Here is a 56,980-nt window from a genome sequence, read left to right on the forward strand (position 1 = left end):
CTTCCTGCAACAGCAGCCCGACTGGAAGAACACCGCGGTGGTCGTGACGTGGGACGACTCGGACGGCTGGTATGACCATGCCTACACGTCGCCGACGCTCGCTTCGTTCCACCCGCTCGCCGACCAGTTGAACGGCGCAGGCGTGTGCGGCAGCGGCACGGCGCCGAACGGCGTCAACGGCAAGCCCGTGAACGGCCGCTGCGGCCCTGGCACGCGCATTCCGTTCCTCGTCATCTCGCCGTGGGCGAAGACGAACTTCGTCGACCACACGCTGATCAACCAGTCGTCGGTAGTCCGCTTCATCGAAGACAACTGGTTGAACGGTCAGCGCCTGGGTGGTGGCTCCGCGGACGCAAGCGCGGGCAGCATGATGAACCTGTTCGACTTCACGGGCACGCCGAAGACGTCGCCGGTCTTTGTCGACCCGACGCAAGGCACGGTGGTCGCCACGCCGCCGGCAAGCTGATACGCCCGTTGTCTCGTTTGCTGACGTCTGAAACACAAACCGGCCGCGAGGCCGGTTTGTTGCTTGAAGCGAGGTTGGCAGCAACGCTTGCATCAACGTTTGTGTCGACGCCCGCGCCACTGCAGCCGCCGCGCTGCACGCGCGGCGTTCAACTCCTCCGAGTCATTTGCCGCATCGAATCGTGAACGCTCCTTCCCTGCCGCAACCCAACGCCGGTTCCACGAATGGCCCGTCAGCGCGCCCGAAGGGCAGGCTGTGCCGTCGTGCCATGCACGCCCTGCTCTACGCGCTTGCTGTGCTCGCGCTCGCGTCCGTCTGGGCGCTCGTGTTCCCGCAGCAGATGCCCGCCGCGATCGGCGAGTACGTCGAAACGCTGACGGGCGCGAATCCGCATCCGGTCACGCTGATGCGACCCGCAACCGCGCCGCTCAGCGCCGTCGCGCTGCTCGGCAAGCAGATGTTCTTCGATCCACGGCTCTCGGCCTCGGGCCAGCAGTCGTGCGCAACGTGCCATAGTCCCCAACACGCGTACGGCCCGCCCAATGCGCTGCCCGTGCAGCCTGGCGGCGCGCACATGTCGCTGCAGGGCGACCGCGCCGTGCCCTTGCTGACCTACCTCTATCGGCAGCCGAACTTCAGCATCGGTCCCGACGATGGCGAAGCCGAAACCACCGCGAGCCTCGCCGACACCGCCGCCCAGGCTGCCAGCACGCCGCGCGCGCAAAAGGTGGCGGGCGCTGCGCCCGCGGCACCGGCCATGGTGCCGCAAGGCGGCCTGTTCTGGGATGGCCGCGCCGACACGCTGCAGGCACAGGCCTACGGCCCGCTCTTCAATCCTGTGGAAATGGCGAACACGGACGTGAAGACCGTCGCGGCAAAAATCGCCGAGGCGCCCTACGCCGCCACGTTGCGCCAGTTGTTCGGGCCGGCCATCTTCAACGATCCGGCGCGGGTCGTGTCCGAAGCGATGTTCGCCATTGCGCGCTACCAGGTGGAAGACCCGTCGTTCCACCCCTACACGAGCAAGTACGACTACTGGCTCGAAGGCAAGGTGAGGCTCACGCGCGCGGAGATACGCGGCCTGCACCTCTTCACCGACAAGAACCGCGCGAACTGCGCGGGCTGCCATCTCGCCACGCCGGGCAAAGACGGGCTGCCGCCCATGTTCACCGACTTCCAGTACGAAGCGCTGGGCGTGCCGCGCAATCGCACGCTCGCCGTGAACCGTGACCCCGCGTTTCACGACATGGGCGTGTGCGGCCCGCATCGCACGGATCTGTCGACCCAGACGCAATACTGCGGCATGTTCCTCACGCCCTCGCTGCGCAATGCGGCCACGCGTCAGGCGTTTTTCCACAACGGCGTCTATCACTCGCTCGAAGACGTGATGAAGTTCTACAACCTGCGCGACACGGACCCCGGCAAGATCTACCCGCGCGGCCCCGACGGCAAGGTCGTGAAGTACGACGATCTGCCCGAGCGCTTCCACGCGAACATCGACGTGACAGACGCGCCGTTCGACCGCCATTTCGGCGAGCCGCCCGCCATGAGCGACGCGGACATCAAAGACATCATCGCGTTTCTGAAGACGCTGGACGACGGGTATCCGCTGCAGACGGCGCAGAAGTAAAACGGCGGGTGTTGCCTCGAATCGCGGACGGGCCGCGCGGTCAGACGTGCGGCAGATCGTCGATGGATTTTTCTACCGTGCCGTTGGGCTCGTCGGTGTCGATGCCGTCGTGCCCGTCCGTATGCGAGACCGTCTTGATTTTCGGTCCCAGGTAGCGCGTGCCGCCCAGCGTGAAGAGCGACCACACGATGTTGCCGGCATGAATGGCGTTGACGACGTCGCCCACTTCCACGATCTGCGCTGAAGAAAGCGACGCATGCGATTTCGGATCGATCGCGGCCCAGCGCACGTGGGTCACGCGGTCCGTATGGGGATTGATGCGTATGCCGTCGATAGCAAACGTAGCCATATCCACCTCCGCTTACTGGTGAGGAAATCGCTCGAACAAAGCGCCAGCGCAAAAGCCGGACGCAGCATCTCTCATGATATGCGTACTTTCACGGGCGTGCGGCAGTGTTTTCGGGTTCCGTCCCTTAGTTAGGTGCACTACGCGGAATGCGGTTCGACCAGATGCGAGCGCACGAAGCTCACGTGCTCGCGCAGCACGTAGAACGCGTCCGCATAGGCAAGCGGCACGCGCACGTTGTTGAGCGACGCCTCGATGCCGTCCAGTTCATCGAGCAGCGACTTGCGCTGCGCTTCTGTTGCGTGCCGCATGGCGCGCCGCTCAATGGCAATGAGGACGCCGTAATAGCGGTAGAGCCGCGACCTCACGCGCCAGCGAAATAGCGCCGGCACGACGCGAAGCGCGGGGAAGAGCAGCACCGCAACGGGCAGCAGCAGCACGAGCATGCGGTCTGCCACCGTCGCCAGCCAGAACGGCAAACTACGGTAGAGAAAGCTCTTGCCCGATTTGTAATAGCGCGCCGCATCTTCGCTGATGGGGTATTCGTGCGCGATCAGCTTCGGAAACTGGCCCGCGCCTTGCAGCAGCCCCGCGGTGCCGTTCACTTCCTGAGCCGCTTCGATGATGAGGTCCGAAATCGCCGGATGAAGGTTGCGGCGAGCCACAATCTCCACCATGGGGCTGATCATGTGCACGGTGTTCGGCGGCACCTTGCGGCGAAGGTCGAGCACGCCGGGCGGCAGGTCGAGTTCGTCGAGATAGGGAAAGAGGCGCGTATAGGCGCTCGCCTCCGCGAAATCCATCACGGAAACGCCGGGAATGGCGAGCAGCCGCAGCATGAGTCCGCGGTCTGCGGAATCGCCGCTCAGCAAGGCGGCGTCGATATTGCCGGCCACCAGCTGCTTCGCGGCGTCGAGGCCGTCGAGCGGCAGCAGCGTGGTTTCGCCGCCGGCATGAATGCCGTTCGCATCGAGCAGCTTCAGCGAGAGCATGCGCGTGCCGCTCCCCTCGCGCCCGATCGCGATGCGCTTGCCTTCGAGCTCGGAGAGCTGCGTCATGCCGCTGCCGCGGTAGAAGACCACGATCGGCACGTAAAACACGCTGCCGAGCGACATGAGCGACTGTATCGGCAAGCCGTCCGACACGCCGCCCTGCACGAGCGCGAGATCCACATGCTGATGCGCATCGAGCAGACGTTTCAGGTTCTGCACCGAGCCGTCGGATTCGAGCACGCGCACCGTGATGCCGTTACGCGCGAGAATCCGTTTGTATTCGAGCGCGTTCTGCATGAACACGCTGTCGCGCGGACCGGCGCTGATGGTGATGCTGCCGGGCGGCGCCGGGTCCACGATCCAGACCAGCGCGGCGACGAGCAGGCCGAAGAACAGAACGAATGGTGCCGCGGTGAGCACCACGTCGCGCCACACGGGATACGCGTGGTCGCGCAGAAAGGTCTGACGGCGCAATCGATATGGCTTCATGGCCCCCGCCGGAAAAGCCCCCGGCACGCACCGCTTTTCCCGGAGACGGCTTGCTCGGCGAATGCGGAATGGTGCCTGGGCGCTGACGCGCCGACTGTCGGCGTGTGTGTAATGTAGGGACGAACCACGTGCCCTGTCAAAGCGCGCAGGCCGCGATGCCGGCGCGCAGCGCGCCGGGCGCACAGAAGGAGGACACGATGAACGACCACTCAGAACACGACGACGCCTACGATCTGCAGCGTTTCGTCGATGCCCAGGACCCCGTCTATGCCCGCGTATGCGAGGAATTGCGGGCGGGCCGCAAACGCAGCCACTGGATGTGGTTCGTATTTCCGCAGATCCAAGGCCTGGGCGACAGCGCCATGGCGCAGCGCTTCGCCATCTCGTCGCTCGCCGAGGCCGAGGCGTATCTGCGCCATCCCGTGCTCGGCCCGCGGCTGCGGCAGACCACCGGGATCGTGAACGCCGTGGAGGGTCGCGCCATCGAAGACATCTTCGGCTACCCGGATGACCTGAAATTCCGCTCGTCGATGAGCCTCTTTGCAAAGGCCGCCACGGACAACACGGTGTTTCTCGACGCGCTGCGCAAGTACTTCGAAGGCGAGCCCGACGCGCGCACGCTCGCCTTGATCGCGCAGCAAGGCGCATAACGGCAAACGGCCCGTTCCCGGCAAAGGGAACGGGCCGTTGGGGGCCTGCCTGCAGCGGTTACCGTGGCAACCGCCGCCGCGTTACCAGGTTACCCAGGTTACCAGGTCATGCGCTGGAGCACGCGGTCCTTGAGCACGAAGCGGTGGAACAGCGCGGCGCCCACGTGCATGCCGATCAACACGAGCAGCACCCATGCGAGCGCGCTGTGGACGTCGCCCATGGCGTGGCCTACGCTCGAACCCGTTGCGGAAAGCGCGGGCAGCGGGATTGCGCCGAGCAGCTCAACAGCCCAGCCGCGCGACGACGCGTTGGCCCAACCCAGCAGCGGCACGGCCACGAGCGCAGCGTAGAGCAGAAAGTGCGTGGCGCCCGACACCGTATTGAGCAGCGGCGAAAGATTGGCAGGCGGCGGACGGTGCGTGAGACGCCAGACGATACGAAGCACCATGGCGGCCACGAGCGCGGCGCCCACGGCAAGGTGCAAGGCGATGAGGCCGACGGGTTGCGTGTCGCGATGCACTTCGGGCATCGTCCAGCCCAGTACGAACTGGGCGCAAACCAATGCCACGATGAGCCAGTGAAGCAGACGGGCCACCGGGTCGTACCGGCCCACGTCGTGTTGGGTGTTGGTCATGAGTCACTCCCTGACAAATTGACAGGGACGCATCTTGCCCGATTTTTCTTACCAGTTGCTTAAGAAAATAATGGCCGCGACATGCAAGGCTCAGACGTCTTTCTGGCTCTCGTCGAAATCGGAGGAGAGATGCTCGCAAACGTGTTCGGTCATGTCGTCGATCACGCGCTTCACGTGCTCGTCGGCGGCCTCGTAGAAGATCTGTTTGCCGCGCCGTTCCGCCCGCAGCACGCGCGCCGCGCGCAGCAGCCGCAGATGATGGCTCACGAGCGGCTGCGAGAGGCCGTGCTTCGCGGCGATATCCGAGACGCACATCGGCGCGCTCAGGCACGACGCGATGATCTTCAACCGGCTCGGGTCGCCCATCAGCCGAAACATTTCCGCCAGTTCCACCACCTGGTCATCGCTCAACTCGAAGGGTTGCATCCACGCTCCTCTGCGATCACATCAATAGATGTTTATATGTGTATATAATGCCCAGACCTCCAGTTTAGCCACGCAACCCTCCCATGGCACATCCACACTCGCACGGCCACGATCATCCGCACGACCACGACCATCGCGAAGCGCACGATCACGACCATCCGAATCATCACGACGATCACGATCACGGCCATGGCCATGGCCATGGCGGCCACGACCACAGCCACGCAGGTCACAACCATCTGCACGGCGTCACGGACCAGCATCGCATCGGCTGGGCGTTCGTCGTCATCGCGTTGTTCATGGTGGTGGAGGTGGTGGGCGGCCTGATTTCCGGCTCGCTCGCGCTGCTCGCCGACGCCGGCCACATGGTCAGCGACGCCGCCGCGCTCGGCTTCAGCTGGGTCGCCATTCACTACGGCAAGCGCCCCGCTACCGCGCAACTTTCCTACGGCTACAAACGGCTCGAAATTCTCGCTGCGTTCGTGAATGGCTGCGCGCTCTTCGTCATTGCCGCGTGGATCGTAATCGAGGCCGTGCAGCGGTTCGCCTCGCCCGTGCCCGTTGCAGGCAAGACGATGATGATCGTGGCGATTGCGGGTCTTGCGTCGAACGTGGTCGCGTTTCTCGTTCTTCACGGCGGCAACCGCGAAAACCTCAATCTGCGTGGGGCATGGCTGCATGTGCTGGGCGACATGCTGGGCTCGGTGGCCGCCATCGTGGCCGCGGGCGTGATTCTGCTGACGGGCTGGACGCCGATCGACCCTATTCTCTCGATCTTCGTCGCCGTCGTGATTCTCAAGAGCGCGTGGGGCATCGTGCGGTCGTCGGCGCATATCCTGCTGGAGGGCTCGCCCGAAGGCACGGATCTCGCCGAGATCAAGTCAGACCTCGAACAAAACGTGCCCCAGGTGCGCAACGCGCATCACATCCACGCGTGGTCCATTACCGGCGAACAGCACATGGTCACGCTGCACGTGCATCCCGCGGAGGGTGCGCCGCATCGCGAAGTCGTGAGCGCCGTGCAGCGCCGGCTGGCTACGCGCTTCAACATCGATCACGTCACCGTGCAGATTGAAGAAGACGTGTGCATGGACGAACAGGCGCACGAGCACGGCGGCGCAGGCAGCAAGAACTGCCATTAACTGCCATTAGCTGCCATCAGGCTTAGGCCTTCGGCGCGAGCGGCGCATTCTCCGTCCGCTCGCGCGCGGCTTCACTGCCAACCTACGACGCCGCTTCCCAGCGCGCCTGCGCAACGTCGAGCTTCTTCGGAATCAGCCTGAGATTCGTGAACGTATCGGCAATCTGCTGCTGATACGCGATCGTGGCCGCATCCACACGCTGCACGCCATACGTCGTGCGCTTCAGCGCGAGTTCCAGCGTGCCCGTGTCGAGCCCCACCTGCGGCGAAAGCTGCGCGGCCACGGCCGGAATGTTGTCGCGTGCCCACGTGTCGATACGGCTCACCTCTTCCAGCAACGCATGCACGAGTTGCGGCTGCGCACTCGCGAACTTGCGGCCCGCGAGGTAGTACTGCGTGTTGCGCACGAGCCCTTCGCCATCCACGAGCACGCGCGCATTCGCCTGACGCTGTACGGCTGCAAGATAAGGATCCCAGATCACCCACGCGTCCACGCTGCCCTGCGTGAATGCCGCGCGAGCGTCCGCAGGCGGCAGATACGCGGGCACGATCTCCTGATAACCGACCTTCGCGCTTTCCAGCGCCTTCACGAGCAGGTAATGCACGTTGGAGCCGCGATTGAGCGCCACCTTCTTGCCGCGCAGATCGGCCACCGAGCGAATCGGTGAATCGTGCGGTACCACGATGGCTTCGGCCTTCGGCGCGGGCGGCTCGCTGCCGATGTAGACGAAATCCACGCCGCCCGCCTGCGCGAAGATGGGCGGCGTCTCGCCCACCGTCCCCACATCCACGGCGCCCGCGTTGAGCCCTTCGAGCAATTGCGGACCACCGGGAAACTCGGTCCACTGCACCGTGATGCCCAGCGGCGCCAGGCGCTTTTCGAGCGCACCGCTCGCCTTGAGCACGATGAAGTTGCCGTACTTCTGGTAGCCCACGCGCAACACCTTGCCGCTGCCTTGAGCACGTGCGTCGATGCTGGCCGCGAGCGCGCCCAGCCCGCCCAAGCCGCCGGTAATGCCTGCAACGCGCACGGCGGCGAGTGCCGCCGTGCCTGCCACTGCATGCTTGAGTAGCGAGCGCCGTTGCCCGTTATGCGCGCGTGATTCGATGTCGTCGTGTGATGAATGGTTCGATGTCATGGTTTGTTCGCCTGGCCTTGTGTTTCGCAGGTGTTTTGTGCTTAGTGATGTCCGGATGTCCGAGTGTCCAGACAGGAAGTGCCATCATGCGTGGCTCATAAGCGCACGGTCAACGCGCTGCTTCCAGTTTTTTCTGCTATCCATTTCGCGGTCGCGCATATTCCCGTATATCGCGGACGTTCATCGCAAATGCGCAGATCGATATCGGAAATCCTTCGTTTGAGGTACATGCTGCGCTGGCTAGACTGCGAACTCGTCTTGTCATGACAAGTTCACCCAATGCCTCCGTTCACTGCCACACCGCCCCTCGCCGCTCTGCCGCCTCAACCGCGCTATGCCCAAATCAAGGACATATTGCGTTCGCGCATTCTGGACGGCACCTACGCGCCGCACGGCCGCATGCCTTCGGAATACGAACTGTGCACGTCGTTCGGCGTGAGCCGTATCACCGTGCGGCAAGCGCTCGGCGATCTGCAGAAGGAAGGGTTGCTCTTCAGACAGCACGGCAAGGGCACGTTCGTTTCGCGGCCCAAGGCGTTTCAGAACGTGACGTCGCTACAAGGCTTCGCCGAAGCGATGTCTTCGGTGGGTCACGAGGTGGTCAACCAGGTGCAGGGTGTACGTGCATTGACGGCAAACGGCACTGTCGCCGCGCGGCTCGCACTTGCCGAAGGCACGACCGTGATCGAGGTCAGGCGCGTGCGGCTGCTCGACCGCGAGCCGGTGTCCTACGAAATCACCTGGGTACCCGAATCAATCGGCAAGCGGCTCGCAAGGGCCGATCTCGCGACGCGCGACATCTTCCTCGTCATCGAGAACGATTGCGGCGTGACGCTGGGCCACGCCGACGTCGCAGTCGACGCCACGCTCGCCAGCGCCGAAGTGGCGAGCGCGTTGAATGTCGGGGAAGGAAGCGCCGTGTTGCGCATCGAGCGCCTCACGCACGACGCCAACGGCGTGCCCATCGACTACGAATATCTCTACTTCCGCGGCGACGCCTTCCAGTACCGGCTGCGGATAGACCGCGAACGCGCCGATAGCGAAAGCGCCCGCTCATTCACAAGGCAAGCGTCATGAACACCCACGTGCTCGAATACGACATCGTCGTGATTGGCGGCGGCACCGCCGGCCCAATGGCCGCCGTGAAGGCGAAGGAACGCGACCCGACGCTCAACGTGCTGCTGCTCGAAAAGGCCAACGTGAAGCGCAGCGGCGCGATCTCCATGGGCATGGACGGCCTCAACAACGCCGTGATTCCAGGCCATGCCACGCCGGAGCAGTACACGCGCGAGATCACCATTGCGAACGAGGGCATCGTCGACCAGTCCACGGTGTATGCCTACGCGAAGCACAGCTTCGCGACGATCGAACAACTCGACCGCTGGGGCGTGCGATTCGAAAAGGACGCCACGGGCGACTACGCCGTGAAGAAAGTGCATCACATGGGCTCATACGTGTTGCCCATGCCCGAAGGCCACGACATCAAGAAGGTGCTGTACCGGCAATTGAAGCGCGCCCGCGTCGCGATCACCAACCGCATCGTCGCCACTCGGCTGCTCACCGATTCGCATGGCAACGTATGTGGCGTACTCGGTTTCGACTGCCGCACCGCGGACTTCTACGTGGTCCGCGCAAAGGCCGTGATTCTCTGTTGCGGCGCCGCTGGGCGCCTCGGCCTGCCCGCGTCGGGTTATCTGATGGGCACCTACGAGAACCCCACCAACGCCGGCGACGGCTACGCGATGGCATGGCACGCGGGCGCCGCACTCTCGAATCTGGAGTGCTTCCAGATCAATCCGCTCATCAAGGATTACAACGGACCGGCCTGCGCTTACGTCACCGGTCCGCTGGGCGGTTTCACCGCGAACAGCAAGGGCGAACGCTTCATCGAATGCGACTACTGGAGCGGCCAGATGATGTGGGAGTTCTACCAGGAGCTGCAAAGCGGCAACGGCCCCGTGTTCCTGAAGCTCGATCACCTTGCGGAAGAAACGATCCAGACCATCGAGCAGATTCTGCACACCAACGAACGCCCTAGCCGCGGTCGCTTCCACGCCGGACGCGGCACCGACTACCGGCAACAGATGGTGGAAATGCACATCTCCGAAATCGGCTTCTGCAGCGGCCACAGTGCGTCGGGCGTGCGTGTGAACGAACACGCGCAGACCTCGGTACCAGGGCTTTATGCGGCCGGCGACATGGCCGCGGTCCCGCACAACTACATGCTCGGCGCGTTCACCTACGGATGGTTCGCCGGCCAGCATGCGGCGGACTACGTGGCGGGCCGCTCGCACGCCCCGCTCGACGAGGCGCAAATCGCAGCGGAACGCGCGCGCATCTATGCGCCGCTCGAACGCGAAAGCGGACTCGCGCCCGCGCAGGTCGAATACAAACTGCGCCGCATGGTGAACGACTACCTTCAGCCGCCGAAGGTGACGCGCAAGATGGAGATCGGCCTCGCGCGCTTTGCGGCCATCGTCGACGACATAGACGTCATCAAGGCGCAGAACACGCACGAACTCATGCGCGCGGCGGAAGTGCGCGCCATTCGCGATTGTGCGGAAATGGCCGCACGGGCCTCGCTTTTTCGCACGGAAAGCCGCTGGGGCCTGTATCACCATCGCGTCGATTTTCCGCAGCGCGACGACCACGACTGGTTCTGCCACACGGAGTTGTACAAGAACGAGCGCGGCGAGATGGCTTGCAGAAAGCGCCCCGTGGAGCCGTATGTCGTGCCGTTGGCCGACAGCGAACGCGACGCTTATACGAAGCTGCGCATCGAAACGAAGCCTGCGGAAACGCAGTTCGCCTGAATACTCCCTTCACGTATTACGTTATGGAGCGCGTCATGCCGCTTCCACCGCACACCCCACGCGACATTCTTCATCGCAGTTCGGCGCCGGTCACGATCGACGAAGACAAGTGCATTGCCGACAAGGGCTGCACCGTGTGCGTCGATGTCTGCCCGCTCGATCTGCTCGCCATCGACCTCAGCAAAGGCAAGGCCTACATGCAGTTCGACGAATGCTGGTACTGCATGCCCTGCGAGCAGGACTGTCCGACCGGCGCGGTGAAGGTGGACATTCCTTATCTGTTGCGTTGATGCGCCTGAATGGAGCCCTGCTTCTCATGACCGTTCAACCGTTCGCCACGCGCGAAGACATGGTCGCCAGCGCAGCTTCGACGGAAACGTCGACGCTGCTCGCGAAGCTTTCCGCCACGGATGCCGCCGTGCGTCGTGTCGCGCTCATCGAACTCGCGGACCTTGAAGACCCCCACCTCGTCGCGCCGGTTCGCAACGCTTTGCGCCATGACGCCGACGCGGCCGTGCGCGCTGAGGCCGCCCGCATCCTCGCTGCCTGGGAAGACGAAACAACGGTGGATGCACTGTGCAGCGCACTGCTCGATACGTCGGACGAAGTGCGAGAAACGGCGGCGCAAAGCCTTGCCGCGTTAAAGCAGGCAGCGTCGGCAACGACACTGTGTCGCTGGGCTGCGCGTCCTGAGCCTCACGTGCTGGCTGCGGTGCTACGCGCGTTGCGGGAATTGCGGGCGGCGGAATCGTTCACGCCCGCCCTCGACGCACTCGGCCATGCCGACGCGAACGTTCGTCTGGAAGCAGTCGGTGTGCTCGGCTGGCTGCGCGACGCACGCGCCCTCGCGCCGCTCGCAAGGCTCGTCACGCACGACGATCACGCCGACGTACGCCGGGCCGCTGCCGGCGCCCTGGGCTTCACCGCAGCAGACGACTTCGTCGCCACCCACGCCCTGCTCGCCGCACTACGCGACGAGGCGTGGCAGGTGCGCGAAGAAGCGGCCACGACGCTCGGCAAGCTGCGTCCCGCGATCGCGCGCGAACCTCTGATTGCCGCGCTCGACGACCCGTTCTGGCAGGTCCGTGTTCGCGCCGTACGCGCGCTAGGACGCCTTGATGATATCGACGCGGCGCCCAACGTCGCGAGTCTGCTCGCCCATGCCATCAGCAATCTGCGCAAGGAGGCCGCGCTCGCACTCGGCGAACTCTGCGACCCACGCACCGTACCTGCGTTGCAGGCCGCACGCGACGATCGCGACCCCGACGTGCGCAAGGCCGTGAGGATCGCGTTAATCCAGTTGGAAAGCGCGGCGCGATGAATCCGCCCGAAGAGGTCACGCTGAACAGCGCAGCAGGCATCCTGACCCTGCGCTGGAGCGCTACGCGAACACTCTCCCTTCGCTGTGCGGTGTTACGCGCCGCTTGCCCGTGCGCGGCGTGCCGCCAGGTGCGACTCAGCGGCCGGACAGTGGACGTGCCGCAGGACGTGACACTGCTCGACGTGCAACCTGTGGGCCGCTACGGTCTTCAACTCGCCTTCGCCGACGACCACCGCCGGGGCATCTATCCGTGGTCCTATCTCGAAGGCCTCGGCGCCTGAACACAACGCCAGCGCCTCATTCGGTGTGTTCGTCGCACCACTGGATGGCCCACTTTTGTGCCGCCGCCACTGCGTCCGTGTCGAAATGATAGTCGCCCAGGTCGCCCGAATACTTCACTTCGACGGGCGCGTTGCCCTGCCCGGTGCGTCGGAAAATCTTCGCGCGCGCGTAGAAGTGGCCACCTTCGTCGAGCGGCGATGCGTCGATATGAAACTGCTTGTAGTCGAATTTCATCACAGCCTCCTGGCATCTTCGCGATGCGCGAAACGCTGCACGCGCGTCGGTAGTTAACGCGTTTGTACCCGAAGCGGCATTCTCACCAGCGCCTCCAGTCCGCCGCCATCGCGCGGCCGGAACTGCAACGAACCGCCATGCAGGCGCGCAATCCGTTCCACGATTGCAAGGCCCAGGCCCGTGCCGCCCGACAGCGTGCGTGCATTGCTGCCACGGCTGAACGGTGCCTTCAACTGTTCGAGTTCGTCCGCAGCGAGGCCCTTGCCCCGATCGCCCACGGCCACACAGGCCATACCGGCCTCCGTCCATGTTCGTACAGCAAGACCGGTACGTCCATACGCCACTGCGTTCTGCATGAGGTTCATCAGCATTCGCATCGTGCCGACAGGGCGAAACGCGAACACAGGCACCTCGCCCAGCGAAAGTTCGAAGTCGTGGCCGAGGCCCGCGAAATCCGCGGCCAGTTGACTGACGAGCGCGTTGAGGTCGCCCGGCTGTGCGATCTCTCGCTCGCCGCTGCCGGCATAGTCCATGAACTGCTGGAGGATGGTGTCGATCTGGTCGAGGTAGCGCTGCGCGGCGGCGGAGAGCGAATCGTCGGCCACTTCGCGGCTTCCGTCGGCAGATGGGCTCATTGCCAGCGCAAGACGCAGCTTCGTGAGCGGCGTACGAATGTCGTGCGACACGCCGGCCAGCATCAGCGCGCGCGTTGCTTCTGCCTGGCGTAGCGCCTCCATCATCTGGTTGAACGCCCCGCTCACCTGGGCGATTTCGGTGGGGCCGTCCGTCGGCAACGGCGCGGGCGACTCGCCCGCGCTCAACTGCTGTGCCGCCTGCGCGAGTTCGCGCAAGGGCCGGTTGATATGCCGCTGGATCGCATAGCCCGTCAGCGCCGCAGCCAGCGCCAGCACGATGGAGAGCGCGAGCGCCGTGGTCACGCCGCTCACTTCCGCCTCTTCGTTCAGGGGCAACGTGATCCAGTACGGCGCGCCGGCCACGTGTACGCGAATCCACAGCTTCTGTGTGCTGCCGATCTGCCAGATGACGGGCATATCGGCGGGCAGGTGACGCCTCAGTGCATCGAGGAACACCTTGCGCTGCATCATGCGGTAGAAGTGGACGGGATCGCGACGCGGCTCGTCGTCGATCGTGGACGGCAGCGCTTCCACAGCGCCCAGCCGCGCGGCCGCCGCACGGCCTTCGTCGGCCCGCAACGGCGCGAGCGTGCGGTCGATACGCTGCACGTAGTCGGCAAACGCGATCGCCGCGCGTTCCACACGCGGACGCTGCACGTAATGCAGCAGCACCGTGAGCGAGCAAATCTGGGTGAATGCCACGAGTGCGACCAGCAACACGATGTTGCGCGCAAGGAGCGAACGCGGCGACAGCGAATGCGGCACGTTGCGCGCCGGTGTCTGATGCATCGCGGACGGCACGTGGCTCGTCATGATTCGATGTCGGCCACCAGCATGTAGCCGACGCCCCACACCGTTCGAATGAAACGCGGCTTCGACGGATCACTCTCCACGATCTGGCGCAGCCGCAGAATCTGGACGTCGATGCTGCGGTCCAGCGCCTCGTGATCGCGGCCGCGCGCGCGGGCCAGCAGATTCTCGCGGCTCACGGGCCGGTTCGGCGAAGCGCCCAGCGCCTGCAACAACAGCATCTGCGCCGAATGCACCTCCACCGGTTCCCCTCCTCGCGTGAGCGTCTGCCGGCCGACGTCGAAGCGAAACTCGCCGAAGCGCAGCGCCTGCGCGGCCACGACGGCGTCGCCGGCCGCCATCTTCCGCCCGCGCAGCAATGCGCGAATGCGAGCCACGAGTTCGCCGGGCAGGAAAGGTTTTGCAAGGTAATCGTCGGCGCCTGTCTCGAGGCCGACCACTCTGTCCACCGGGTCGCCCTTCGCCGTGAGCATGAGGATGGGCAGCGTGTACCCTTCGGCGCGCAAGCGGCGGCATACCGAGAGGCCGTCTTCCGGCTCCATCATGAGATCGAGCACGAGCAGGTCGAACGGCTCGCGCTGCAGATAGCGGTCCAGGCGCCGGCTGTCCGCCACCACCCGCACGTGAAAGCCGTGCTGTGCGAGGAAGCGTTGCAGCATGTTGCGCAACTCCGCCTCGTCGTCGAGCACGATGATCTTCTCCGCCCGCTCCATGCCGCGTCTCCGGGTCTGTGCCTCGTCGCGATTGTGCATCAACTTCGACACGATGCGGGTCTGTTCCGCGTGTTCCCGGGTTTGCGCTCCAGTAGCGCAGCGAGCCGAATACGCTTGAGGGGTGGCGCCGCTCAACGTGACGCCATACGTTGCTTCATGAAGTCTTCGATCTGCGCCAGCGTCACGAAGCCCATTTTTTGCGTATCGATCTCGTCGAAATGCTGCGCGACCCTGGGCATGCCGGCGGCTGCCTGCTCGCGCGTGAGCTTGCCGTCGTGGGTGGTGTTCGCACTGGCAAAGCGGGTCTGGAGTTGCTGGAGCATGCGCTCCATACGCATGCCACCTGCGGGCGGCGTGGCTGTCTGTGCCATCGCGGCCGTGGAAAGGATGCAAATGACGAGCGTGACGAGTACGCGTTTCATGAATTCCTCCGTGTCGTTCTGCCCTCCGGCACGGCGCCGGCAACGTGCGGCATCTCGTGCAGTGGGCAGTGGCAGGCGAATCTTAGAGGCGTACGCAGACGAAGGCGACTACAGAATCATGTCGCGGTATGTCACTGCTGCCGGGTGCGTCGGCATCGCTCAGACCGGATGGGCCCTCGCGAAATTCTTGTACGCGGCGTAGCCCTGCTTCTTCGTCACACCGTCCGCATTGACCAGACCGAAGGTGCCCTCGGCCGCCACGTCGAACAGCTCATAGAAACAGATGCCGGCGATGTTGTAGGCGGAGCGGTCCGTGAAGTACTGGTTGAAAACCTGCGTAATGTAGGCCGCGCCCTGATCGGTGTCGCCGGTGTTGAAGCCCACTTCGGTGATCCACACCGGCACGCCGTACTGCTGCAGGTTCTGCAGGATGTTGAGCGGCGTCGCAGTACCGTCGTAGGCGGTAATGATATTGCCGCTCGTCTCGTACCAGTGCCAGCCCGTGTAGTCCCACGTGAGCCGCGGGTGGCCGCTCGTGCCGTCGGGCTGGGTGCCGTTCCACAGCATGTTGTTGAAGCCGATGAGCGTCGTGACGCCGCCGCCGCGGATGATCTTCGCGCCCGGCTGTACGGACTTGATACCGTCCGCTGCGCCGCGCAGCAGGCCGCGCACGAGCTGAAAACGTGTGTTGTCGAACGAGGACGGCGTTTCGCCCACGCCGATACAGCAGTAGTCGTCAATCTCGTTGCCGATCTCATAGATCGAGCAATACGCCTGCAATGCGGTAGCGGTATTCACGCCGCACTGGAACGCCCAATCGTAGTTGTCCTGTTCGGTCGTGGTGAACATGGCTTGATGGAACGCGAGGCACGGCAGAATCGTCACGCTCGTGCCGGCAGCGGCCTGCGCGTAGCGCGCAAGCGTTTGCGCGTCACTCGTAGCGCCGTAGCAATCGAGCCGGTAAACCGTGGCGCCCAGGTCGGCGAGCATCGCGATCTGTTGCGCGGGTGTCTGCGTGGCATACGCGCCCGTGGTCTGCAGCGGATGACCGTTGAGCCCGTAGAAAATGGGCGCGCTGCGCGGGTCCGACGCAATGCTCCAGACGCCGTTCAGGTTCTTGTACCAGACGCCGGCAACGTTGCGCGCGTACACCGTGTGGTTCCAGTACAGCAGCATGTTCGGCGTAATGGGGCACAGCGTGTTGGTGTGCCCGCAGATCACGCGGCCGTTCGAGATCGTCCAGTTCATGCCGGCCGCGTCGATAAGCTGCGTGGCAGGGGGCAACGTGGTGCCCGACGTGGATTCCGCGAGTTTCGTGGCGACATTGTTCGAGGCCGTGGACGTGCCCGTCGTGGCGGTCGTCGCGCCGGTCGCCGTGGTGCCCGCGTTCGTCGTCGTGTTCGATCCGCTCGTATTCAAGGCGGTGGTCGTCGTGGTGCTGCCTCCACCGCCGCCCCCGCCTCCGCACGCGGCGAGCGTCAGGCTCCCCGCCCCGGCCAGCAGCCCCGCGAGAAATTTCCGGCGCGACACGGGCGCGTCAATAGCAAGCCCGCGTGCGTCGCGCGGCGCCAAAACATTTCTGGACGACATGATACGGATACCTGAATACGTGTAATGAACCGGCTAGAAAGCCGCAAGCTTCAGAAAGGAAGAGTTCGGGAAGTGAGGACGCGAGAGCCGCGTGCCGCCCCAATGGGGACCGTTGGGGCCGACGGTTGCTGGAGGGAGAAATCCGGAGCGAACATTCCGACGCCGGCCTGTATAACGGCGGCGATGGGTGTGACTTTAGGAGGATTTGCCGTTTTTCTTCAGGCGCGTGCGGGCGCCGGTAAGACGTACCTGGCGCCTGCGGCGGCGGGGCGTTCAGCGCAGGTCGAGCGGCACGAAACGACGCGTATTTTCGTGATGGATCAGTAAAGCGGCCCGCTTTTTCGCATCGGACGGCAGCCTGGCGATGCCGGTATTAGCACGAGCGCTTCAGAGTGACAGAACAACCTCGTCGGCGCGCTATCGCGCCGACGTGATGGTTTCCTCACGCGCCTGTCCATCCACCGCAGGCAATACGCCGGAGACCTGCACGCGATGCGGCTGCAACAGCAGCGCGACGAGCCCCGTCCATCCCGTCTGATGCGATGCGCCTACGCCGCGCCCGTTGTCGCCGTGAAAGTACTCGTGAAAAAGCACGAGGTCATGCGAGCGCGGATCGTCCTGCAATTGCGGATAAGCGGCCATGACGGGACGCCGCCCTTCCTTGTCGCGCAAAAAAAGCGTCGTCACGCGGCGCGTCAGTTCGTCGGCAATCTCGCGCAGCGAGAGCATCGTGTCCGATCCCGTGGGGCACGCCACGCGGAAGTCGTCGCCGTAGTAGCGGTAGAACTCGTACAGCGACTCGATCAGCAGATAGTTGACGGGCATCCAGATGGGCCCGCGCCAGTTCGAGTTGCCGCCGAACACGCGCGTATCGGATTCGGCGGGCAGGTAGCGCACGCCAAAGCGCGCGCCATCGTGTTCGAACACGTAGGGCGCTTCGCAATGCGCGCGCGACAGTGCACGCACGCCGTGGCGCGAGAGAAATTCCGTCTCATCGAGCGTGCGCCGCAACAGCGCTTTCATGCGATGCCCGCGCAACAGCGAAAGCAGCGTGGTGTTGCCCTTGCCGGGTTCGGTCCAGCGGGACACGAGGCGCGCCAGATTCGGCCGATGATCGAGAAACCAGTCGAGCCGTTCGCGCAGCCCCGGCAGCTTGCCGTGCACGCGTTCCTCGAGCACGTGCACGGCAAAAAACGGAATCAGCCCGACGATGGAGCGCACGCGCATCGGCATACGCCCGCCGTCGGGAAAGTGCAGCACGTCGTAGAAGAATTCGTCTTCGTCGTCCCACAGGCCGGTGCTGCACCCTTCGCTGCAGCAGATGGCTTCGGCGATGTACAGGAAGTGCTCGAAGAACTTCACCGAAATGTCCACGTAGGCCTTGTTCGTGACGGCGAGTTCGAGACCGATGCGCATGAGGTCCAGCGCATACGAGGCCATCCACGCCGTGCCGTCCGCCTGATCGATACGGTCACCCGCAGGCAGCCGCGAGGAGCGGTCGAATATGCCGACGTTGTCGAGGCCCAGAAAACCGCCCTGAAAAATGTTGCGGCCTTCGGCGTCCTTGCGGTTCACCCACCACGAGAAATTGAGCAGCAGCTTGTGGAAGATGAGTTCGAGAAACTCGCGGTCGCCCTCGCCTGTGACTTCGCGGTCCAGCTCGTACACGCGCCACGCGGCCCACGCGTGTACCGGCGGATTGGCGTCGCCGAACGCCCATTCGTATGCGGGCAGTTGCCCGTTGGGATGCTGGTAGCGCTCTTTCACGAGCAGCAGCAATTGCTTCTTTGCGAGGTCCGGATCGACGAGCGCGAGCGCCGCCGCATGAAACGCGAGGTCCCACGACGCGTACCACGGGTACTCCCACTTGTCCGGCATCGATACGATGTCGCCATTGCACATGTGACGCCAGTCCGCGTTGCGGCCGTGGCGGCGGGCGCGCGGCGGCTTCGGCTGGCCTGGGTCGCCATCGTGCCAGCGCGTCACGTCGAACTGGTAGTACTGCTTGGACCACAGCATGCCCGCCAGCGCCTGACGCTGTACGAGCCGCGCGTCGGGGTCTTCGACGTCGTGCTGAAGCGCCGCGTAGAACTCGTCGGCCTCGGCAAGCCGCTGCGCGAAAAGCGCGTCCAGATCGAGTGGATCCGTGCTGGCCGCCGCCTCCGGATGCCAGCGCAAATACAGCACCACACGCCCATGCGGTTCGAGATGCAGGCACACGTGGGCCGCCGCGCGCGTGCCGCGATCGCGGCGAATGGCGTGCTCGTCGCCATGCACGATGTAGTCGTTAATGCCGTCCTTGAAAGGGCCTTCGCCTTCCATGCCGAAATGACGGCGCACGTTCGTCTCGTTCTCGCAGAAGATCCATTCGATGGGCTGCGGCGCCGTCGCCGTCACAACGAGCGGTTCGAGCGAGGGGTATTGCGCAAGCACACCTGCGCCGCCGTCTTCGTAGCGGCTCAGCGTAAGCGTGGCCTTGCTGTGCTTCGTCGACCATGCCCAGCGGTTGCGCGCCCAGAAATGCGGCAGCACGTGCAGCGAGGCCGAGATGTCCGCGCGATTCTCCACTGTTACGCGCATCGCCATGTCGTCGGGCGTGTGCTTCGCGTATTCGACGTAGACGTCGAAGTAACGGTCGTCGTCGAACACGCCTGTATCCAGAATCTCGTACTCGGGCTGGTCTGCGCCGCGCCTGCGGTTTTCATCCACGAGGTCCTGGTACGGATACGCCGCATGCGGGTACTTGTAGAGCATGCGCATGTACGAATGCGTGGGCGTGCCGTCCAGGTAGAAGTACAGCTCCTTCACGTCCTCGCCGTGATTGCCCTCTTCGTTGTTGAGACCGAACAGGCGTTCCTTGATGATGGGATCGCGCCCGTTCCAGAGCGCGAGCGAGACGCACCAGTTCAGCGGGTCGTTGCCGAATCCCGCAAGGCCGTCTTCGCCCCAGCGGTACATGCGGCTGCGCGCATGATCGTGCGGAAAGTAGTCCCACGCGGTGCCGTTCTCGCTGTAGTCCTCGCGCACCGTGCCCCATTGCCGCTCGCTCAGGTACGGCCCCCAACGGCGCCAGCCATCGAGCTCGGGGCCGTGCAGACGCAACCCTTCGGCTGTTTTCAACAGATTGGCACGTAACGCTGACATAGCCCCTCCGATATGAGCCCATGCGCCGCTGCGCATGCGCCCATCGTTCGTCATCTACCCAGCAGCTTTTCGATACGCAGCAATTCGCCGAGCGACCACGCCTGGAATGGCGCGCCGCGCGGCGTATGCGGCGCGTCGCCGTCGGCAATTTCGCTCACATGGTCCAGGCCGGCCGCGTCGAGATGAGCATAGAGCGGCGTGAGAAATCGTGCGCGGGCCGCGGCAACGCTCGCCGAATCCGGCACGCCTGCTGCGCGCTGCACGCGCAGCCACGCTTGCACGAAAGGCCCGAGCAGCCACGGCCACACCGTTCCCTGATGATAGGCGCCATCGCGCTGCAACAGCGTGCCTTCGTAACGGCCCACGTAGGCGGGATCGCACGGCGCGAGCGACCGCAGGCCGAGCGGCGTCAGCAATTGCGCTTCCACCTGGCGCACCACGGCTCGTGCCCGCTGCCCGTCGATCACGGCATGGGGCAAGCCGCCTGTCGCGAATATCTGGTTCGGCCGCACACTGGCATCAACCCGGCCGGGTTCGTGGTCCACGTCGATCACGTCGTAAAGCGCGCCCGTCGCGGGATTCACGAAGCGCTCGGCGAACGAGGTGCTCGCCAGCGTTTCGAGTTCGCCCCAGTGCGTGTCCCAGGCGAGCGCGATACGCAATGCGTTGATCCAGAGGGCCTGCACTTCGACGGGCTTGCCGATGCGTGGCGCCACCACCCAGTCCCCTACCTTCGCGTCCATCCACGTCAGTTGCACGCCGGGCACACCTGCGCGCAAGAGACCGTCGTCGTCGGCTGCGATATTGAAGCGCGTGCCGTCGGCATAGCCCTGCACGATCGTGTTGACCGCCTGTTGCAGGCGCTCGCGTGTCGCACTGCTGGCGTGGGCCGTCTGTAGATAGTCGTGCACGGCCACCACGAACCAGAGCGACGCGTCCACTGCGTTGTAGACGGGCGCGCCGCCATCGTCGGGAAAGCGGTTGGGCAACATGCCTTCGGAAATCGTCTCGGTCCAGCCAAGGAGGATGGATTCCGCTTCCGCGTAGCGCCCCGACGCCAGCAACAGGCCGCGCATTGCGATGAAGGTGTCGCGGCCCCAGTCCGTGAACCATGGATAACCGGCGATGATCGTGCGGCCCGCGCCGCGCGCGACCACGTATTCGTCGGCGCTGCGTTGCAGACGGCCGGCAAACGATGCGCGCCGCACGCGCTCCTGCGCATCGAGACGCAGCGCGAGCGCGGCGGCCGAGGCGGCTTCCTCCTGTGCGGCTGCCTCCGCGTTTGCCGCGGTTTGCGCGCTCAGGATCAACACCGCGTCGCCTTGCGCAAGGTCGAACGAGAAGAGGCCCGGCGTGGCGAGGTCCTCGTTGTAATCGAGCCCGCGCTCGCGTTCCTGCGTGTAGCAGAAGTTGCGATACCAGTCGGGTTCGTGCGTATAGGTGCCGTTGCTCTGCGCCACGACAACCGGTTGATCCGGGTAAGGCTGCCAGCAAACACAGTCGGTCACGATGTGCGCCGTAAAGTCGAATGCCGGATTTTCGTGATGCAGTGCGTGATAGTCGCGGCCCGAAAGCAGCGGGCGCACCTTCAACGTGAGCGCTTCATGTCCGGCTTGGGTCTCATGTTGTACGTCGCTCGCACACACGCTTTCGAGTCGCCACCTCAGCACGGTTTGCGCGGCACCGTGCGCGACGAACACCTCGGCCGTGACCTGCCAACCGTCGCCGATACAGAAGCGCCACGTGGGCCACGGCTCGGTGTTGAAGGACATCAGGTCGGCCGTAATGGGCGGATGCAGATGAACCGGCATGTAACGATGCCGCGTAAGGGGATAACGGCCGCCACGCGCCGACTCGATCCACGCTTCGATGCCATTGACGAGCACGACACGGCCCGCCGGCGGATGCGTGGCCGCAAGCAGCAGCGCGTGATAGCGGCGCGTCCGTTCGCCACCTGCCGTGCCCGAGGCGAAGCCGCCTCGCCCGTCGGCTTCGAGCCACTCGGCCTCGCTCGCTTCCGTGCTGCGGTGCGGGGAGTCGATGCGCGTCATGTCCGCCTGCCCACTATCGCTCGCACTTGACCACGCCTGCGCATCTTCGCCTCCGATGAGCCGCCAAGCCGGTATTGTGTCACTGCGATGGCGCGGTGGGTGTGTTGCGCCGCGAAGGGATCGACGCACGTACGAGCGGTGATCCTCTATCGTCGCCCCAGTTTCGCGAGTTCGAGTAGTTCGCGCCTGAGGCCCTGTGCGCGCTCACGGCCAAATTCGCGTTCCAGTTCCTGCTGCGCGGCGTCCCAGAGCGGACGCGCTGCACGATGCGCCGCCCTGCCCTCGTCGGTCAACGCGAAGTGGAGCGTGCGCGCGTCGTTGCTGGTGGCTTCGGCTCGAACGAGTCGGGCCCGGCGCAATGCACTCGCGGCACGCACCAGTGTCGTGCGGTCGAGCAACAGCGTGTCCGCGAGTTCGCAGAACGTGAGCTTTTCGCCTCCACTCAGGCGGCCCAGAATGGCGAACTGCGTCGGCGTGAGTGCCGCCGCTTTCAGGTGTCGCTCGTAGAGCTTGCTGATATAGCGCGCGGCCCGACGCATCGCAAAGCCGTGGGATGCGTCGAAGCAATCTGCGTCGTTCATGATGAGTTGCGCGCTTATTGAGCGGCTCCGTGCGCGGCAGCAAGGGCCGCCGAATCCGTTCGCAGCGCGTTTGCCGCGACCGCGTCGCCGCCCGCTTCGACACGCCAGCCCCCACCCAGCGCGCGATACATCGCAACCGCCGCGAGCGCGTGATCCCGCTTCGCTTCGTTCAGCGACTCGTCGTCGCGCAGATAGCTCTCCTGCGCCGTCAACACGTCGAGAAAGCTGGACGCTCCGCCCTTGTAGAGTTCGTTCGAAAGACGCAGCGCATCGCCCGACGCACCGAGCGCGGCGCCCAGCCGCTCGACGGCACCGGATGCGCTGACGAGATCGCTACGCGTGTCTTCGATGTCTTTCAACGCGTTGAGCACCGCACCATTGAGACCCAACTGCGACTCGCGCATCTGACTCTCGCGCTTCGCGATATCCGCGTTGATGCGGCCCGCGTTGAAGATCGGACTCGTCACGCCGAGCGCGGCACTGAACAGGTTGTCCGTGAGCGTGGGCAAGCCGAGATACGACGCCGCGAGCAAACCATCGCTCAGATTGAGCGAGAACTTCGGATACCGCTCGGCCTTCGCGGCGCCCACCTGCGCCGCACGCTGCTCGACCGTCGCATAGGCGAGGCGCACGTCCGGACGGCGCAGCAGTGCTTCGGAAGGCAGCGTGGAAGGCGCCGACGTGCGCGGCGCCGGTATCTCGCCGTTGCCGAACGCGTTGGCGCTCAAGCTCTCGGGCGAGCGTCCCGTGTACACGGCGATCAGGCTCAACTGATGCTGGATTCTCGATTGCACAGGCGGAATGCGCGCCTGCAGATCGCTCAACTGGTTCTGCGCGCGCGCCACGTCGAGCCGGGTCGAAAGACCGTAGTGCAGACGCTCCTGCGTAAGCCGCAACGTGCGCTCGCGAATTCGTTCGTTATCTTCAAGAATGCGCAGTTCGCTTTGTGCCCAGCGCAGTTCGATGTACGCGTCCGCGGTATTGGCTGCAAGCGCGAGACGTAGTTCGTTCAGCGCCTCGCGCGTGCCCGTTGTCTGCGCCCTCGCTGCGAGCAGTGCGAGACGCTCGCCGCCGAACACGTCCGGATTCCAGCTCGCGGACAAACCGAAACCCGCCTGCCGCACATAGCCGAGCGGCGGCGGCACGATGATGCGCGTATCGCTCGCGTTGGCGTTGGCGTTCAGCTCGGGCAGCAGCGCCGCGTGCTGCAGGGTGGTCTGCGCCTCCGCCTGACGCACGCGCTCGGCGGCCGCCTTCAGGTCGAGGTTCTGATCGAGCACGGTGCTCACGAGGTCGTGCATGACCGGATCGCCGAACTGCTGCCACCAGGTTTCGGCGTCAGCGGTATCGGGCGGCACGTCCACGTTGAACTCGCGCGGCGCGATCTGCTGCACCTGCTGCGAAAGGTCGGCGTGCGTGGCGGGCTGCACGGCACAGGCCGCCAGTGCGAGGCTCGCCGCAAAAGCAAACAGCTTGGTTCGGATGCGGGGTTTCATGAACGGAGACCTCAATGAGCATCGGGTGGCGGCATCGCCGTGTCCAGCCGCCGCACGAACAATGCGCAGAAGATGGCGACGACAAAGCAGCACGCCACGGCGAAGTAGGCATCGGAGAAAGTGAGTGTGAGTGCCTCGCGCATCACGACGTTGTGCAGCAGTGCGAGGCCGGCCTGGGGACCGCTGAGCACATTGCCTGCAACCGTCCCGATCTGGTCCGACGTATGCGCAAGCAGTGCTTCGACGACAGGCCTGCCGTCGGTGACGTGCTCGTTGAGGCGCAGGTAATGAAAATTGAGCCGGTCGTTCAGCATGGTGTTGCTCACGGCCACGCCGATCGCGCCACCCAGATTGCGCATCAGATTGAAGAGCCCGCTTGCCGAACGTAGACGCGCAGGCGGCAGCGCACCCAGCGCCATCGTCACGATGGGCGGAATGCAGAACTGCTGGCCAATGCCGCGCAGCACCTGCGGAAGCAGCAGTTCCCTCCAGCCCCACTCGCTCGTCACGGGCACGTAGAGATAGCAGCCGAGCCCGAACAGCACGAGGCCGAACAGGTTCAGCCAGCGCAGATCGATACGCGTGGAGAGCCGCGAATAGACCACGAGCGCCACGACCTGGGCACAGCCCACCGAAAGCAGCGCGAAGCCGGTTTGCATCGAGCTGAAGCCGCGCACACGGGCAAGAAAGACGGGTGTGAGAAACACCGTGCAGAAGATGCCGATGCCGGTGATGAACGAGAGTGTCGAGCCGAGTGCGAAGTTGCGGATGCGCAGCGCGCGCAGGTCCACGATCGTTTCGCGTGCGGTGAGCGCATGAACGATGAAGAGGAAGCCGCAGATCGCCGATATCCAGACGCAGACAAGAATGGTCGTATCGCCCAGCCAGTTTTTGCGCGGCCCTTCTTCCAGCACGTATTCGAGGCAGCCCAGAAAGCCCGACATCAGCAGAATGCCGAGGTAGTCGCCCTTCTTCAGCAGGCTCAGGTCGGCTTCATCGATACGCACGAACTTCGGCACGAGCACCGTCACGGCAATGCCCGGCACCACGTTGAGATAGAACAGCCAGTGCCACGACCACTGGTCGGTGATCCAGCCGCCTATCACGGGCCCAATGGCCGGTGCGAGCGTGGCCAGTGCCCCAATGGTGGTGGCCGCCAGCGCGCGCTGCTTGCCGGGAAATAGCACGAACGCGGTCGTGAAGACAGTGGGAATCATCGCGGCACCCAGCGCGCCTTGCAGCGCACGGAACAGGATCTCCGAGTTGATGTCCCACGCCATCCCGCACAGCATGCTGGCAATCGTGAAGCCCAATGCGGAAGCGGCAAACAGCCAGCGCGTGGAGAACACTCGCGTGAGCCAACCAGACATGGGGATCACGATGATCTCGGCAATCAGATACGCCGTCTGAATCCAGGAGAGTTCGTCCTGACTCGCGGACAGGCCACCGCCTATGTCTCTCAGCGACGACGCGACGATCTGGATGTCGAGCGTCGCCATGAAGAAGCCGAGGCACATCAATGCGAACGCCGTGACTTTGGTGCGCAGCGGCAGGTCCATCGGATTGACGGGAACACGTGAGGTCATGATGCTGTCTCCGCGCTCGTGGGCTTAGCCGTTGCGCTGACGCGCGCCTGCGAGATGCACGCGCACCGTCGCCGAGAGCCCCGGACGCAGGTAGTGGGCCTCTTTCGGCACGTCGAGCACGACGCGTACGGGCACGCGCTGCACGATCTTCGTAAAGTTGCCGGTGGCGTTCTCGGGCGGCAATATGCTGAAGGTGGCTCCTGTAGCCGGCGCAATGCTTTGCACGGTGCCGCGTATCGTGCCCGCATGAGCGTCCAGCGTGACTTCGACCGGGTCGCCGTCGTGCATCCTCCTCAACTGGTCTTCCTTGAAATTGGCATCGACCCACAGGTCATGCGCGGGCACCACCGTGAGCATCGACGTGCCTGCCGAAGCAAGCAGGCCGACTCGCGCGGTGCGGTTGCCCACGTAGCCGTCTACAGGCGAACGTAGCGTCGTGTAGTCGACGTTGAGCTGCGCATAGCGCTGCTCGGCCTGCGCTTTCGCAACACGCGCCCCGGCGTCGGCAATCTGCGCGTCGAGCACGGTGAGCTGCTGTTTCGCCGCGAGCAGCGATGCATCGCTACCTTCCACCGCGGCTTTGGCCTTGGCAAACGACGCATCGGCCTGCTCCACAAGCTGATTCGAAACCGCGTCGTCTTTCACGAGTTGCCGGTAACGCGCCTGATCTGCGTTCGTACGTACCAGTTCCGCATGGGCTGCCGTCACGCCGGCCGCCTGCTGGTTGATCACGGCAAGCTGAAGCGCGCGCTTCGCTTTCAGTTCGTTCACAGCCGCCTCGGCGCTGTTCGCTTCCGCAACCGCCTGCGCAAGCTTCGCATCGTAGTCGCGCGAATCGAGGCGAATCAGCACCTGGTTGGCCTTCACGTACTGGTTGTCCTGCACCAGCACCTGATCCACGAAACCCGTCACCTTCGGTGCGATGACAGTGACGTTGCCGCCTACGTAGGCGTCGTCCGTGGACTCCACCCAGCGGCCCACGGCGAACCAGTAGGCAAGCGCGGCACATACCGCGAGCACCACGCCGGCTACGGCGAGCAGCATCCACGGAATGGTACGAACACGAGCCTCCGGCAGGGCGCCGGCGACTGCGGGAGTTTGAGCAGATGTCGTACTCATGGTATCTGTGCTTATGCACTCTAAAGGGTGAAGGAGAGCGGCAACCGGCCGATGGTGCGTAACGGCACGATGCAAGACGTAGCGCAAACCATCGCAACATAGCCGCGGCCCGTACCGGAAACAGCAGCCACACGTTCCAGATCGGTCGCGACATATTGCCTGTGCATATACACCCACACAAGCGAAGCAAGACGAAATTGATTGTTGCAATTCAGATAAGAAAGGAAGGCCGCCACGCGGCAAACCCTTCCTGACGAATGCCTTTCGTCGCTCTTCGCGGAATACTTAATGGATTCGTCACTGGACGACACCACGTTGCCGCGCGAAGATCATGTTCGCGACAATCGCCCTCTTCTCCAGCCGCTTACCCGCCGATCTCATTACGCCCAACATGGCTCACACGCTCACCACCTCGCCTTGCGCCGCAGCCTCGCGCCGCCAACGTCTCGACTCGGACGCCATCATGCAGGCCCGCATCGAACTCGCCGCGTGCTTCCGGCTCGCGGCACTCAACGGCTTCGAGGAAGGCGTCTGCAATCACTTCTCCGCTGTCGTGCCCGGCCACGAGGACCTCTTCTTCGTCAACCCGTACGGCTACGCGTTCAGCGAGATCACGGCGTCGCGTCTGCTCGTCTGCGACTTCGACGGCAACGTCATAGCAGGCGAAGGCAAGCCCGAAGCCACGGCCTTCTACATCCACGCACGGCTGCACCGGCTGATGCCGCGCGTGCAAGCCGCGTTTCACACGCACATGCCGAACGCCACTGCGCTTTGCCTGCTGGAAGGCCCGCCTCTGCTGTGGCTGGGGCAAACGGCGCTCAAGTTCTACGGCCGCACCGCGGTGGACGAGCATTACAACGGCCTTGCTCTCGACGAATCGGAAGGCGACCGCATTGCCGCGGCGATGGGCGACGCGGACATCCTGTTCCTCAAGAACCACGGCGTGATGGTGGCCGCACCCGATATCGCACAAGCGTGGGACGATCTCTACTACCTGGAGCGCGCTGCGGAGGTGCAACTCAAGGCCATGAGCACCAACCGGCCGCTCAAGACCATTCCCGAAGCAGTGGCACAACGTGCCTACGAACAAATGCGCGCCGGCGACGCCGCGAGCGCGCGTGCGCATCTGGAAAGCGGCATGCGGCAGTTGCGCGAGCGCGGTATCGCATTCGACCGATAACACCTGCCGGCCGGGCGAGCGCCAGGAAAGGAGAGTCGCTCGCCATCACGTGGCGAGGCGAAGACGTTGACTACTCGGCTGCCGCGAGATACGCCGCCGGGGTGGTGCCCAACGTGCGCTTGAAATGACGCCCCAGGTGGCTCTGATCGAAGAAGCCGACCTCGGTTGCCACCACCGAAGGCGGCACGCCGCCGCGCAGCAGCTTCTGCGCATGACGCACGCGTACGAGGCACACGTACCGATGCGGCGAGATGCCCACCTGCGCGCGAAATAGCGCCGCAAAACGCGACACGCTGAGTTCCGCGGTAGCCGCGAGTGCGGCCAGCGTGACGGGTTGCGCGAACGAGCGCTCGATGAACTCGATCGCACGCTCGATAGGCTGCGTGGCGCCGTTCGCCCGCCCCGAGACGTCGGCATCGTCGAGAGCACCCATTCGCGCTCCTATGCAGCGTGCCGCGCAGCGCTGGAAGCAGCGGCCCCAGCGGGTACAGCAGCCTCGTGCTCGGGCGAAAGCGAGGCCGAAGCAAAGCGGCGAATGTCGAACGGCTCCAGCGGCGTCGTGGTCGCACCGGTATCGATCAGCTCGGCCATGGTGTCACCCACCTCCGGTCCGAGCTGAAAGCCGTGGCCCGAAAAACCGAATGCATAGTAAAGGCCGCTTACCTTGCCGCTCGCACCCATCACCGGCAGATCGTCCGAGACATAGCCTTCGATGCCGCTCCATACGCGAATGATGTTGAGCCGAGCGAGCGCGGGCGCGAGGCGTTGCAACTGGCGGAACTGCAAAAGCGTGCTCTCGGGCAGCACATATGCTCGGCGCAGGTCGGGGTATGCGGGCCCGCGCGCGCAACCGCCGAACACGATGTTGCCGCGCTCGATCTGGCGGAAATACACCACCTCTTCGAGCAGCGGCGACGACACGCCCACCACGGGCCGAATGCCGTACGGCAAGGGCTCGGTCACGGCCATTTGCGGACCATGCACGGCAAGCGGTACCGGCTCGCCGAATTGCTCGCTGAGCGTGCTGCCCCATGCACCCGCCGTGACCAGCAACACCGGCGCATGAAACGTGCGGCCGTCCACAGCCGTTGCCCGGAACTCGGCGCCCTCTTTTTCGACGGTTGCGATCTCGGTGTTCTCTTCGATCTGCGCGCCGAGCCGTGCAGCCGCACGTCCGAATGCGGGCGCGGCGAGGCGGGGATTCGCATGGCCGTCCGTCGCCGAATACGACGCCGCCAACACTTCGGGCCCAAGGAACGGAAAGCGCGAACGCATCTGCGCGCCCCGCATGACGTCGAGCATGAGGCCGTACTGGCTCGCGTCCCTGGCGTAGGTTTCGAGCGTATGCGCCTGTTCTTCGCGATAACAGACGCGAATATGTCCCGACGGCAAAAACTCCGCGTCGTGATTGATGAGCGCGGGCAGCTTGCCCCAGATTTCGCGGGAACGGTTCGCGAGCGGCAGTTGCGGCAGAAAGCGCCCTTGCCGACGCACGTTGCCGAAGTTCGTTCCGCTTGCCTGCTGTCCGATCAGACCGCGTTCGATCAGGATGACGGAATGCCCGCGGCGACGCAGAAAAAACGCGGTGGCCGCGCCCATGATGCCGCCGCCCACAATCACCACATCGGCTTCAGCGCGCTTCATTCGTGAACCTCCGTGACGCCCGTGGCGCGTGTCGCCGCAGACGCAGCGGGACTGTCGTGGTGAACGTCCGTCGTGATTTCCATCGTCGATATGGCAAGCGGCTTCACGGGTGCCTGGCCGCGCAGCCGTCCCACCTGTTCGAGCGGCACGCCTGCGGCAGCGGCAATGATCTCGGCTGCGGCGTGCCCGCAGTAGCGCCCCTGGCAGCGGCCCATGCCCACGCGGCTGAATGCCTTCGCACGGTTCGCTTCGCACGCGCCTTCGTTCTTGATGACGCGCCGCAGTTCGCCCACCGTGATGCCTTCGCAACGGCATGCAATGGTCTCGTCGGAAAGGCGAGCCGCCTGCGCGGCGGGCCACGGAAAGGCTTGAGCCAGGCCCTGGCGGAAGCGATCCATCTTGCGCTGTTGCGCCTTGAGCGGCGCCAGCGTTGCTTCGGATACCGTATGACCCAGATCGCTCAACACCGCGTATGCCGCGAGCCGCCCCGCCAGTTCCGCGCCGTCGGCACCCAGAACGCGAACGCCGTCGCCCGCCAGATAGACGCCCGCCTGCGAGCTACGCCCCAGTTCGTCGATCTGCGGTAGCCACTGGCGCGTGCTTTCATCGAAGCGGAACGCGCAACGTGCCAGGTCGGCCAACTGTGTTTCGGGACGCAGGTGGTAGCCGAGCGCCACGGCGTCGCACGCAATCTGGCGCACCTCACCCTTTGCATCGCGATACTGAATGCCCTCCACGCCCCCGCTGTCGGTACCCAGAATTTCGAGCGGCTCGATGCCGTGCTCGACCTGCACGCCGGCCTTCTTAAGTCCGGACACGAGCGCTGCGCCCTTCTTCAGCACGTCGGGTCGCGCGAGCAGTTTGGGCAGCGCCCGCAGCCGCGCGGCGGCGGGCGACGTGTCCAGCACCGCAGCCACGCGCGCGCCGGCCCGCACATACTGATTCGCGACCAGATACAGCAACGGTCCCGATCCCATGAACACGACGTCGTGTCCAATCGAACATGCCTGTGCCTTCAGCGCGATCTGCGATGCGCCAAGACTATACGTGCCCGCGCGTTGCCAGCCTTTCACCGGCATCAGCCGGTCCGTCGCGCCGGGGCACAGCACGAGCGCGTCATAAGGCAGCGCGTGCGACTGGCCGCGATGCAGCACGTACAGGCGCCCCTCGCTCACGTTCCACGCGAGTGTGTCGGACCGGTAATCGACCTGTGCGCGCACACGCTCGAATGCCGTGTGCAGATTCGAAGCGCGGCTCGCCTCGGTGCCGTAGAGCTTTTCATAAGGACGCCCGAAGTTCTCGGGCTGCCGCCGATAGATCTGACCACCGTCGCGGCGGCCTTCGTCGATCACGATGGGGGCAATGCCCGCTGCGAGCAGTGTCTCGACGCAGCGCACCCCGGCCGGTCCAGCGCCCACGACGATTACACGAGGTTGGCCCATTGCACCTCCGGTTGTGTGGTCACGATCTGCATGCCTTCGCGCACTTCCGTCGTGCAGGCACGCAGGCGTTCGCCGGTTTCCGTCCAAACCCAGCAATCCTGGCATGCGCCCATCAGGCAAAAACCCGCACGTGTCTCGTCGCCGAATTCGGACTGGCGCACGTGGTCCACGGTGCAGAGCATCGCCACGAGCAACGTGTCGCCAGCAAGCGCCTCCACGTCGGCACCATTGATGCGTAGCTTCACTTTTTCCCGGCCCGTTTCGCCAAGCCGGACAAATCGTCCGCCCATGCTGCTGCTCCTTTGCACAATGCCGCGCGGCTAGTGAATGATGTCCTGAAAGCGGTACCAGGCGCCCACGAGCGGCAGAAACCACGCGTGGCCGAAGTGGCCTGGAATGGCGGGCCATGCGAGTTCGCCCCACGGATTGCGCGACGCTGCGCCGAACATCACGTCGGCCATCACGCGGCCCATGTGCACCGACATCTGCACGCCGTGGCCGCTATAGCCCATCGAGTAGAAAAGGCCTTCGTGCTGGCCCGCGCGCGGCAGGCGGTCCGCCGTCATATCGACGAGGCCGCCCCAGCAATAGTCGAGGCGCACGTCGGCGAGTTGCGGGAAATAATGCGCGAGGCTTGCGCGCAGAATGCGGCCGCTCTTTTCGTCCGAGCGCGGGTTCGACATCGCGAAGCGCGCGCGGCCGCCGAACAGCAGACGGGTGTCCGCCGTCGCACGAAAGTAGTTGCCGATGTTGAGCGTGGTGACGTACGCGCGCCGCGTGGGCAGCAACGCATCGAGCCGGTCCTTGCCGAGCGGCTCCGTCACGACGATGAAGCTGCCCACCGGCGCGATGCGGCGGCGAAACCACTGAAGCGGCCCGACGCGCGAAGCGCCCGTTGCCACCAGCACGCGTGCGGCACGAATCGTGCCGCGCGGCGTCACGACGTCGTAACGCTCGCCGCCCAGTGGCTTGAGCGCCGTCACCGGCGCCTGTTCGAAGATGCGCGCGCCGCGCTTCACCGCCGCTTCGGCCAGCCCCACGCCGAACTTGCCCATATGCATCTGCGCGCCGTTGCGCTGCACGAGTCCGCCGAAAAAGCCGTTCGAACCTATTTCGTCGCGAATGCGTTCCGGCGCAATCAGTTCGACATCCCGATCAACGTCGCGCACCAGCGTTTCGTAGGTCTTCTCGAGCTTCGCGAAGTGCTGCGGCTTCGCGGCCAGCTTGATCTTGCCGCCGCCCACGAAGTCGCAATCGATCTGCTCTTCGGCAACGATCGTGCGCACCGACTGCACGGCGCTCTCATAGGCGCGATAGAAACCGAGCGCCCGCTCGCGGCCGATGCGTTCCGCGAGCGTCGCATAGTCGTGCGCGAGGCCCGTATTGCACTGCCCGCCGTTGCGCCCCGACGCCTCGCTCGCCACACTGCCCGCTTCCAGCACCGTCACGGGCACGCCCTTCTTCGCGAGTGCGAGCGCCGCCGACAAACCCGTGAACCCGCCGCCGATCACAACCGCCTCGGCCGATCCTTCCACGGGCCCCGGGTCGCCGTGCCGGAATGGCGGACGGGTATCGAGCCAGTACGATTCGAACTTCATCGCGGTCCTTCGCTCGCGCGGAGCGGGCAGTCGTTCACGAACTTCATGCTTGACGCTTGCGGCCGCACAACACGCGGCCGGCCGACACTTACAGACCGACGACGCCAGGCAGCCCGCCGATGTCCTTGATCTCGTGATAGTTGTAATACGGCGTGGAAGGCTCGTGACCGCGCGAGACGAACACCTTGTTCTTCACGCCGAGATCGTTCGCGGACATGAGGTCGTAGCGCAGGCTCGACGACACGTGCAGGATGTCTTCCGGCCCGCAGCCCAGGTTGTCCAGCATGTATTCGAACGCCTGCAGACGCGGTTTGTAGGCCTGCGCCTGCTGCGCCGTGAACACGCGATGGAACGGCGCGCCGAGTTTTTCGACGTTGCTGTGAATCTGGTCGTTCGAGGCGTTCGAAAGAATCACGAGCGGGAATTCCTTCGCCACCTTCGAGAGCCCTTCAGGCACATCGGCATGCGGGCCCCACGTCGGCACTGCGTCGTAGAAGCGCTGGGCCTCAGCGTCGTCATAAGCAAGGTTCCAGCGCTTGAGCGTGCGGCGCACCGCGTTCTTCACCACTTCCTGATACGGCTTCCACGCACCCAGCACTTCATCCAGACGATACGCGGCGAAGTCGCGCACGAACTGCTCCATCTGTTCCGGCGCCACGCGGCCGGCGAAGATCTCGCGCGCCATGTCGCCCATGCGGAAGCGGGTCAGCGTACCGTAGCAGTCGAACGTGATGTATTTCGGTCGGAAGCGGGTCATGGCGGGTCCTGTGGTGGTCAAGGTGTGTCGATGGCGCGCCGGTGAAGGGCGACGGTCGTTCTTGCTGGAATGAATTACATCACCGCAAAAAATGCGGGTTGTCGTGTATTGGCCTTCCGCGAACACACAATCCGTCGTTTTTCTGCGGCTGTACAGCAGAGTATGCGGTGCGCTCCGGCGACTCTCGGAAGCTGGCCTTGCGAAGGCCGCACACGCCGTCGCGGCGCAGGGAAGACGGCCGCGTTGCGCCCGCTGGTGGCCCGCTGCGGTTGGCTCCGTCAGGGTTTTCACGGGTCGCTACAGACAAGGGAATGCCCCCGCGAGAAGGGGCGTCGACGCAAAACGGCCGCGCCGGAAAACCGGCGCGGCCGTTCGGAAGCATCGAAAAGGCGCAGACCGACAGCACAACATGCTGCGCCCTTTCTTCCTACTGTTTTGCAGCGCTGCGCAAGAAGGTTCAGGCGCCCTGATTCAGGTCGATCAGCACGCTCTTGAAGCGCAGATTGGCCTCGAATGCCTGGCGTCCCAGGTCCTTGCCGAGGCCGGACTGCTTATAGCCGCCCGTGGGAATCACGAAGTCGGCCGTGCGTCCGTAGCGGTTGATCCAGACGGTGCCGGCCTCGATGGCGCGCATCGCCCGCAGCGCGCGGCCGATGTCCGCGGTATGCACGCCCGCGGCCAACCCGTACTTCTCGTGGCTCGCGAGCGCCAGCGCTTCGGCCTCGTTCTCGAAGGTCTGAACCGTGAGCACGGGGCCGAAGACCTCTTCGCGCACGGCTTCGTTGCTCGCGCTCACGCCGGTCAGGATGGTGGGGGCGTAGAAGGCGCCGCCGCCCGCCATGGGAATGCGACCGCCGCCCACGGCAATCTGCGCGCCCTGCTCAACGGAACGCTTCACGATGCCTTCGATGCGCTGCGCCTGAACCGCGGAGATGATGGGCGGCAGCGTGGTGCCCGGCGCCCACGTATGCCCCGGCTTGAGCGCGGCGAATGCCGAGGCGATGCCGTCCACGAGACGCGACACCACGCGCTTTTCAACGATCAGCCGCGAACCGGCCACGCACACCTGCCCCGCGTTGCCCGCAATGGCACCGGCCACGCGGCGCGCCACGAGATCGAGATCCGGCGCGTCGGCGAACACCACCTGCGGGCTCTTGCCGCCCAACTCCAGCGTGACGGGTTTCGTGCCGCTCTGCGCACAGGCGGCCATGATGGCGGCCCCGGTCTGGCTGGAGCCCGTGAACGTGACCTTCGCGATTCGCGGATGGCGCACGAGCGCATCGCCCGTCGTGCGTCCGTCGCCCTGGATCACGTTGAAGATGCCTGCCGGCATGCCGGCTTCGACGGCGAGTTCGGCAAGCCGCAGCGCGGAAAACGGCGTGAGTTCGGAAGGCTTCAGCACCACGGCGTTGCCCGCAGCCAGCGCGGGCGCGATCTTCCACGACGCCATCACGAGCGGAAAATTCCACGGCGCAATGGCGCCGATCACGCCATACGGCTCCGCCACGATCATGCCGAGATGGTCCGGCCGCGTGGCCGCCACCTCGCCGCCAATCTTGTCAGCGAACTCCGAGTAGAAGCGGATACCCTCGGCGGTAAATGGCACGTCCCACGCCGCGGCATCGCGAATGGGCCGCGTGGAGCCTACCGATTCGATGCGCGCGAGCGTGTCGACGTCCGCTTCGATCAGCTCGGCCCAGCGTCGCAAGACGCGCGCTCGTTCGCGCGGGGCACGGCGCGCCCAGTCGCTCGTGCGAAACGCCTGCCAGGCGTTCTCCACGGCGCGGTCCACTTCGTCGGCGCTGGCAATGGGCAGGTCTGCATAGACAGCGCCGTCCGAGGGGCGCGCCACGTCGAGCGCGGCGGGACCGCTTACATAGCGGCCGCCGATGAAGTGCGCGCTGCGCACGGAAACGAGAGCGGGATCGAAGCTTTCCATGAGGTCGTTCCAGTGGGCCGTTCCGCGCGGCGCATTGCGGTTATGTTGTTGTGCCCTCGCGGATCGGCAAAAAAAGAAGAAGGGACAACGAAGCATGCAATGCGGCTCATGGTACGGGCGATGCCGCAGCATTTGCTGCCGTGATATGCGGGTGCGACCGGAGAAACCGCGCGTTGTGCAACGCCCGCGCAGTGCTCCGTGCGGCAGCGCCAGAGACGTGGGCTTGAGCCCCGCAGCAATAAGATCGTCCTAGCCACACGCGCCGGTTCGGTGCAACAGTAGGCAGGCATCGTAAAAAGGAGTGGAAAGTGACTGAACCGATCGCTCGTGCCAAAGTGCGGTTTCGCCCCATGACGGCGGCCGACCTGCCCGCTGCCCACGACCTGTCGCTTGCAGTGAAATGGCCGCACCGCCGCGAAGACTGGGAATTCGCGCTGAACCTTGGCACCGGCATTGCCGCCGAAGACGACACCGGCCTGCTCGGCACCGCGTTGCACTGGAAATATGGCGACGCGCACGCTTCGCTCGGCATGGTGATCGTGTCGCCCGACCAGCAGGGCCGCGGCATTGGCCGCGAGCTGATGGCGCGCACCATGGACGCGCTCGGCAACCGCACCACGTTCCTCAATGCAACGCAAGCGGCGCTGCCGCTCTACGAGAAATTCGGCTTTGCCGCCATCGGCAGCATCCATCAGCACCAGGGCATGGCGGGTGTTCATCCGCCCGCGGTACAGCTTGCGCCCGGCGAGCGCATCCGTCCGCTCGGCTCGCGCGACCCAGCACGGCTCGCTGCATTGCTCGCACGCGCGGCGGGCTACGATCGCACGCCGCTCATCGGCGCCCTGCTTTCCGTGGCCGACGGCGTCGTGCTGGACCGCGAAGGCGAGCCTGTCGGCTTTGCCTTGATGCGCCGCTTCGGACGCGGCCACGTGATCGGCCCGCTCGTCGCGCCGCATCGCGAAGGCGCACAGGCGCTGATCAGCCATTGCGTCGGCTCGCAAAGCGGGCGCTTCGTGCGCATCGACGTGGGTGGCGACACGGGCCTCTCGTCATGGCTCGACGATCTGGGGCTCGCGTTCGTGGACTCCGTCGTCACCATGGCACGCGGCACGCCGCCCCGGCTCGAAGGCGAGGCGCGCGTGTACGCCGTCACCAACCAGGCGCTGGGCTGACGTGGGCCGCATGCGCAGCGCCGTGCGGAGATAAGCCACACCATGACGTTTCTCTACAAGGCCGACTCCGTGCGCGGGGCGCAATGGGCACGGCTATTCGCCGAAAAGGCGCCCGACGTTCCGTTCCATATCTGGCCCGAGGGCAGCGACGCCGCGAACGCGGGCAACGTGCGTTACCTCGCGACATGGGAGCCGCCGGCCGATATCGCCACCACGTTTCCGAATCTCGAACTGGTGTTTTCGGTGGGCGCGGGTATCGATCAATTCGACCTTTCCGCCATTCCTGCGCACGTGCCGGTGGTCCGCATGATCGAGCCCGGCATCGTGGCCGGCATGGTGGAATACGCCACGCTTGCTGTGCTCGCGCTGCATCGCGACTGGCTCACGTATGCCACGCAGCAGCGCGAACAACGCTGGCAGCCGCTGCGCACGCGCACGGCGAACGAACGCCGCGTAGGCGTACTGGGGCTCGGCGTGCTGGGGCAAGCGGTGCTCGCCAAACTCGCGGGCTTTGGCTTTCGCTGCGCGGGCTGGAGTCGCTCCGCGCACGAAATCGAGGGCGTGGAATGCTTCGCGGGCACCGCTTCGCTGCCCGCGTTTCTCGCCCGCACCGAGATTCTCGTGTGCCTGTTGCCGCTCACGCCGGCCACGCGCCACATTCTGTGCCGCGAGTTGTTCGCGCAATTGCCGCGCGGCGCCGCGCTCGTCAACGTGGGGCGCGGTGGGCATCTGCAGCAGGACGATCTGCTCGATGCGCTCGACTCGGGCCAGCTCGACGCCGCCGTGCTCGACGTGGCGGACCCCGAACCGCTCACGCCGGGCCATCCGCTCTGGCGCCATCCGCGTGTGATGCTCACGCCGCACGTGGCCAGCATGACGCAGCCCGAAAGCGCCGTCGACGTGGTGCTCGACAACCTGCGCCGGCATCGGGAAGGCTTGCCGCTGGTCGGACGGGTGGATCGCACGCGCGGTTATTGACCGCCTTGCTCGCGGAAATGGCCCGCAGCACAAAATGCTGCGCGGCCCGCAAAAAAACCATTTCCCGCCTGTTGGCCACGGCGATTCTCAACGTCATCGTCGATTGTGTCCCGCTAACATCGTCTGCAAGCGGTACGTGCAGAACGCAATGAGCACGTGCCCCCAGCACGCGCCTCCAGCACGTTACGCTACGCCACCGAACGATTGAACGCTCACGCCATGTCGACTTCCGCACTCATCGAATCCGACCGCCAACATCTGATCCATCCTGTCGTCAGCCTGCGCGCGCATGAACAGCGCGGCGTCACCATCCTCGAATCGGGACGCGGCGCGTGGCTGCGCGACATCGAAGGCAACGAACTGCTCGACGCCTTCTCCGGGCTCTGGTGCGTCAATACGGGCTACGGTCACGAAAGCATCGTGCGCGTGGCCACGGAACAGATGAGCCGCCTGCCCTACGCCACCGGCTACTTTCATTTCGGCTGCGAGCCGGCCATTCGCCTCGCCGAACAGCTCGTTCAGCTTGCGCCCCCTTCGCTTACGCGCGTCTATTTCACGCTGGGCGGGTCCGACGCCGTGGACGCCGCCATCCGCTACATCACGCACTACTACAACGCGACGGGGCGGCCGCAGAAGAAGCAGTTCATCTCGCTCGAACGCGGATATCACGGTTCGTCGTCCGTCGGAGCCGGGCTTACCGCGCTGCCGGCGTTTCATCAGCACTTCGACTTGCCGCTGCCGAACCAGCACTACATTGCCTCGCCGTATCCGTATCGCAGCGAGCATGGCAACGACGCCGACGCGCTGATCGCGGCATCCGTGGCCGCATTGCGGGCCAAGGTGGAAGCGCTGGGCGGACCGGAACGGGTCGCTGCATTCTTCTGCGAGCCCGTGCAGGGCTCGGGCGGCGTGATCGTGCCGCCGAAGGGCTGGCTCAAGGCCATGCGCGAGGCGTGCCGCGAACTCGACATCCTGTTCGTGGCCGACGAGGTCATCACGGGCTTCGGCCGCACCGGCCCGCTCTTCGCCTGCGAAGCCGAAGGCGTGGAGCCCGACCTGATGACGGTCGCAAAGGGCCTTACCGCCGGCTACGCGCCGATGGGCGCGCTGCTGATGTCCGAACGCATCTACGCCGGCATCGCCGACGGCGCAGGCACCTCGGCCGTGGTGGGCCACGGTCAGACCTACTCCGCCCACCCCGTGAGCGCCGCCATCGGGCTCGAGGTGCTGCGCCTCTATCACGAAGGCGGGCTGCTCGCGAACGGCCTGGCTCAGGCACCGCGTTTCGAACGCGGCCTGCAGGCGCTGCTCGATCATCCGCTGGTGGGCGACGCACGCAGCCGCGGTCTGCTCGGCGCGCTCGAACTTGTGGCGGACAAGGCGACGCGCCGCCGCTTCGACCCTGCGCTCAACCTCAGCGAGAAGATTGCGGCGTCGGCATGGCGCAATGGTCTGATCTTCCGCGCGTTCGCCGACAACATCCTCGGCTTCGCACCCGCGCTCTGCTACACAGCGGAAGAATTCGACACGATGTTCGTACGCCTGAAGACCACGCTCGACGACGTGCTGGCGCTTCCCGAAGTGCGCGCCGCCGTGGCGTGAAGGGGGCGAAAGGCTGAATGGAAGGCCCGTTGCGAAGCCTGTGCCTAGCCGCTGAAAGGCTTGCTGGATAAGGGTTAGCCGCGTAATTTTCCGCTCGCGGGCCGTGCTACGATAGCCCCGTTCCATGTACCCGAGGTCAACGCGCGCCGTGTCAACTCAAGCAAGCAATTCGATGAAGCTGGACCGTATCGACCTTCGCATTCTGTCGCAACTGCAGAAGAAAGGCCGCATTACGAATGTCGACCTCGCGGACGCGGTGGGCCTCTCGCCCAGCCCGTGCCTGATTCGCGTGAAGCGGCTCGAGAAGGCCGGCTACATCGCGGGCTACGGCGCGCATCTGCAGCTCAACAAGTTGGGCGACGTGCAGCTCGTGTTCACCGAGGTCACGCTGCAGGACCATCGCCGCGAAGACTTCGCCAAGTTCGAGGCGAGCATTCGCACCGTGGACGAAATTGCCGAATGCCACCTGGTGAGCGGCGGCTACGACTATCTGCTCAAGTTCGTCACGCGCAGCGTGGTGCACTACCAGACCGTGATGGAGAACCTGCTGGAACGCAACATCGGCATCGAGAAGTACTTCAGCTATGTGGTGATCAAGTCGCCCTTCGTGAAGAACCATTACCCGATCGAAACCCTGTTTCCCCTGACCGACTGATCGCGTCGCGTTGCATGGCAGTGCCGCATCTGCGCCTGACGTTGGGTCGATACCGTTTATTTCGTCTTCCTTACCACGCCTTTCGAGCGCCGCCATGCCTCTTACCCTCGACCGCCCCGAACTCGCCCGCACCGGCAACTTCATCGCTGGACAATGGCGCGACGCGCTTTCCGGCGCACGCTACCCCGTCAGCGACCCGGCCACCGGCAACGCCTTCACGAGCGTTCCCGACAGCGGCCCCGAAGACGCCCAGGCCGCAGCCGACGCCGCCCACACCGCCTTCGAAGGCTGGCGCGAACGCACAGCGCGCGAGCGCGCCCAATTACTGAAGCGCTGGCACGCCGCCATCATCGCCAATACCGAAGACCTGGCGCGCCTCATGTCGCGCGAACAGGGTAAGCCGCTTGCCGAAGCGCGTGGCGAAGTGGCCTACGGCGCCTCATATGTGGAGTGGTTTGCCGAAGAAGCCGTGCGCAGCTACGGCGACATGATTCCCGCCATGATGCCCGGCAAGCGGATGATGGCCGTGAAAGAACCGGTGGGCGTGGTCGCGGCCATCACGCCGTGGAACTTCCCGCTCGCGATGATTGCGCGCAAGATCGCGCCTGCGCTTGCGGCGGGCTGCACAGTGGTCGCCAAGCCCGCCGAAGACACGCCGCTCACCGCGCTGGCCCTCGCGCGTCTTGCCGAAGAAGCGGGCTTGCCGCCCGGCGTGCTCAATATCGTCACGGCGTCGCGCGAGCACACGCCCGCCACCGTTTCCAACTGGCTCGCAGACGCTCGCGTGCGCAAGATCACCTTCACCGGCTCCACGCCCGTGGGCAAACACCTCGCTCGCGAATCGGCGGATACGCTCAAGAAGCTTTCGCTGGAACTGGGTGGCAATGCGCCGTTCATCGTGTTCGACGACGCCGACCTGGACGCCGCCGTGGACGGACTCATGGCATCGAAGTTCCGCAACGGCGGGCAGACCTGCGTGTGCCCCAACCGCGTGTACGTGCATGCCGGCGTCTACGATGCGTTCGCGCGCAAACTCGTGGCACGCGTCGCGGCGCTGCGCGTGGGGCCCGCCACGCGCGACGACTCGCAGATTGGCCCCATGATCAACGCGCGTGCCGTTGAAAAGATCGAGCGGCACGTGCAGGACGCCATCGCGCACGGCGCCGCGGTGCTGACAGGCGGCCGGCGCCTGCAAGGCGAGGGGCTCGAAGGTCCGCACTATTACGCACCCACCGTGCTCGGCGAGGCCAATCGCGAGATGGCGCTTTTTCGCGAAGAGACGTTCGGCCCCGTCGTCCCGCTCTTTCGCTTCGACAGCGACGCCGACGTCATTCGCGCGGCCAACGACACACCGTTCGGGCTCGCCGCCTACTTCTATTCGCGCGACGTGCGGCGCATCTGGCGCGTCGCGGCGAAGCTGGAAAGCGGCGTGATCGGCATCAATGAAGGCGCGCTCGCGAGCGAGGCCGCACCGTTCGGCGGCGTGAAGGAATCGGGCTATGGCCGCGAGGGTTCGCGCTATGGGCTCGACGACTATCAGCACATCAAGTATCTGTGCCAGGGCGGATTGAACTGAGCCGCCAACCAAGGTGCGAATCGATCAACGCATGACGAACTGCACGCTCTCATGACCACCCACGCCAACGATACCCACGCGCACGCCACCGCCGAAGCCTATCCCGTCGATGTCGAATTTCCCGACCTCGCGCCCTACGCCGCGGGCAACACCGGTGTGCCGTACGTTCACACGTTCGATAGCGGCGCAGCCGGCCCGCACGTCATGATCAACGCGCTCACGCACGGCAACGAAGTGTGCGGCGCGATTACGGTCAAGGCGCTGCTCGATGCCGGCGTGCGCCCGCGCAAGGGCCGGCTGACGCTGGCCTTCGCGAACGTGGACGCCTACCTCACGTTCGACCGACGCAAGCCGGACGCGTCGCGCTTCGTCGATCAGGACTTCAACCGCGTATGGAGTGCGGCAAAACTCGATGACCGGTCTGCGGACTCCACGGAGTTGCGCCGCGCCCGCGCCATGCAGCCCGTAATCGACACCGTGGACATGCTGCTCGACCTGCACTCCATGCATGAAAAAAGCGCGCCGCTCGCGCTTTCCGGCCCGCTCGACAAAGGCATCGCGCTCGCTCGCCAACTGGGCGCGCCGGCCACCGTGATCAGCGACGAAGGCCACCCCGAAGGCCGGCGCATGCGCGACTACGCGGACTTCAGCAACCCGCAGAACCCCCGCAACGCGCTGCTCGTGGAATGCGGACAACACTGGGAGCCCTCGGCCGTCACCGTCGCGAAAGATTGCACCGCGCGGTTTCTCGCGCTGACTGGCGTGCTGGAGGAATCGGATTTGCCCGAAGGGTGGTTTGCACCGAAGCCCGAAACCGTGCGCGTGATCCGCGTGACCGAGCCCGTCGTCGCAAAGAGCATGGACTTCCGCTTCGCGGGCAACTACACCGGGCTGGAAACGTTCGAGAAAGCGGGCACCGTCATCGCGTGGAACGGCGGCGAACCCGTGGTCACGCCTTACGACAACTGCGTGCTCGTCATGCCGTCGCTGCGGCAATTGAGGCCGGGAGTGACGGTGGTGAGGTTGGGGAGGATCGTGGCGTAAGCGCGGGAGAGCCGAAACGCAGCGGTCACGCGATTGCGTGCCCTCAACGAAAAAGGCAGATACGCCACCACAGCGCATCTGCCTTCGATCAACAAAAACAGCAACTACAGAGGATCGCGAAGCTTAAACCGCTACTTGCCGCTCCCCTTCCCGCTGCCGTGCCGGCGTGGCGAGCGACACCACGAACGTCACGACGATATTCGCGGCCAGCGCGATGAGCCCGATATAGAGCGGATACACCGCACCGCCCACGTGCAAGGCGAACACCGGCTTCAGCCCTTGCGAAGCCGCGAGCCCCGTGCCGATCACCACGCCCACCAGCCAGCCGCACAGCAGACCCGTGGAACTGAAGCGACGCGTATAGAGCGTGAACACCACCGACGGGAAGATCTGCAGAATCCACACGCCACCCAGCAGTTGCAGATCGATGGCGAATTGCGTGGGCAGCGCAACGATGAAGAGTAGCGCGCCGAACTTCACGACGAGCGACACGATCTTCGCAGTCGACGCTTCGCCCGCGGGCGACATCGACGGCGACACCAGCGGACGCCACAGATTGCGCGTGAACAGGTTCGCGGCACCAATCGACATGATGGCCGCCGGCACGAGCGCGCTGATCGCGATGGCCGCCGCGGCAAAGCCGACGAACCAAGACGGGAACAGCGTGCCGAAGAGCGCCGGCACGACGTCGCTCGGCGACTTCACGTGAATGCCCGCGGCAATCGCCATGTAGCCGAGCAGCGCGATCAGTCCGAGCAGCAGCGTGTAGGCCGGCAGGAAGATGGCGTTCTTCTTCACGGTGTCCGCCGATGCCGACGAGAGCACGCCCGTCATCGTGTGCGGATACATGAACGCCGCGAGTGCCGAGCCCAGCGCGAGCGATGCGTACGCCGTGAACTGCGACGGCTTGAGCAGGATGCCCGTGGCACCGCCCTTCGCCTTGAAGTACGTATCGGCTGCGTCGAACACGTGACTGTAGCCGCCCAGCTTCACGGGAATCAGGCAGACGGCTGCGATCACGACGATGTAGATCATGATGTCTTTCACGAACGCGATCATGGCCGGTGCGCGCAGGCCGCTCGTGTACGTGTAGAACGCGAGAATCAGGAACGCGACGATCAACGGCAGTTCGCCCGATACGCCCAGCCCCTTGATGACCACCTGCATGCCCACCAGTTGCAGCGCGATGTACGGCATGGTCGCAACGATGCCCGTGATGGCGACGGCCGCGGGCAGCCATTTGCCGCCCAGCTCGCCGTGCACGTAGTCGGCTGCGGTGATGTGGCCTTTCGCGTGCGCCACTTTCCACAGCTTCGGCATCACGGCGAACACGAACGGGTAGACGATGATGGTGTACGGCAGCGCGAAGAAGCCGTACGCGCCCACCGCATACACGAGCGCCGGCACGGCGATCACGGTATAGGCGGTGTAGAAGTCGCCGCCCACGAGGAACCACGAAATGACGGTGCCGAACTGGCGGCCGCCCAGGCCCCACTCGTGCAGTTGCGTGAGATCGCCGCGTTTCCAGCGCGCGGCCAGAAAGCCGACGATGGTCACGAGCGCGAAGAAGGCGATGAAGACGGTCATCGATACCGGATTGACGGGATTCAGCTCGTTCATTTGGTGCCCCGGTAGACGGCGTATAGCAGCAGCGAAGTCAGCGGCACCCACAGCAGCTGATACCAGTAAAAGAACGGGAAACCCGCAAAGGAAGGCCGGCTGTCGTTATAGAACGGTAGCCACAGCAGCGCGGCATAAGGGAGCAGCAGGAGGATCCAGCGCCAGCTGCGGCCGGATCGCCCCTCGTCCGTACGAGGCATTTCAGTCATGGTCTCTTCTCCATGGTTCTGGTCGAAAGGGGACGCCATGCGCCACGAAGGCGACGCATGTCGCACGAACCGGGACTGCGAGAAATGGCTGGCAGGAAGGTGGGCGCACGCAAAGCGCGATGCGAGGCTGCCAGCATTGCCGAGGTCTCCGTCCTTGTTCTCGTTCGGCCGGCTGCGGTGTTGTTGCCGCAAGCCGGATGGTCGAACTCTTTTGCGGGACGAGTATCCCCAAACTCAAAGGGCATCACAAGCGTGGAACCACGTAGGCAATCTACGTAGTTCTACATAGGTGGCTTGCAATCCTTTCGCGCGCGCGGGGGCAAGCGCGATGCGCTGTCGGGAAAACGTAAGGGTCCACGCGTGGCCAGATCATGAGCGCACGCCGCGGCCCTTCGATTCAGCCCACGGACGGCTCCCCTTCGCCGGGTTGCTTGCCGGGCTTGTCTGCGGGGCTCGAATTTTCTCCGGCGTCGCGCGACGGCGGCAGCTTGCTCTTTTCGTTGTCGCTGTGGCGTGGCGGTTTCGGATGCTGCGGGTCCGGCGTCGTGTCGGGTCCGGTGGTGACCATGGCAAGCTCCAGAGCGTCGGCTGATACGGGGCAAGGTAGCAAGCGCTGGACCTGCCCCGCAGCATCTCCATGCCACCATCCCGCTCGCTCAACCCGCCTTGCGCAGGTCCGGCAGCGATGCGGCCAGCTCCGCATAGAGCGCATCGATCAGACCGTCGTTGGCGAGCTCCGCGTCGTTGGCCGCGATGCGTTCGTCGAGCGCCTCGAAGAGGCGGTGCTTCACGAAGTAGCGCCACTGCACAGGAACGCCCGCAAGAATGCGGGTCAGCGCCGCATAACGCTCGCGCGTCCACTTCGCTTCGAACGCCGTGCGGTAAGGCCCGAAATCGAAGGCCGGCGGCTGCGTGCCCGCGAGGCGCCGGCGGGCCGCCTCGCGCAGCACCTGCGTTTGCGCCTCATCGACCTCGCCGTCCGTGAGCGCGACGGCATACACGTCGCGTGCCTGCTGTTCCGTGACGTAACCGCGCAGCACGTCGTCGCGCACGCGCTCGATCTCGCGCTCCTCGGGCCGGCCATAACCGCCCGCGCCTGCACCCACCAGCCGGATCACGTCGCCCGGGTTACAGACCACCAGATCGTTGTTGCCCAACTGCTCCTCGTGCGGCGTGCCGGGGTTCTTCGTGAAGCGCGCGTTTGCGCCCGCGCTGCCGCCACGCAGGCCCCACGACGCGAAGTGCGTGCGATCGCGATTGCGGGCCGTCACGAGCGTGTTGGGTGCGAACACCTTGAACTCCATGACGAGCCCCTGGCCGCCGCGGAATTGCCCCGCACCGCCCGAACCTGGCGCCACGCCGTAGCGCGTAATGCGGATGGGCACCTCGGCCTCGTTGATTTCAACGGGCGTGTTGCGCAGGAATGCGTTGTTGGCGCCGGACCCGTCTTCGCCATCGTCCAGCGACATGCCGCCCGCGCCGCCGCCAATGGGCCCGATCGACGCCATCACTGTGCCCCCCTCGCGGTCCAGCGTCTTTACGCTGAGAATCGAGAGCCCGCCTGCGGGGCACGCGGGCATCCGTTCCGGCACGGCCTGTGCAAATGCACCGAACGTGAGCAGGTGCAGCAGCTTGCAGGTCAGGCTGCGCATGCCGACCGCCGCGGGCCGCTGCGCATTGACCACGGTGCCAGGCGGCAGAATGCAGCGTGCTACACGCAAGAGCCCGCTGTTGAGCAGAATCGACGGATTCAGCGTGTAAAGCACGTAGACGAAGCCGACCAGTGCGAGCGCATGCCGTTCGCGTCCGCCCGTGGGCATGTTGAGCGACGACTGCAGTTGCGGGTCGCTGCCCGTGTAGTCGAATTCGACAGCGCCGCCGCGAATGCGCAGCGTGAGCGCCACGCGCATGGGCTTGCCGCGCACGGAGTCTTCGTCCGCGTACTCAGCGAAGAAATAGTCGCCGTCCGGAATGTCGCGAATGAGGGTCTGCGCCTGCTCTTCGGCGTAGTCGAGCAGCGCGTGCATGCCGGCCTTGAAGGCATCGACGCCGAAACGTTCGATGATTTCCAGCACGCGCCGCTCGCCTGTGTGCAGCGAAGCAAGCTGTGCGTGCAGATCGCCTACGTTCTGCGCCGGCACGCGCACGTTGGCCGCCATGATACGCAGCAGGTCTTCGTCCAGCACGCCCGCGCGCACGATCTTGGTGGGCGGAAAGCGGATGCCTTCCTGCTCGATCTCGGTGAGCGTGCGCGAAAGCGACGCGGGCACGGCGCCGCCCATGTCGGTGTTGTGAATGTGCCCGCCCACGAAGCAGACAATCTCGCCTTCGTAGAACACCGGCTTCCACAGCACGATATCGGGCGTGTGGGTGGCGACGAAACCGCTATACGTGTCGTTCGTCATGCCGATGTCGCCGGGCTCGTAATGGTCGATCATGCCGATCACGGGACCGTAGTCGAGCCCGACGTACCACGTGGCGCCAAGCGTCTTCGGCGACGCGAAGGTGTGGCCCTCGGGCGTCATGATTGCGCACGAGAAGTCTTCCGTTTCCTTCACGAACGTGGAATGTGCGGTGCGCACGAGCGTGTAGGCCATGCTCTCCGCCGCCGCCACACAGTAGTTCGCGAAGATTTGCAGCACTGCCTTGTCGAATTGCATTTGCGAGGCTCCGTATCAATGGCTCAGTGGCTTCATTGCAGACGCTGCAGCAGGATCAGGTTCCCGTAAGCATCCACTTCGCCCGAGAAGCCGGGCAGCACACACGTCGTGCAGTCGTCCTGAGCGATGACGGCCGGACCTTCGATACGGTGTCCCGCCAGCAGCTTCGCACGCTGAAAGAGCGCGGCGTCGCGCCAGGCGCCGTCCATCCACACCTTTACGGTGGTGTCGGGCTGGGCAGGCGACGTAGCGACCTCGATCTGCCGCAGCGCAGGTTTCGGCGTGGCCGACGAGATCACGAGCCGCAGCGCCACCACTTGAATGAGCGCATCCAGGTCGCTATGGCCGTAGAGCCGCGCGTGCTCGCGGTGGAACGCTTCGCTCAGCGCCGTGATGTTTTCCTCTCCGAGCCAGCGCAGTTCGAGCGGTGTGTCGATCTCGAACGACTGACCCTTGTAGCGCATGTCGGCAGAGACGGCGAGACGCGCCTCGCCTTCCTGCCCCTGGGTCTGGCCCGCGAGCCACGCATGTGCCGCGTGGCTCAGCGCCTGCGCGTCGTCACGGAGTTGACGCAGCGAGGCGGCGTCGAGATCGTAGTAGGTGGTCTTCACGAAGTCGTTCTTCGTGTCCGCAATCAGGCCGCCCAGTGCGCTCAATACGCCCGGCGTAGTGGGCACCACGACCTGTTCCATGCCGAGCGCGCGGGCGAAGTGACAGGCCAGCATGGGCCCTGCGCCGCCGAACGGCAGCAGCGAGAACATGCGGGGGTCGATGCCGAAGCGCGACACGATACGGCTCACGCCCGCATACATGCCCGAGACGGCGACCTCGACAATGGCCTCTGCCGTGCGGTACGGGTCGCTGCCCAGCTTCGCGGCCAGCGCCTCGATGGCGCGGCAGGCGGCATCGCGATCCACCTTCACGGCGTTGTAGCCGAGGCTCGCATTGCCGATCACGCCCATCACGGCGAAGGCATCCGTGATCGTCGCGCGCGTGCCGCCCCTGCCGTAGCAGACAGGCCCGGGGTTCGAGCCCGCGCTTTCGGGGCCTACCTTGAGCACGCCGAACTCGTCCACCCATGCAATGGAGCCGCCGCCGTCGCCGATCGACGAAACGGACACCGAAGGAATATGAATCTGGAAGTCACCGATGTACTCGCCCGTCGCGTACTGCGGCTCGCCATCCACGATCAGCGCAACGTCTGCCGTGGTGCCGCCGATATCGAGGCTCATGCAGTGACGCAGTCCGCACAGTTGCGCAACGTATGCCGCGCCGATCACGCCCGAGGCCGTGCCCGAGAGAATCATCTGCACGCAGTTGCTCTTGCCGGCCTCGGCGCTCATCACGCCGCCGTTCGACTTGGTCACCTTCATGTCCGCGCCGATACCGGTTTCCCGCAGTGCGCGTTGCAGCGAAGAAAGATAGTGCGAGACCTTCGGCTGCACGTAGCCGCCGATGACGGCCGTGGACGTGCGTTCGTATTCGCGGATGATGGGCCACACGTCGCTGGAACACGACACGAAGAAGCCCGGCATCTCGCGTTCCACAATGGCCTTGACCTCCTGCTCGTGCGCTGGGTTGCGATACGAATGCAGCAGCGAGATCACGACGCCTTCGCATCCCGCGCGCCGCAGCCCTTCCACGGCGGCGAGCACGCTCGCTTCGTCCACAGGCGTTTCTACCGTGCCGTCAGCCGCGAGCCGGCCTGTCACGCCGAACACGCGTTCGCGCGGCACGAGCGGTGCTGGACGCTTCGAGAGCAGGTCGTACATGTCCGGCCCCTTGAGGCGTGCGATATCCAGCACGTCTTCGAAGTGGCGCGTGGTGATGAGTCCGAGGCGCAGGCCTTTGCGCTGCACCACCGCGTTCACGCCCACAGTGGTGCCGTGCGTGAAGTACACCACTTCGCGTGGATCCACGCCGTACCGCTCGGCCAGCCCTTCCATGCCGCGCAGCACTTCGGTGCCCGGACTCTCGGGCCGCGAAAACACCTTCAGCGTTTTCAGCTCGCCCGTCTCGTCGTCCAGCACGGCGAAATCCGCGAACGATCCGCCAATGTCCACTCCGATTCTTGTTGCCATACGTTTTCCTTAATACAACGAAATAACGTGCCTGGCGGATCATCGGCTGCTTCGCCGTGCCCGCGTCGCGTCACACGATCGTGCCTTCGCCGAGGGCGGCGCCCTGTTGCAGGCGCATCAGGTCGTCCTCGGAACGGTGGCACAGCACGACGGCCCCGTTCGACAGTTGCCGCCGCGACGGCGCCGTCGTATTGCACAGCCCGTCCACGCGCATCGGGCACCGCGCGAGGAACGTGCACAGCTCCACGTCTTGTGTGGCCTCTGCCACGGGCGGCAGCTCGCCGTGACAACGCGCCGACGCCTCCTCGAGCCAGCCCGCACGCAACTCCGGCGCCGATGAAATAAGCAGGTCCGCATACGGATGGAACGGCGGCTCGCACAGCGCCGTGCGGTCGCCCGCCTCCACGCGATGCCCCGCGTAGAGCACGACGATGTCGTCGCTGATCGAACGCATCTTGCCGATGTCGTGCGTGATGAAGAGATACGAGACGCCGAGCTTGCGTTGCAGGTCCGCGAGCAGATCGAGAATGGCCGCACCTACTACGGTGTCGAGCGCGGACGTCACCTCGTCGCAGAGAATCAGGTCCGGTTCGGCCGCGAGCGCACGGGCAAGATTCACACGCTGCTTCTGCCCGCCCGAAAGCTCCGCCGGCCGTCGCGCGGCGAGCGCCGCGGGCAGTCGCACGAGTTCGAGCAGCTCGGCCACGCGCGCCTGGGCGCGCGCGCCCTTCATGCCGTGATAGAACGCGAGCGGCCGCGAAAGAATCTGGCCGATGGTGTGAGACGGGTTCAGCGCCGTGTCGGCGTTCTGGAACACGATCTGAATGCGCCGGAACTGCTCTTTCGTGCGCTGCTCCATGCGTGCCGGCATGGGCTTGCCGTCCAGCAACAGCTGCCCGCCGCCCACCGGCACGAGCCCGGCAATGACCTTCGCGAGCGTCGTCTTTCCCGAGCCCGATTCGCCGATCACGCCTACCGTCTTGCCGCGATGAATCACGAGGTCGACGTCGTCGAGAATGCGCGTGGCGGGCAACCCTTTGGCGTCGGTGCGTCCGTAGCCGGCCACGAGGCGTCGCACTTCGAGCAGTGGCCGTTGCGGCGCGGTACTGGAAGCAACGCCGACCGCGGATGCGGACGTACCCGCCACGCCGTCGCGCACGCCACGCGGCGTCGGCGTAATGGCCGCGATCAGGCTCTGCGTGTAGCGATGCGCGGGCGCATGCAGGATCTGCTCCGTGCTGCCCACTTCGCGTATCTCGCCGTCGCTCAGCACCACGATGCGGTCGGCCATCTGCGCGACCACGGCGAGATCGTGCGAGACGTACACCGCCGTCGTGCCCAGTTCCTTCACGACCTTGCGGAATGCGATGAGCACGTCGATCTGCGTCGTGACGTCGAGCGCGGTGGTGGGCTCGTCGAGAATCACGAGTTCGGGGTCGGTGATCAACGCCATCGCAGCAAGCAGCCGCTGCAACTGCCCGCCCGAAACCTGATGCGGATAGCGTTTGCCGATGTGCTCAGGGTCGGGCAGCGCGAGCGCGCGAAACAGCTCGACGGCCTTGGCCTGCGCCGCGCTCTTGCTCAACGTGCCGTGAATCAGCGCGCTTTCGATCACCTGATCGAGAATCGTGCGCGCCGGGTTGAACGCGGCCGCGGCACTTTGCGCGATATACGAAACCTTGCGGCCACGCAACGCAGCGAGTTGATCGGGCGACAGCGAACGCACGTCGCAGCCGCCCACGCGAATCGAGCCGCCCGCAATGCGGCAGCCGCTGCGCGCGTGGCCCATCAGCGAAAGCGCGATAGTCGTCTTGCCCGAACCCGATTCGCCGATCAGCGCGAGCACCTCGCCGCGCGCCACGTCGAAATCGATGCCACGCACGATGGGTGTTTCGGCGCCGCCATCGGCCGAGCCGACCACGCGCAGGCCGCGCACTTCCACCAGGTTGCCGGTGTTCGCGTTCATCTCAGACTCCCCCTACCGGCCGGCGCGCACGCAGGCGGTTACCCGTGCTGCCGCGCAGACCGTCGATCAGCAGGTTCACGCCCACCGTGAGCAGCGCAATGGCAATGGCCGGCATCAGCACCACAGGCGCGCCATCGCCCAGGCACGCAATGTTCTCGCGCACGAGCGAGCCCAGGTCCGCGTACGGCGGCTGCACGCCAAGGCCCAGGAAACTGAGGCCGCTCAGCAGCAGCACCACGAACACGAAGCGCAGCCCCAGGTCCGCGAGCATGGGGTGAATCATGTTCGGCAGGATTTCGAAGCAACAGATGTAGATCGCGTTTTCGCCGCGCACGCGCGCCACCTGTACGTACTCGAGCGAGCTGATGTTCACCGCGAGCGCGCGTGCAATGCGATAGGCGCCGGGCGTATAGCTCACGGCGGCCGTAAGAATCAGGAGCGGCAGCGACGAGCCGAACGCCGCCACCACCATCAACGCAAACATCTTGGTGGGAATCGAGCTGACGGCGTCGAGCACGCGGCTCATCGTTTCGTCCACGGCCTTGCCCGCCACTGCAGCGAGCAACCCAAGACTCGTGCCGACGAAGGCCGCCATGGAAGCCGCCGCCAGCGCGAGCAGCACCGTGAGGCGCGTGCCGTGAATGATGCGGCTCAGCATGTCGCGGCCGATGTAATCCGAGCCGAGCGGCAGCTTCGCGCTGAAGCCGGCGAACACGTCCGCCGACACAATGGCGCCTTCGGAATGCGGCGCGAGCCACGGGCCGACCACCGCGACGAACAGCATGAACGCCACCATCACGAGACCGATGCGTCCGCTCGTCGAAAGCCGGAGCTTGCGCCGCGCGCGGCGTGCAGGCGGTGCGGAACCCGCCGAACCGGTGGAACCACCGGCCCCGTTCGCACCGCCGGATGCGGGTTCCGGAAAGGACGAAGACATGCTGGCGCTCCTTGTCAGCGCGACCGGCGAACGGCGCAGGAAAGTGAGGCGGTTCATGTGCGCAACCTCGGGTTGGACACGATCGCGCAGAGGTCCGCGAGCGTGACGAGTATCAGATACGCGAGACAGAACAGCATCGTGCACGCCTGCACGAGCGGAATGTCGCGATTGCTCACGGCATCCACCATGAGCCGCGCGAGCCCCGGATAGTTGAAGATGGTTTCCACGATGATCACGCCGCCCAGCAGATACGACAGGCTCAGCGCCACTGCATTCGCGATAGGCCCGATCGCGTTGGGCAACGCGTGACGCAGTACGACGCGCGCGGGCCGCGCCCCTTTGAGAATCGCCATTTCCACATACGACGCGCGCAATTGCTCGACCACGGCGGCACGCGTCATGCGCGCCATCTGCGCGACGATCACGCAGCACAGCGTGATGACGGGCATCGCGTAGGCACGCAGGAACTGGTTGAACGTTTCGATCTCGCCGCCGTACGACAGCGCGGAAAGCCAGCGCAGCTTCACGGCGAAGATCAGCACCGCGAACGTGGCGATCAGGAATTCGGGCGTGGCCACCAGCGACAGCGTGCCCAGGCTCACAATGCGATCGAGCAACGTGCCCTGCTTCACGGCGGCCAGAATGCCGAGCCCGATGGCGAACGGCACGGACACCACCGTCGTGATGGCAGCCAGCGACAACGACTTCGGCAGGCGGCCCGCAATGAGTTCGCTAACGGGCATGCTCGCCGAAAGCGACGTGCCGAAGTTGCCGTGCGAGATGCCCGCGAGCCAGTGGAGATAACGCAGCCAGGCGGGCTGGTCGAGCCCGAACTGCTGGCGCAACGCGGCCACAGTGTCGGCCGTGGCCGCCTGGCCCATCGCCTGCTGCGCCGCGTCGCCGGGCAGCAGGTTGGTGATCGTGAAAATGATGAGCGACACGATCAGCAGCATGAGCAGCGTCAGCGCGAGGCGCCGCACGATCAACGAAGCAACGGTCTGGTTCATGGTTCCTGCCCGGTAGAACGGCTAGACGCCCAACAGCACGGTTGCGATGACGCCAGCCGCGCGTGCCACCGCGCAGCCGGCCTGTCGTATGGGCCCCCACAACGTCGGGAGCACGGCGCGCGCCGCATCAACGCGCGCCTGCGCCCGCGAGCATCAGGCTTCCCACCACACGTGCTCGGCAAACGAGAAGCCCATCATCGCCCCGGTCGGGATGGAACCCAAGCCCTTCAGGCGCTTGTCGTAGCCATCCAGCAGGCTAAGGAAGGTGGGAATGCCGATGCCGCCTTCCTTGCTCACGAGCACCTGCATGTCGGCGTACATCTGCTTGCGCTTGGCGTCGTCGGTTTCGGCGCGCGCGGCGAGCAGTAGTTGATCGAACTTCGGGTTCTTCCACCCGGACTCGTTCCACGGCGCATCGGACTTGAAGAACTGCGTGAAGAGCACGTCGGCGCTGGGACGCGGATTGATGCTGCCGAAGCCGAGCGGATGCTTCATCCAGTGGTTCGACCAGTAACCGTCCGCGGGCACGCGGTTCACCTGCAGGTTCATGCCGATCTTCTGCGCGCTTTGTTGCATGAGCACGGCCATTTCGATCGAACCGTTGGCGTCCGAGGTGGCGAAGACGGGCGGAATCGCCGCGCCGATGGCGCCTGCCTTTTGCAGGTGGAACTTGGCGCGGTCCAGATCGTAGGGACGCTGCGGCAAGCCCGCGAAGTAGTAGCGGTGTCCAGGCGGAATCGGCTGGTCGTTGCCTACCACGGCAAAGCCGCGAAACACGGCCGTGCGGATCTGATCGCGATCGAACAGATACTTCATGCCTTCCACGAAGTCCGGGTTGCCGGTGAGCGGGTTGTCGCGCCGCATGATGAGGTCGGTGTAGAGGCCCGACTTCGTTTCCTGAATCGCGTAGCCCGGCGTGGACGCAATGCGTTGTGTGGCACGCGGATCGACGCCGTTGATCAGATGCACGTCGCCCGAGAGCAGCGCGTTCGCGCGGGCCGCGTCGTCGGAAATGCCGATCAGTTCCACCTCGTCGAGATAGGGCTTGCCCTGGCGCCAGTAGTTGTCGTTACGCACGCCCACCGTGGTGACGCCGGGTTTGAAGGTCTTGAGCTTGTAGGGGCCGGTGCCCACTGCGGTGGAGAAATCCGTCGTACCGTCGCGGATGATGACGAGCTGCGGCGTGGCGAGAATAACGGGCAGATCGGCATTCGGCTGCGTGAGCGTGATGGTCACTTCGTTCGGGCCGGTGGCCTTCACGTCGGCGAACTGGTCGGCCAGCGACTTCACCTTCGACGCCGTGGCCGGGTTCTTGTGGCGCAGCAGCGAGTACGTCACGTCGGCGGGCGTGAGCGGCTTGCCGTCGTGAAAGGTCACGCCCTTGCGCAGCTTCAAGACCCACGTCTTCGCGTCCGTCGTGTCCAGCGACTCGGCTAGCGCGGGCTGCGGCGTGAGGCTCGGGTCGAACTGCGTGAGCCCGCTGTAGATCATGAAAAAGCGGATGTAGTCCGAGCCCGAGGAGCCCTTCGCAGGATCGAGCGTATCGGATGTGGATATCGACTCGTAAGCCGCGCGTACCTTGCCGCCGCGTTTGGGCGCATCGGCCGCGAAGGCGCTTTTCGCTCCCGCGAGCAGGCCTCCCGCGCCCGAGGCCAGCATGCCGCCCAGAGCCAATACACGCATCATGTCGCGGCGGCTGAAACCACCCTGTTTGATTTCATCGTCGTTCATGGAACCTGCTCCTCGGACAAAGGGAAAGTGACCGCAGTGTTTTATGCTGCCGCTCCTGGTATCGCTCGCCGCGCCTTTTGCTGGTCGCCTGCAAGGTCTCCTGCGCCCGCCGGGGTCCGCCCCTGCCCTGTCTGGCAAAGCTCACCGCCCGCGTGCTGATTGAATTTAAGCATCGCCAAATTAATGGAATGTCCTGATTCGCGAAGGCGCGCAATCGAAAGTCGCCGTTTTGATAGGCTCTCGCAGCAGGAATTGCTATGGCCGCCGCAGTGCCCTCTGCACGGGGGCCGGAGGTTGGGGTTACACCTTAGAGCGCGCGGTCTGCCCGGGCAATGCGTGACGTGCGGCAATGATTTGCAAGGATTTCGTCCCGCCGCGTGGTTGCACGTGCGGACAAACCCCCAAAATGCTCAAGCCGGACGGCCCTGTTGCCGTTTACGGGAGTAGCAGCACGCGGCTTCGCGGGGCACGGGCTTCCAGATCCGTGCCGCAGGCAGCAGCCGCAAGGAGACTGCACTCACATTGCTACATTGAAGTCGTTTCTGAATACGTCAGCGGGACATCATGACAAGTCGCCCGGTTCATCGCGCATGGATACTCCGCTGCAGACGCGCCGTCGAAAGATGCGCGAGGCTGTTCGCGGTTCCGGCGGAGAATCCCGAGCTCATCCGCTCGCAATCCGCTGCGCTTTCCACGCAGATTCCTCTGCTGTATTTCATCCTCGTCACCAACAGCGTGGCGCTTGCACTCACGCATCTGCACTCGGCGCCCATGTGGATGACCGTCTGGGCGCCCGGCGCCTTGTGCGGCTTCTGCATCGTGCGGCTCTTCTGGTGGCGGCGCATTCGCAACGTCGAAGTGGATACAGCCACGCACCTGAGGCGGCTGCGGCTCACGCTGCGCCTCGTGCCCGTGCTCGGCGTGCTGTTCACGGCCTGGGGTTTTAACCTCTACCAGTACGGCGACGCCTATGCCCAGGCGCACGTGGCGTTCTACATGGCGATCACCGTGATCGGCTGCATTTTTTGCCTGATGCACCTGCGCGGCGCGGCGCTCATGCTGGCCGCCATCGTGATCCTGCCGTTCGCGGTGTTCTTCTCGCTCACGGGCAACCTGGTATTCATGCTGATGGCGGCGAACCTGCTGCTCGTATGGGTCGCGATGATCTTCGTGCTGCTCGTGCACTACCGCGACTTTGCGCGGCTCGTGGAATCCACCGTGACGCTCAGGTTGCGCCAGGCCGAAACGCAACGCTTGAGCGACGAGAATTTCCGGCTCGCGAATCTCGATTCGCTCACGGGCCTGCCGAACCGGCGCGCGTTCCTCGCGCACATCGACAGCATGGCGTCAGCGGCGGACAGCAACAGCGCGATCCGGCCGAAAGGCGCGAGCCCTATCGTGATCGGGCTCATCGATCTGGACGACTTCAAGCTCGTCAACGACGCCTACGGCCACAGCACCGGCGACCGCGTGCTCGCCGAAGTGGGCCGCCGCCTGCTGGACTTCAGCACGAACCCCGTGTTTTTCGCGCGGCTGGGCGGCGACGAATTCGGCATGCTGCTGCGCGAAAACCTCTCTACAGACGAATTGATGGCCCGCGGCCGCGTGCTCTGCCGGCTGCTTCAACAGCCGTACGAATTGGGCGACCTCACGCTGCGGCTCACGGCATCGGTGGGTTTTGCGGCGTCGGACGGCCCGGTGGAGCGCCCCGAACTGCTCTTCGAGCAAGCCGACCACGCGCTCTACTACGCCAAGCAGAACGCGCGGGGCGAACCGGTCATCTTCTCGCACACGCATGAAAGCGAGCGGCGGCGCATGGGGCTCATCGAACAGGCGCTCGCACATGCGGACCTCGAGCACGAGCTAACGGTCGCGTTCCAGCCTATCGTCGAATTGCCGAACCACCGTATTCTGGGTTTCGAGGCGCTGGCGCGCTGGACGCATGAGCGGTTAGGCGAGGTGCCGCCTGCCGAATTCATCGCGTGTGCGGAGCGCTCCAACCGCATCCTGGTGGTGAGCGAAGTGCTGCTGAAAAAGGCGCTGGCCGAGGCGCGGCGTTGGCCCGACGACACGTGGGTGTCGTTCAACCTTTCGGCGCGCGACATCGGCTCGCCCGAAGCGACGCAACGCATCGCCGACATCGTGCTCGCGAGCGGCGTGCCGCCTCATCGCATCGAGATGGAGATCACCGAAACGGCGCTGGTGAGCGACTTCGATCTGGCAAGCGAATCGCTGCGGCTGCTCAAGCAACTGGGCGTGCGCATTGCACTCGACGACTTCGGCACCGGCTTTTCAAGCCTCACCTACGTGCACCGGCTGCCGCTCGACAAGATCAAGATCGACCGCAGCTTCGTGAGCGACATCGTGCACAACGCGACGGGGCAAAGCGTGGTGAAGTCCATCGTGGATCTGTGCCGCAACCTCGATCTGGACTGCGTGGTGGAAGGCGCCGAAGACGAGGAGCAGGTGCG

General features: G+C 65.1%; 49 protein-coding genes (2 of these 49 running past the window's edge). 17 read left to right on the plus strand and 32 right to left on the minus strand.

Translation table 11 applies throughout. From position 1 onward, the window contains the following. On the plus strand, positions 1-466 hold the final stretch of the coding sequence (locus PKKP23_RS07960) for a phospholipase C (RefSeq protein WP_126876482.1). 1,226 nt of this gene lie to the left of the window's left edge; 466 of the gene's 1,692 nt are visible here — the last part of the coding sequence; its start codon lies off the left edge, out of view; the stop codon is at positions 464-466. 178 nt (positions 467-644) lie between these two features. Then, positions 645-2,096 carry a cytochrome-c peroxidase gene (locus tag PKKP23_RS07965; protein ID WP_168724547.1) on the plus strand — a complete coding sequence of 484 codons (1,452 nt, stop codon included), beginning with the start codon at positions 645-647 and terminating at the stop codon, positions 2,094-2,096. Between the two features lie 40 nt (positions 2,097-2,136). Here PKKP23_RS07965 and PKKP23_RS07970 read toward each other — a convergent pair whose 3' ends face one another. Further along, complete coding sequence (locus tag PKKP23_RS07970) at positions 2,137-2,445, minus strand: hypothetical protein (RefSeq protein WP_017777403.1); 309 nt, start codon at positions 2,443-2,445, stop codon at positions 2,137-2,139. Positions 2,446-2,582: 137 nt separating this feature from the next. Next, positions 2,583-3,923, minus strand: a complete 1,341-nt coding sequence (locus tag PKKP23_RS07975; RefSeq protein WP_126876484.1) for a TAXI family TRAP transporter solute-binding subunit — start codon at positions 3,921-3,923, stop codon at positions 2,583-2,585. Positions 3,924-4,120: 197 nt separating this feature from the next. On the opposite strand from PKKP23_RS07975, the gene PKKP23_RS07980 reads away from it, so the two are divergent. Beyond that, the gene (locus tag PKKP23_RS07980) at positions 4,121-4,573 is read left to right on the plus strand and encodes a DUF1810 domain-containing protein (RefSeq protein WP_126876485.1); all 453 of its coding nucleotides are present in this window, start codon (positions 4,121-4,123) and stop codon (positions 4,571-4,573) included. A gap of 98 nt (positions 4,574-4,671) precedes the next feature. Here the strand turns inward: PKKP23_RS07980 and PKKP23_RS07985 are convergent, their stop codons facing one another. Together PKKP23_RS07985 and PKKP23_RS07990 are read right to left on the minus strand one after the other, a co-directional pair. After that, positions 4,672-5,208: a cytochrome b gene (locus PKKP23_RS07985; RefSeq protein WP_017777400.1), complete on the minus strand. Its 537-nt coding sequence runs from the start codon at positions 5,206-5,208 to the stop codon at positions 4,672-4,674. A 90-nt stretch (positions 5,209-5,298) separates the two neighbouring features. Next, positions 5,299-5,634, minus strand: a complete 336-nt coding sequence (locus tag PKKP23_RS07990) for an ArsR/SmtB family transcription factor (protein ID WP_017777399.1) — start codon at positions 5,632-5,634, stop codon at positions 5,299-5,301. Positions 5,635-5,717: 83 nt separating this feature from the next. Between PKKP23_RS07990 and PKKP23_RS07995 the strand changes: the two genes are divergently transcribed. After that, on the plus strand, positions 5,718-6,776 hold the full coding sequence (locus tag PKKP23_RS07995; RefSeq protein WP_126876486.1) for a cation diffusion facilitator family transporter: 1,059 nt from the start codon (positions 5,718-5,720) through the stop codon (positions 6,774-6,776). 82 nt (positions 6,777-6,858) lie between these two features. Here the strand turns inward: PKKP23_RS07995 and PKKP23_RS08000 are convergent, their stop codons facing one another. Then, positions 6,859-7,914: a sulfonate ABC transporter substrate-binding protein gene (locus PKKP23_RS08000; protein WP_126876487.1), complete on the minus strand. Its 1,056-nt coding sequence runs from the start codon at positions 7,912-7,914 to the stop codon at positions 6,859-6,861. Between the two features lie 279 nt (positions 7,915-8,193). On the opposite strand from PKKP23_RS08000, the gene PKKP23_RS08005 reads away from it, so the two are divergent. The 5 genes from PKKP23_RS08005 to PKKP23_RS08025 are packed head-to-tail and all read left to right on the plus strand — an operon-like array spanning position 8,194 to position 12,329. Beyond that, entirely contained in the window at positions 8,194-8,991 is a 798-nt protein-coding gene (locus PKKP23_RS08005) for a GntR family transcriptional regulator (RefSeq protein WP_126876488.1), read from the plus strand. Further along, positions 8,988-10,727 carry a fumarate reductase/succinate dehydrogenase flavoprotein subunit gene (locus PKKP23_RS08010; RefSeq protein WP_126876489.1) on the plus strand — a complete coding sequence of 580 codons (1,740 nt, stop codon included), beginning with the start codon at positions 8,988-8,990 and terminating at the stop codon, positions 10,725-10,727. Before PKKP23_RS08005 ends, PKKP23_RS08010 begins: the two co-directional genes overlap by 4 nt. 35 nt (positions 10,728-10,762) lie before the next feature. Then, the gene (locus tag PKKP23_RS08015; RefSeq protein WP_126876490.1) at positions 10,763-11,017 is read left to right on the plus strand and encodes a 4Fe-4S dicluster domain-containing protein; all 255 of its coding nucleotides are present in this window, start codon (positions 10,763-10,765) and stop codon (positions 11,015-11,017) included. A 26-nt stretch (positions 11,018-11,043) separates the two neighbouring features. Continuing rightward, positions 11,044-12,048 carry a HEAT repeat domain-containing protein gene (locus tag PKKP23_RS08020; protein ID WP_126876491.1) on the plus strand — a complete coding sequence of 335 codons (1,005 nt, stop codon included), beginning with the start codon at positions 11,044-11,046 and terminating at the stop codon, positions 12,046-12,048. Further along, positions 12,045-12,329: a DUF971 domain-containing protein gene (locus tag PKKP23_RS08025; protein ID WP_126876492.1), complete on the plus strand. Its 285-nt coding sequence runs from the start codon at positions 12,045-12,047 to the stop codon at positions 12,327-12,329. The genes PKKP23_RS08020 and PKKP23_RS08025 overlap by 4 nt, the downstream gene beginning before the upstream one ends. Before the next feature lie 16 nt (positions 12,330-12,345). Here the strand turns inward: PKKP23_RS08025 and PKKP23_RS08030 are convergent, their stop codons facing one another. The 11 genes from PKKP23_RS08030 to PKKP23_RS08080 all read right to left on the minus strand — a co-directional run bounded on the left by PKKP23_RS08030 (position 12,346) and on the right by PKKP23_RS08080 (position 26,711). Then, entirely contained in the window at positions 12,346-12,564 is a 219-nt protein-coding gene (locus tag PKKP23_RS08030; RefSeq protein ID WP_017777391.1) for a hypothetical protein, read from the minus strand. 53 nt (positions 12,565-12,617) lie between these two features. Further along, positions 12,618-13,988, minus strand: a complete 1,371-nt coding sequence (locus tag PKKP23_RS08035; protein ID WP_126876571.1) for an ATP-binding protein — start codon at positions 13,986-13,988, stop codon at positions 12,618-12,620. Positions 13,989-14,008: 20 nt separating this feature from the next. Next, on the minus strand, positions 14,009-14,722 hold the full coding sequence (locus PKKP23_RS08040) for a response regulator (RefSeq protein ID WP_126876493.1): 714 nt from the start codon (positions 14,720-14,722) through the stop codon (positions 14,009-14,011). Positions 14,723-14,853: 131 nt separating this feature from the next. After that, positions 14,854-15,144, minus strand: a complete 291-nt coding sequence (locus PKKP23_RS08045) for an EF-hand domain-containing protein (protein ID WP_126876494.1) — start codon at positions 15,142-15,144, stop codon at positions 14,854-14,856. A 159-nt stretch (positions 15,145-15,303) separates the two neighbouring features. Further along, complete coding sequence (locus tag PKKP23_RS08050) at positions 15,304-16,734, minus strand: glycoside hydrolase 5 family protein (protein WP_126876495.1); 1,431 nt, start codon at positions 16,732-16,734, stop codon at positions 15,304-15,306. A 417-nt stretch (positions 16,735-17,151) separates the two neighbouring features. Then, the gene (locus PKKP23_RS08055; protein WP_126876496.1) at positions 17,152-19,878 is read right to left on the minus strand and encodes an MGH1-like glycoside hydrolase domain-containing protein; all 2,727 of its coding nucleotides are present in this window, start codon (positions 19,876-19,878) and stop codon (positions 17,152-17,154) included. A 50-nt stretch (positions 19,879-19,928) separates the two neighbouring features. After that, entirely contained in the window at positions 19,929-21,929 is a 2,001-nt protein-coding gene (locus tag PKKP23_RS08060) for an amylo-alpha-1,6-glucosidase (protein ID WP_126876497.1), read from the minus strand. 146 nt (positions 21,930-22,075) lie between these two features. Further along, positions 22,076-22,510 carry a MarR family winged helix-turn-helix transcriptional regulator gene (locus tag PKKP23_RS08065; RefSeq protein ID WP_126876498.1) on the minus strand — a complete coding sequence of 145 codons (435 nt, stop codon included), beginning with the start codon at positions 22,508-22,510 and terminating at the stop codon, positions 22,076-22,078. A 14-nt stretch (positions 22,511-22,524) separates the two neighbouring features. Further along, positions 22,525-24,006, minus strand: coding sequence for an efflux transporter outer membrane subunit (locus PKKP23_RS08070; protein ID WP_126876499.1), 1,482 nt, complete (start codon positions 24,004-24,006; stop codon positions 22,525-22,527). Between the two features lie 11 nt (positions 24,007-24,017). After that, a complete protein-coding gene (locus PKKP23_RS08075) occupies positions 24,018-25,592 on the minus strand; it encodes a DHA2 family efflux MFS transporter permease subunit (RefSeq protein ID WP_126876500.1) in 1,575 nt (524 codons plus the stop codon). Between the two features lie 24 nt (positions 25,593-25,616). Beyond that, positions 25,617-26,711 (minus strand): HlyD family secretion protein, encoded by a 1,095-nt coding sequence (locus tag PKKP23_RS08080; RefSeq protein ID WP_126876501.1) that lies wholly within the window; start codon positions 26,709-26,711, stop codon positions 25,617-25,619. A 391-nt stretch (positions 26,712-27,102) separates the two neighbouring features. Here PKKP23_RS08080 and PKKP23_RS08085 point away from each other — a divergent pair, with 391 nt between their 5' ends. Continuing rightward, positions 27,103-27,891: an aldolase gene (locus PKKP23_RS08085; protein ID WP_126876572.1), complete on the plus strand. Its 789-nt coding sequence runs from the start codon at positions 27,103-27,105 to the stop codon at positions 27,889-27,891. A gap of 70 nt (positions 27,892-27,961) precedes the next feature. Here the strand turns inward: PKKP23_RS08085 and PKKP23_RS08090 are convergent, their stop codons facing one another. The 7 genes from PKKP23_RS08090 to PKKP23_RS08120 all read right to left on the minus strand — a co-directional run bounded on the left by PKKP23_RS08090 (position 27,962) and on the right by PKKP23_RS08120 (position 35,271). Further along, positions 27,962-28,324: a helix-turn-helix transcriptional regulator gene (locus PKKP23_RS08090; RefSeq protein ID WP_017777378.1), complete on the minus strand. Its 363-nt coding sequence runs from the start codon at positions 28,322-28,324 to the stop codon at positions 27,962-27,964. 8 nt (positions 28,325-28,332) lie between these two features. Further along, a complete protein-coding gene (locus PKKP23_RS08095; protein ID WP_126876502.1) occupies positions 28,333-29,535 on the minus strand; it encodes an NAD(P)/FAD-dependent oxidoreductase in 1,203 nt (400 codons plus the stop codon). Further along, complete coding sequence (locus PKKP23_RS08100) at positions 29,532-30,977, minus strand: FAD/NAD(P)-dependent oxidoreductase (RefSeq protein WP_126876503.1); 1,446 nt, start codon at positions 30,975-30,977, stop codon at positions 29,532-29,534. The genes PKKP23_RS08095 and PKKP23_RS08100 overlap by 4 nt, the downstream gene beginning before the upstream one ends. After that, the gene (locus PKKP23_RS08105; RefSeq protein ID WP_017777375.1) at positions 30,959-31,267 is read right to left on the minus strand and encodes a (2Fe-2S)-binding protein; all 309 of its coding nucleotides are present in this window, start codon (positions 31,265-31,267) and stop codon (positions 30,959-30,961) included. The genes PKKP23_RS08100 and PKKP23_RS08105 overlap by 19 nt, the downstream gene beginning before the upstream one ends. Positions 31,268-31,297: 30 nt before the next feature. Next, positions 31,298-32,575, minus strand: a complete 1,278-nt coding sequence (locus PKKP23_RS08110; RefSeq protein ID WP_126876504.1) for an NAD(P)/FAD-dependent oxidoreductase — start codon at positions 32,573-32,575, stop codon at positions 31,298-31,300. 88 nt (positions 32,576-32,663) lie between these two features. Next, on the minus strand, positions 32,664-33,332 hold the full coding sequence (locus PKKP23_RS08115; RefSeq protein WP_017777373.1) for a haloacid dehalogenase type II: 669 nt from the start codon (positions 33,330-33,332) through the stop codon (positions 32,664-32,666). 457 nt (positions 33,333-33,789) lie between these two features. Beyond that, complete coding sequence (locus PKKP23_RS08120) at positions 33,790-35,271, minus strand: aldehyde dehydrogenase family protein (RefSeq protein WP_126876505.1); 1,482 nt, start codon at positions 35,269-35,271, stop codon at positions 33,790-33,792. 350 nt (positions 35,272-35,621) lie between these two features. Between PKKP23_RS08120 and PKKP23_RS08125 the strand changes: the two genes are divergently transcribed. The 6 genes from PKKP23_RS08125 to PKKP23_RS08150 all read left to right on the plus strand — a co-directional run bounded on the left by PKKP23_RS08125 (position 35,622) and on the right by PKKP23_RS08150 (position 42,298). Next, complete coding sequence (locus PKKP23_RS08125) at positions 35,622-36,443, plus strand: GNAT family N-acetyltransferase (RefSeq protein WP_126876573.1); 822 nt, start codon at positions 35,622-35,624, stop codon at positions 36,441-36,443. Positions 36,444-36,485: 42 nt separating this feature from the next. Further along, positions 36,486-37,421 (plus strand): 2-hydroxyacid dehydrogenase, encoded by a 936-nt coding sequence (locus PKKP23_RS08130; RefSeq protein ID WP_017777370.1) that lies wholly within the window; start codon positions 36,486-36,488, stop codon positions 37,419-37,421. Between the two features lie 219 nt (positions 37,422-37,640). Further along, the gene (locus tag PKKP23_RS08135; RefSeq protein WP_126876506.1) at positions 37,641-39,023 is read left to right on the plus strand and encodes an aspartate aminotransferase family protein; all 1,383 of its coding nucleotides are present in this window, start codon (positions 37,641-37,643) and stop codon (positions 39,021-39,023) included. Between the two features lie 172 nt (positions 39,024-39,195). Continuing rightward, complete coding sequence (locus PKKP23_RS08140; protein ID WP_017777368.1) at positions 39,196-39,678, plus strand: Lrp/AsnC family transcriptional regulator; 483 nt, start codon at positions 39,196-39,198, stop codon at positions 39,676-39,678. Between the two features lie 94 nt (positions 39,679-39,772). Beyond that, complete coding sequence (locus PKKP23_RS08145) at positions 39,773-41,254, plus strand: NAD-dependent succinate-semialdehyde dehydrogenase (protein WP_126876507.1); 1,482 nt, start codon at positions 39,773-39,775, stop codon at positions 41,252-41,254. Positions 41,255-41,305: 51 nt separating this feature from the next. Further along, a complete protein-coding gene (locus PKKP23_RS08150; protein ID WP_126876508.1) occupies positions 41,306-42,298 on the plus strand; it encodes a M14 family metallopeptidase in 993 nt (330 codons plus the stop codon). A gap of 123 nt (positions 42,299-42,421) precedes the next feature. Here PKKP23_RS08150 and mctP read toward each other — a convergent pair whose 3' ends face one another. From mctP to PKKP23_RS08190, 9 genes are all read right to left on the minus strand, one after another. After that, positions 42,422-43,918, minus strand: coding sequence for a monocarboxylate uptake permease MctP (gene mctP / locus PKKP23_RS08155; RefSeq protein WP_126876509.1), 1,497 nt, complete (start codon positions 43,916-43,918; stop codon positions 42,422-42,424). After that, positions 43,915-44,127, minus strand: a complete 213-nt coding sequence (locus PKKP23_RS08160) for a DUF3311 domain-containing protein (protein ID WP_017777364.1) — start codon at positions 44,125-44,127, stop codon at positions 43,915-43,917. Before PKKP23_RS08160 ends, mctP begins: the two co-directional genes overlap by 4 nt. A gap of 397 nt (positions 44,128-44,524) precedes the next feature. Continuing rightward, a complete protein-coding gene (locus PKKP23_RS34065; RefSeq protein WP_168724543.1) occupies positions 44,525-44,695 on the minus strand; it encodes a hypothetical protein in 171 nt (56 codons plus the stop codon). 88 nt (positions 44,696-44,783) lie between these two features. After that, positions 44,784-46,787, minus strand: coding sequence for a hydantoinase B/oxoprolinase family protein (locus PKKP23_RS08165; RefSeq protein ID WP_126876510.1), 2,004 nt, complete (start codon positions 46,785-46,787; stop codon positions 44,784-44,786). 32 nt (positions 46,788-46,819) lie between these two features. Continuing rightward, positions 46,820-48,868, minus strand: a complete 2,049-nt coding sequence (locus PKKP23_RS08170; protein ID WP_126876511.1) for a hydantoinase/oxoprolinase family protein — start codon at positions 48,866-48,868, stop codon at positions 46,820-46,822. Between the two features lie 70 nt (positions 48,869-48,938). Beyond that, positions 48,939-50,834, minus strand: coding sequence for an ABC transporter ATP-binding protein (locus PKKP23_RS08175; RefSeq protein ID WP_126876512.1), 1,896 nt, complete (start codon positions 50,832-50,834; stop codon positions 48,939-48,941). A gap of 1 nt (position 50,835) precedes the next feature. After that, positions 50,836-51,771 (minus strand): ABC transporter permease, encoded by a 936-nt coding sequence (locus tag PKKP23_RS08180; protein WP_126876513.1) that lies wholly within the window; start codon positions 51,769-51,771, stop codon positions 50,836-50,838. A 53-nt stretch (positions 51,772-51,824) separates the two neighbouring features. Then, positions 51,825-52,778 carry an ABC transporter permease gene (locus tag PKKP23_RS08185; RefSeq protein WP_017777358.1) on the minus strand — a complete coding sequence of 318 codons (954 nt, stop codon included), beginning with the start codon at positions 52,776-52,778 and terminating at the stop codon, positions 51,825-51,827. A gap of 153 nt (positions 52,779-52,931) precedes the next feature. Next, the gene (locus PKKP23_RS08190; protein WP_126876514.1) at positions 52,932-54,509 is read right to left on the minus strand and encodes an ABC transporter substrate-binding protein; all 1,578 of its coding nucleotides are present in this window, start codon (positions 54,507-54,509) and stop codon (positions 52,932-52,934) included. Between the two features lie 564 nt (positions 54,510-55,073). Here PKKP23_RS08190 and PKKP23_RS08195 point away from each other — a divergent pair. Continuing rightward, positions 55,074-56,980, plus strand: partial view of a putative bifunctional diguanylate cyclase/phosphodiesterase gene (locus PKKP23_RS08195; RefSeq protein ID WP_126876515.1) — the 5' portion only. It continues 112 nt past the right edge of the window; 1,907 of the gene's 2,019 nt are visible here — the first part of the coding sequence; it begins with the start codon at positions 55,074-55,076; its stop codon lies off the right edge, out of view.

Origin of the sequence: Paraburkholderia kururiensis JCM 10599 = LMG 19447, from assembly GCF_003986935.1 — a bacterium.
In the GTDB taxonomy this organism is placed as follows: Bacteria; Pseudomonadota; Gammaproteobacteria; order Burkholderiales; family Burkholderiaceae; genus Paraburkholderia; species Paraburkholderia kururiensis.

What these genes read in the sequence shown, in the direction of transcription:
- PKKP23_RS08010 (WP_126876489.1), top strand. Translation starts at nt 8,988, where the DNA reads ATGAACACCCACGTGCTCGAATACGACATCGTCGTGATTGGCGGCGGC.
- PKKP23_RS08130 (WP_017777370.1), top strand. Translation starts at nt 36,486, where the DNA reads ATGACGTTTCTCTACAAGGCCGACTCCGTGCGCGGGGCGCAATGGGCA.
- PKKP23_RS08105 (WP_017777375.1), bottom strand. Translation starts at nt 31,267, where the DNA reads ATGGGCGGACGATTTGTCCGGCTTGGCGAAACGGGCCGGGAAAAAGTG.
- PKKP23_RS08000 (WP_126876487.1), bottom strand. Translation starts at nt 7,914, where the DNA reads ATGACATCGAACCATTCATCACACGACGACATCGAATCACGCGCGCAT.
- PKKP23_RS08055 (WP_126876496.1), bottom strand. Translation starts at nt 19,878, where the DNA reads ATGTCAGCGTTACGTGCCAATCTGTTGAAAACAGCCGAAGGGTTGCGT.
- PKKP23_RS08080 (WP_126876501.1), bottom strand. Translation starts at nt 26,711, where the DNA reads ATGAGTACGACATCTGCTCAAACTCCCGCAGTCGCCGGCGCCCTGCCG.
- PKKP23_RS08040 (WP_126876493.1), bottom strand. Translation starts at nt 14,722, where the DNA reads ATGGAGCGGGCGGAGAAGATCATCGTGCTCGACGACGAGGCGGAGTTG.
- PKKP23_RS08085 (WP_126876572.1), top strand. Translation starts at nt 27,103, where the DNA reads ATGGCTCACACGCTCACCACCTCGCCTTGCGCCGCAGCCTCGCGCCGC.
- PKKP23_RS08185 (WP_017777358.1), bottom strand. Translation starts at nt 52,778, where the DNA reads ATGAACCAGACCGTTGCTTCGTTGATCGTGCGGCGCCTCGCGCTGACG.
- PKKP23_RS08125 (WP_126876573.1), top strand. Translation starts at nt 35,622, where the DNA reads ATGACGGCGGCCGACCTGCCCGCTGCCCACGACCTGTCGCTTGCAGTG.
- PKKP23_RS08090 (WP_017777378.1), bottom strand. Translation starts at nt 28,324, where the DNA reads ATGGGTGCTCTCGACGATGCCGACGTCTCGGGGCGGGCGAACGGCGCC.
- mctP (WP_126876509.1), bottom strand. Translation starts at nt 43,918, where the DNA reads ATGAACGAGCTGAATCCCGTCAATCCGGTATCGATGACCGTCTTCATC.
- PKKP23_RS08140 (WP_017777368.1), top strand. Translation starts at nt 39,196, where the DNA reads ATGAAGCTGGACCGTATCGACCTTCGCATTCTGTCGCAACTGCAGAAG.
- PKKP23_RS08030 (WP_017777391.1), bottom strand. Translation starts at nt 12,564, where the DNA reads ATGAAATTCGACTACAAGCAGTTTCATATCGACGCATCGCCGCTCGAC.
- PKKP23_RS08190 (WP_126876514.1), bottom strand. Translation starts at nt 54,509, where the DNA reads ATGAACGACGATGAAATCAAACAGGGTGGTTTCAGCCGCCGCGACATG.
- PKKP23_RS08115 (WP_017777373.1), bottom strand. Translation starts at nt 33,332, where the DNA reads ATGACCCGCTTCCGACCGAAATACATCACGTTCGACTGCTACGGTACG.
- PKKP23_RS08180 (WP_126876513.1), bottom strand. Translation starts at nt 51,771, where the DNA reads ATGTCTTCGTCCTTTCCGGAACCCGCATCCGGCGGTGCGAACGGGGCC.
- PKKP23_RS08135 (WP_126876506.1), top strand. Translation starts at nt 37,641, where the DNA reads ATGTCGACTTCCGCACTCATCGAATCCGACCGCCAACATCTGATCCAT.
- PKKP23_RS08025 (WP_126876492.1), top strand. Translation starts at nt 12,045, where the DNA reads ATGAATCCGCCCGAAGAGGTCACGCTGAACAGCGCAGCAGGCATCCTG.
- PKKP23_RS07985 (WP_017777400.1), bottom strand. Translation starts at nt 5,208, where the DNA reads ATGACCAACACCCAACACGACGTGGGCCGGTACGACCCGGTGGCCCGT.
- PKKP23_RS08060 (WP_126876497.1), bottom strand. Translation starts at nt 21,929, where the DNA reads ATGACGCGCATCGACTCCCCGCACCGCAGCACGGAAGCGAGCGAGGCC.
- PKKP23_RS08165 (WP_126876510.1), bottom strand. Translation starts at nt 46,787, where the DNA reads ATGCAATTCGACAAGGCAGTGCTGCAAATCTTCGCGAACTACTGTGTG.
- PKKP23_RS08015 (WP_126876490.1), top strand. Translation starts at nt 10,763, where the DNA reads ATGCCGCTTCCACCGCACACCCCACGCGACATTCTTCATCGCAGTTCG.
- PKKP23_RS08075 (WP_126876500.1), bottom strand. Translation starts at nt 25,592, where the DNA reads ATGACCTCACGTGTTCCCGTCAATCCGATGGACCTGCCGCTGCGCACC.
- PKKP23_RS08175 (WP_126876512.1), bottom strand. Translation starts at nt 50,834, where the DNA reads ATGAACGCGAACACCGGCAACCTGGTGGAAGTGCGCGGCCTGCGCGTG.
- PKKP23_RS08100 (WP_126876503.1), bottom strand. Translation starts at nt 30,977, where the DNA reads ATGGGCCAACCTCGTGTAATCGTCGTGGGCGCTGGACCGGCCGGGGTG.
- PKKP23_RS08035 (WP_126876571.1), bottom strand. Translation starts at nt 13,988, where the DNA reads ATGCATCAGACACCGGCGCGCAACGTGCCGCATTCGCTGTCGCCGCGT.
- PKKP23_RS08020 (WP_126876491.1), top strand. Translation starts at nt 11,044, where the DNA reads ATGACCGTTCAACCGTTCGCCACGCGCGAAGACATGGTCGCCAGCGCA.
- PKKP23_RS08070 (WP_126876499.1), bottom strand. Translation starts at nt 24,006, where the DNA reads ATGAAACCCCGCATCCGAACCAAGCTGTTTGCTTTTGCGGCGAGCCTC.
- PKKP23_RS08145 (WP_126876507.1), top strand. Translation starts at nt 39,773, where the DNA reads ATGCCTCTTACCCTCGACCGCCCCGAACTCGCCCGCACCGGCAACTTC.
- PKKP23_RS08065 (WP_126876498.1), bottom strand. Translation starts at nt 22,510, where the DNA reads ATGAACGACGCAGATTGCTTCGACGCATCCCACGGCTTTGCGATGCGT.
- PKKP23_RS07995 (WP_126876486.1), top strand. Translation starts at nt 5,718, where the DNA reads ATGGCACATCCACACTCGCACGGCCACGATCATCCGCACGACCACGAC.
- PKKP23_RS08160 (WP_017777364.1), bottom strand. Translation starts at nt 44,127, where the DNA reads ATGACTGAAATGCCTCGTACGGACGAGGGGCGATCCGGCCGCAGCTGG.
- PKKP23_RS08150 (WP_126876508.1), top strand. Translation starts at nt 41,306, where the DNA reads ATGACCACCCACGCCAACGATACCCACGCGCACGCCACCGCCGAAGCC.
- PKKP23_RS07975 (WP_126876484.1), bottom strand. Translation starts at nt 3,923, where the DNA reads ATGAAGCCATATCGATTGCGCCGTCAGACCTTTCTGCGCGACCACGCG.
- PKKP23_RS07980 (WP_126876485.1), top strand. Translation starts at nt 4,121, where the DNA reads ATGAACGACCACTCAGAACACGACGACGCCTACGATCTGCAGCGTTTC.
- PKKP23_RS08005 (WP_126876488.1), top strand. Translation starts at nt 8,194, where the DNA reads ATGCCTCCGTTCACTGCCACACCGCCCCTCGCCGCTCTGCCGCCTCAA.
- PKKP23_RS08110 (WP_126876504.1), bottom strand. Translation starts at nt 32,575, where the DNA reads ATGAAGTTCGAATCGTACTGGCTCGATACCCGTCCGCCATTCCGGCAC.
- PKKP23_RS08170 (WP_126876511.1), bottom strand. Translation starts at nt 48,868, where the DNA reads ATGGCAACAAGAATCGGAGTGGACATTGGCGGATCGTTCGCGGATTTC.
- PKKP23_RS08095 (WP_126876502.1), bottom strand. Translation starts at nt 29,535, where the DNA reads ATGAAGCGCGCTGAAGCCGATGTGGTGATTGTGGGCGGCGGCATCATG.
- PKKP23_RS08050 (WP_126876495.1), bottom strand. Translation starts at nt 16,734, where the DNA reads ATGTCGTCCAGAAATGTTTTGGCGCCGCGCGACGCACGCGGGCTTGCT.
- PKKP23_RS07990 (WP_017777399.1), bottom strand. Translation starts at nt 5,634, where the DNA reads ATGCAACCCTTCGAGTTGAGCGATGACCAGGTGGTGGAACTGGCGGAA.
- PKKP23_RS34065 (WP_168724543.1), bottom strand. Translation starts at nt 44,695, where the DNA reads ATGGTCACCACCGGACCCGACACGACGCCGGACCCGCAGCATCCGAAA.
- PKKP23_RS08045 (WP_126876494.1), bottom strand. Translation starts at nt 15,144, where the DNA reads ATGAAACGCGTACTCGTCACGCTCGTCATTTGCATCCTTTCCACGGCC.
- PKKP23_RS07970 (WP_017777403.1), bottom strand. Translation starts at nt 2,445, where the DNA reads ATGGCTACGTTTGCTATCGACGGCATACGCATCAATCCCCATACGGAC.
- PKKP23_RS08120 (WP_126876505.1), bottom strand. Translation starts at nt 35,271, where the DNA reads ATGGAAAGCTTCGATCCCGCTCTCGTTTCCGTGCGCAGCGCGCACTTC.